This is a genomic window from Salinicoccus roseus (assembly GCF_003814515.1).
GTDB lineage: Bacteria > Bacillota > Bacilli > Staphylococcales > Salinicoccaceae > Salinicoccus > Salinicoccus roseus.
In genome coordinates this window covers 286,226-343,471 of record NZ_RKQJ01000003.1, presented here as the reverse complement: position 1 = coordinate 343,471, position 57,246 = coordinate 286,226, and the positions used below count along the sequence as shown (strand labels likewise).

Here is a 57,246-nt window from a genome sequence, read left to right as displayed (position 1 = left end):
TGCAGAGGTATTGGAACCACTTGCCGAAAAATGGGGATATCAACATCCATTTCAGAAGCTGGTATGCCCAATACATCGACTATAAGACACGGAATATACGGGAAAACGTCAGAACGGAGTATGTCGACATCAAGCAGGACATCGACAATTTTGAAGAAATGCTGATGAATAATGGCTATGAGATCATCAAGTTCTACGTGCATACGAGTGAGGAAGTGAGGACCCGGCATATCGAAAAGCTCAAGAGCAACCCGATACTGAAGTGGAAGGCGGAGGAATTCGAGGAGCAGCTTGATGAGGTGGATTATGAAAATGAAATGCAGCATTTCCTTGACGCACCGACCGGCTGCCCATGGACCGTAATCGATTTTGAAGACAAAGGGGAAGCGATCAACACTCTATTCTCGACCATCATCGACCGCCTTGAAGCGCGTGTAGAGGATGAGGAGAAGGCGGATGAACCTGAGGTGGATGGCGCGTTCTCCGAGGGTTATGAAGCTGAATTCTTCGATTTCGATTTTGAGAAGGAGAAAATAAAGAAGAAGGAATACAAAAAAATACTCCCCGGACTCCAGGAAAGAATGCGCGAGATACAGTTCGAGCTTTATGAGAAGAAGATTCCTCTGGTAATCGTCTATGAAGGCATGGATGCTGCCGGGAAGGGCGGCAACATCAAGCGGATCAGGGAAAAGCTTGACCCGACCGGCTATACGGTCAATGCGACGGGCGCACCGACGGACATTGAACTGGCGCATCACTATCTATGGCGCTTCGCAACCGACGTGCCAAGAAGCGGGCACATCGGCTTCTATGACCGGAGCTGGTATGGCAGGGTGCTCGTGGAGCGCATCGAAGGATTTGCATCCAATAAGGAATGGAACCAGGCATATGAAGAGATAAATGACTTTGAGAAATCACTGTACAACTCCGGAGCAATCGTCCTGAAGTTCTTCCTCTCCCTGGATAAGGATGAGCAGCTTGAACGCTTCGAAGACCGTCAGGATGATCCGGATAAGCAGTGGAAACTGACAGATGAAGACTGGCGGAACAGGGAAAAGTGGGACTTGTATGTTGAAGCGAGTGAAGATATGATACGCAGGACGCACACTGCCCATGCACCGTGGCACGTTGTGGCGGGTAACAACAAGAAATACGCCAGAATCACCGCGCTCAGGAAAGTCATTGAAGCATGCGAAGCGCGTCTGGAAAAGGAATAGAAACCGGCTTCGGCCGGTTTTTTTACGGAATTCGAAATAATTCTTGCAGGTTTCCCGGAAAATGTATATCCTATAAATGGCAACTATTTATTTTAGAATATTTTAAATAGTTGGAAATATAAAGGGGGAAGAATAGATGCAGTCAGCCAAACGGATATTTCTCCTGTTTGCCGTCATGCTCATGATATTCAGTACTTTTAGTTCCGAAGTGCTTGCAAATGAGCTCGGTAAACCGCAGCGGTCGCCATCACTGGATGAATCGCACCTGGAGAAATATGAAAATGTAGAGGCCCAGATGGAAGTATTGACCGGGCCGGCCCAGCTTGGGGAAAGCCTGAGGGACAAGTCGGGGAACGTGAATGTCATTGTACATTTCAGGGAACCTTCCGTCGGACTCCAAAAAGGCATTGTCCAGTCGCAGGGGAAGAAATGGTCCAATCTTGATGCTGGAAAGATCAAGGAGAAGATAGAGAAGCAGCAGCAGCAGGCAGAACACAGCATGAGGAATAAAAACATCAACTTTTCCAAAGGGAGTACATATAACACTGTGCTGAATGCCCAGTCCATGACTGTTGCAGCAGAAGATCTCGACAAGCTGCTCGAAGTTGAAGAAGTGGCCCTCGTCGAAGAGGACTTCTACGTCCAGCTGGATCCTGAGACGGGCAATGGACATGGTGAGGATATAGAAGGCCTTACGGATGTGTCGGATGAAGACATTTCGCCAAACTACATCAAAGGCATCACGCATCTTGGCATTCCAAAGGTGTGGGAACTCGGCAACAGGGGGCAGGGCGTCAAAGTCGGTGTCATCGATACGGGCATAGACTATAACCACCCTGACCTTGCCGGTGTATACAAGGGCGGCAGGAACTATGTAAACGGCCCTGACTACAATACGGAGCGTCCCGCAGATGACCCGTATGAAACAAAACCGGAGGAGCGCCCGGAAGGGATGCCTGAATACGACCAGAACGGCAGCTCCTACTGGACGACCCATGGTACGCACGTAGCGGGTACGATCGCAGCGCAGGGCAACAACGACTACGGCATGATCGGTGTGGCGCCGGCAGTCGACCTGTATGCCTATCGTGTGCTCGGCGCATACGGCAGCGGCTATACATCATGGATCGTCGGGGGCGTCGAGGGTGCAGTGGAGGATGGCATGGATGTCATCAACCTCTCACTCGGCAATACGCTGAGCGACGAAAGCCAGGCCAACTCATTTGCATTGAACAATGCGATGTTGCTTGGCACCGTATCCCTTGCAGCGACGGGGAACTCGGGTCCTGAGCGGTCGACGGTCGGCGGACCGGCGACAAGTACGATGGCGATCAGCGTCGGCAATACCACACTGCCTGAACAGCGTGTCGCTTCCAACGTCACGCTTGAAGCGGAAGGATTTTCAGAGACGCTTGATGCCAACTTCATGGCATTCATGATGGGTACCCACCCTGAAACGCAGCTCGACACGGCAATGGAAGTGGTCAATGTACCGGGAATCGGTGCATCTGAAGACTTTGAAGGTGTGGATGTCGAAGGCAGGATTGCGCTGATCCAGCGGGGTGAGATCGCATTTGTCGACAAGATATGGAATGCACGTGAAAATGGCGCCCGCGGCGTCATCATCTACAACTCGGCAGATGGGTCAAATGCGCCGGGGCCGGTGGATATATTCCTCGGTACGGCATTCGACTATATCCCGACATTGGATATATCACACACAGTCGGTGCTGAATTTGCCGCTGCATTGGAATCCGGAAGCGGACAGGTTACGTTCAACAGCTTCGAGGACACAATGACGGCAGGAGACCAGGTGAATGCATCCTCTTCAAGAGGACCATCGACACCAAACTTCGATATCAAACCGGATATCGCAGCACCTGGAACGAACATCCTTTCAACGATTCCGGCATTCGCATCTACCGGAGACGGCTATGAGAAAGCCTATGCCCAGTACACGGGTACTTCAATGGCGACACCACATGCTGCCGGAATTGCAGCACTGATACTGGAACTGAATCCTGAGTGGGGTCCATTCGATGTCAAATCCGCAATGAGCAACACGGCAAAAGTGCTGGATACTTCAGCATTCGATGTGTTTGCCCAGGGTGCAGGACTTGTCCAGCCATACGCGGCAGCAACGACGGATACACTGATCAAAGTGCCGCACGAATCCACAATGGATGGCACGACGCATACCCATACTCGGGGTACGATGTCATTCGGATATGAAAGTCCTGGAGATGCTGCCAGGACGGTGACGAAGGATCTGATCATCGAGAGCACTTCCGGAGGCACATACAGTTTTGAAGTCGTTACGACCAAGGCACCGACAGGCGCCATGGCAGGTGCTACCCTGACACCGAGCATGAACTCGGTGACGGTGAACGGCAGCCAGACTGTGGAATTCACACTGGATATCCCTGCAGGAACAGCAGAGCCGGGTAATGAATTCCTGGGCTACATCAACGTCTCCAGCGGCTCCGGTACGTATTCCGTACCATTTGCAGTCGGATTCGGGGAACCGCTGAAGCAAGGATTTGCAGAGTTCGCACTGAATGACTATCATATGTCACCAAATGGGGACGGCGTACAGGATGAGACATCCGTATATGCCGCATTCCACAACCCGCAGGAAATGACACAGTTCAGCTGGTTCGATCTGCTGAATCCGTCAGCCGGTCCTGCAGCTGACGGCTATATCGGGGACTTCGCCTTCGAAACGGGCATCCAGTCCGACATCACGGTCCCGATCGACGGTACGATGTACAATATTGAAAATGACGAATACGTCTATTCCGACGTGCCGGACGGCGTCTACACCATCGATGCCATTTCACTGCATGAGGGCGGCATAGAACTTGAGTATGACGGGCCACTGTTCGTCAAACGTGAAGCCACACAAGTTGCAGAGCCGGCAGTTGCATCCGGAATCATCACTGCGGCTGTCACAGACCTGTATATCGAAGCATTGCCTTCATTGCAGGAGATGTACGGCATGAGCTATCATCCGAACGACATGATCAATGCAACCTACGTGCTTTCAAATGGCACGGCGGATGAAGAAGGAACAGTAGAACTCAATGCCGATGGAAGTCTGGCGATGGACTTCACAGGCTATACCGGCGCATATCATCTGACGCTTGAATTCGCAGATGCTGCCGGAAACAGTGCTTCCTATCCTTACACGGTCGATTTTGACGCAGATGTGATTACTGAAGGCCAGGACGAGCTTCCAGGAGGGGAGACGCCTGTTGAAGCATACGCAGTCACTGAAGCGGATATCGGGGACGGCATCACAAGGAATAACATCAAGGATATCCATGTGAACATACCGGAAGCATACGTGGATGAAGGCTCAGCAACCATCAGCCTCTCCAATACACTGATTTCCCAGTTTGCTGAAATGCGTCCGAACAAGACGGTTGTGCTCAATGTCGACGGTTCCGCCGTCCAGCTGACAGTCGGAAACTTCCAGCAGTTTGCCCAATACGACAGTGTGGAAGTTACGCTAATGCGTTCCGAGTCATCCGAACCGAATCATGTCAGCGACATCCATGAAGTCATACTGACGGGCATCATTGGAGAAGCAGAAGAAACCATCACGCAGCTCGATTCTGCGATGAGCGTCATGATCGAAGCACCAGGCAGACATTTTGATGTGTATGATATTGCGGCAGAAACAGTCGTCAAATCAAAATACAACAAGAAGCAGCAGGTGATAGAAACGACGGTACCATCATCATATGTAGTGATTGAACAGAACTGAAGGTATTGAAAAACGGATTCCATGGGATATGCTTCATGGAATCCGTTTTATTTTGAAGAGGTGGCTGTTAATTCACCGTCGCAGACGAAACGACTGCAAGTTGGAGGCTTAATTCACCATCGCAGGCGAAACGACGGCGAGTTGGAGACTTAATTCACCATCGCAGGCGAAACGACGGCGAGTTGGAGACTTAATTCACCGTCGCAGACGAAACGACGGCGAGTTGGAGGCTTAATTCACCGTCGCGGACGAAACGACGGCGAGTTGGAGGCTTAATTCACCGTCGCAGACGAAACGATGGCAAGTTGGATCTCCATTCACCCCCATAAAGAAAATAAAAAAGAACGGGTGCAGGAGCACTCCGTTCGTTATGCGTGTATAACTACATCAGCAGTCGTATGATCACGCCAAGGCCATTCTGTATGTTTTCCATCTGCTTGATATAATCCTGGAACATCAGCTGGAGCAGCACAACCAGTCCATTCATGAGCATATGCACCATGATCGGTACGAGCAGCCTGCCGGTGATGATGTACAAGAAGCTGAATGTATAGGCCATGACGACATATATGAGGATGTGCGTGAAGTCCCAATGGGCGATGGCGAAGATGAGTCCGCTGACGAGTCCGGCGACAAGAAAGGCAACGACTTTCGGTCCGGGCACGACTTCATATATCTCCCCGAATATGGCACGGCGGAATACGTATTCCTCCAGGATGGGGCCGAGCAGTGCAACGACGAGTATCATGAATGGGGCGGATTGTATCATATCTATGATTCCAGCAGTGTTTTCACTTTCCATCGGATTGCCAAGCACATAGACATTCACGAGTCCGGCAATCACTTGCGAAGCATAGGCGAGGACGACACCACCGATAATCCATGCGATTGTTACGGGAATATCCGCCTGACGCCCGCGCTCGATCCGGTTCTTGTTCTTGTGCAGCTGTCCGATTATGATGACCGCTATCACTCCGATGGCGAAAGCGATCGCCTGATACGGCAACACCTGATCAAGAAGCTGGTCTTCGGTGATTGAAGGATTGACTGCAGCCATGATGATGGAAACCGGCACGACGGCAAACTGTACTGCTAAAAATATTACGATGATTAATGCACTATATAACTGTCTCAAGATAAACCCTCCATTTTCCAATACAGCTATTCTACCCTAAAAATTTATGGTGATAAAGCAAAGAGAAAATACTTGCAATATTGACCAACTTTGATTATTATTTAATTGTTAGCACTTCGAACGCCTGAGTGCTAAATCTAATGATGTTTGTACTATATAAAGGAGGGCTTTCACGTGTTGAAACCATTAGGCAACAGAGTCGTCATCGATCTGACTCAAAAGGAAGAAACTACAAAAAGCGGTATCATTCTGACTGAATCCGCCAAGGAGAAACCACAGGAGGGTACAGTGGTTGCAGTAGGTCCAGGAAGAGTATTGGATAACGGAACCCGCGTCGAGCTTGAAGTCAAAGAGGGAGATCGCGTCGTCTATTCCAAGTTTGCTGGTACTGAACTGAAACACGATGATAAAGACTATCTCGTCCTTGCCGATACTGACATTCTTGCAGTCATCGAATAGGCGTCCAAAAATTAAAGCGCAAAGCATTAGATTTAGATTCGTATAGGAGGAATGATTGATAATGGCTAAAGAACTGAAATTCTCTGAAGATGCACGCCAGTCCATGCTCGCTGGTGTAGATAAATTGGCAAATGCTGTGAAAGTCACACTTGGACCAAAGGGACGCAATGTTGTTCTTGATAAGTCCTTCACTTCACCGCTCATCACAAATGACGGCGTGACGATCGCAAAGGAAATCGAACTCGAAGATGCATATGAAAACATGGGTGCAAAGCTTGTCGCAGAAGTGGCGAACCAGACGAACGAAATCGCTGGTGACGGTACGACGACTGCAACGGTACTTGCACAGGCAATGATCCAGGAAGGCCTCAAGAACGTCACAAGCGGTGCCAATCCTGTAGGCATCAGATCTGGTATCTCCAAAGCTGTGGAAGTTGCGGTGGAAGAGCTGCAGAACATTTCCCGTCCCGTACAGGACAAGGAATCCATTGCACAGGTCGGTGCGATTTCAGCAGACGATCCGGAAGTTGGGGAATACATTTCCGAAGCAATGGAGAAGGTCGGAAACGACGGTGTCATCACTATTGAAGAATCCCGTGGGTTCAAGACTGAACTCGAAGTCGTGGAAGGCATGCAGTTCGACCGTGGCTACACTTCACCTTACATGGTGACGGATTCCGAGAAGATGGTAGCGGATCTCGATAACCCTTATATTCTTGTCACTGATAAGAAGATCTCCAATTTCCAGGATGTACTGCCACTGCTCGAGCAGATCGTACAGCAGTCCCGTCCGATCCTCATCATCGCTGATGATGTCGAAGGCGACGCAATGGCGAACATGGTGCTCAACAAGCTGCGCGGCACATTCACTGCAATCGCAGTCAAAGCACCTGGATTCGGCGACCGCCGCAAAGCGATGCTCGAAGATATCGCAGTACTGACAGGCGGCCAGGTCATCACTGAAGACCTCGGACTCGACCTGAAAGACGCGACTGTCGACATGCTCGGTACAGCGTCCAAAGTCAATGTGACAAAAGACGATACGACAATCGTTGAAGGTGCTGGAGAGAAGAACAACATCGAAGCGCGCATCGGCCAGATCAAATCCCAGATCGAAGAGACTTCTTCAAGCTTCGACAAGGAAAAACTTCAGGAGCGTCTTGCGAAACTTTCCGGTGGTGTTGCAGTCATCAAAGTCGGTGCAGCAACTGAAACTGAAATGAAAGAGCGTAAGCTCCGCATCGAAGATGCACTCAACTCCACACGCGCTGCCGTGGAAGAAGGCATCGTAGCCGGTGGGGGAACTGCACTGGTCAACATCTTCAACAAAGTTTCCGAAATCGAAGCCGAGGGCGATGTGAAGACAGGCATCAACATCGTACTGAAAGCACTCGAAGCACCACTCCGTCAGATCGTTGAAAACGCTGGCCTTGAAGGTTCCGTCATCGTGGAACGCCTCAAGACACAGGAGCCGGGCATCGGATTCAATGCAGCAACTGACGAATGGGTGAACATGATCGATGCAGGTATCGTGGACCCTACAAAAGTTACACGTTCTGCACTGCAGAATGCCGGTTCTGTCGCAGCAATGTTCCTCACTACAGAAGCGGTAGTCGCTGACATTCCAGAAGAGAATGGCGGCGGAGACCCAGGTGGCGGCATGGGCGGCATGCCAGGAATGATGTAATAGAGGCTTCCCTCACACGTGAGGCTGTCTGTATTGAAAATTTGAAGACTACTTCCTGAAATGAAGGGAAGTAGTCTTTTTTGTTCCAATTTAAAAATTCCCGTTTAGTTCTTTACACGTGGTTATAGCCTAAAGCTATAATTGGAGATAGTTATTAAGTGTTACTTTATATCCATTTTCCTATGCTATACTTATTCCCATCAAAAAAGTAAGATATCCCACACGATCTTTCGATAAAAGCTAAGATGTGGAATATTGGATCTGCAGACATAAGGATCATAAATAAATTGACGGGGAGGCGACGGCCATGAATGAATACGGCATATGGATATTGGCACTGGCAGTGGGCTATACACTGATACTGATAGGTGCCGGACAGCTGGCACAGCGTAAATTGAGCAGCAAGGACAGCTACTTTGTAGCAGGGAGGAACTTCAATAAATGGATTGTGGCTTTCTGCATCACGGGTCTCTTCTCTGGTTCGACATACATATCCATTCTGGAATTGTCTTATCTGACAGGCGTTTCCGCAATCTGGTACGGTGTGGCGGAAATGGTGCAGATCTTCATCATCGCCTTTCTGATCATCCGTTCATTCAGGAAAAAGATGATGGTGACGGTGACGGGGATGATTGGTGAGAAATTCGGTCGGAAAGCCCTCGGTATCTCCAGTCTGATTACAGCCTTTGCTTTCCCGATGTGGTCGGTGGCCACGGCGATTGCATTTGCTTCAGCGATCCACGTATTTACAGGCATCTCATTGACGCTTTCCGTTGCCATAACGGCACTGCTGCTTTTCGTCTATCTGCAGGGGGGCGGCATGTGGTCGGTTGCATTCACACAGACGATCAATATGGTGCTCTTTGCAGCGATGTTCATCATCGGTCTCATCGCCTTCTTCATCAATCCTGGCGTTGAAGGTCTTGTGGCCTATGCTACAGAAAGGCCGATGATGATGGACTTCGGCGGTGTCGGGATTCAGGTGATCGTGGCCTGGTTCGGTACATTCCTGGTAAACGTCATACTTGCACAGGCAGCATTCCAGATGGCGCTTTCCTCACAGACACCCGAAGAGGGACAGAAGGGAATGGTTCTGGCTGGATTCATGGCCATTCCTTTCATCGTTTGTGGTGTATTGTTCGGTATTGCGACTGCAGTGGTCATCCCGAATGCACAGGCAGGGTTGATTGCGATTCCGCAGTACTTGATGGAAGTACTGCCGGCGCCACTGGTCGGCATCTTCTTCCTCGGTGTATGGGCATGTGCGCTTGGCTGGGGGGCACCATGCCAGTTCTCAGGCGCAACAAGCCTGGGACGCGACTTTGGTCGTGCCGTCCGTCCTATGGCGACGGAAGCACAGCTCGTAAAGTATACGAAATACTCACTGCTGCTCCTGACATTCCTGATGATCGGGTTCGGCATGCTGCGTACAGAACAGTCTGCATGGTGGAACGTGCTGGCCTGGACGATCAGGAACAGCGCAACCTTCGCTCCGGTATTGGCTGCCCTGTTCTGGCCGGTGGTGACGAATAAGGCAGTCGTCGCTTCGCTGCTGTCAGGGTTCTCAAGCGGTCTGTTATGGTACTACCTCGGAGATTGGCAGCCGGGCGCATTCTACCTGGAGGTACATCCGGTCTGGGTGGGGAGCTCCATCAACCTGTTGACGATCGTTTTCGTCACGTTATTGGACAGGAAGGCTGAATGGTTCATCCAGACGGGGCAAGCTGCGCGATATGGCTACGCTGCTTTGGGAGCAGGAGTCATATTGACCGGCGTGAATATCATCTTCTTCGAAGGGCTTCATCAGAGTGGGCTGATCGGCCTGTTCGGCTTTGCAGCGATCATTTCCTATTTCATAGCGGTCATTCAACTGTTCAGACCGCTTGAGGAAAAGGCACAATGGACTACGAAGGAGACCGTTCAGCAGCAATCATGATTGGATTAAGGAAATTGAAAGGGTGGAATATATGGAAACAGAATTGAGTTGGACGGGGAGCGTCGGCTTTTCTGGTATCGCCTCGTCTGGTCATGATATCAGAATAGACGGTGCTGAAGAGATCGGCGGAAAGAATGGTGGGGTAAGGCCCATGGAACTGCTCCTCCATTCCGTCGCCGGGTGCAGTGGGATAAATGTTATCTGGATTCTGGAAAAGATGCGTTTGGAACCCGATGCATTCCGGATGGAGCTGAAGGCAGATCGTTCAGACACGCCGCCGAAGCAGTTCACGCACATCCACATCCACTATGCATTTGAAGGGGATCTGCCTGAACAGAAGGTGGGGCGGGCGATAGATCTCGCCAATGACAAATACTGTTCCGTTACGCATTCCCTGAATGCAGAGCTTACTGTAAGCTATTCGGTCAATGGCGTCGAAGGTGCGTCTCCCGCCTAGAATATAGTAGGAGGACAAAATAAAAAACCTTTCCTGAGTCCACGTGGGCTCAGGAAAGGTTTTAATTTTATTTATTTCCGAAAAACTTCTCTGCTTTTTCCAGGAATGGTTCATCTTCCGGGTTCATTTCGTACTCTTCGACAATTGCGTCTACAGGACAGACAGCAACGCATGCGCCGCAGTCGATGCAGATGTCTGGATCGATGTAGAACTGATCCGGACCTTCTTCGATGCAATCTACCGGGCAAACCTCAACACAATCTCCGGACTTCTCAGACATACACGGTTGAAGGATAACATATGCCATGGGACGACCTCCTCACTTATATAAAGATATCATTCTGTTGCAACTCCTGATGATACAGGAAACTTATGTGGAAACCTGAAAATGTAGATCATTCTTCAGATGAATGCTATTTTCAGACAGCTTATTATATTTCAATGATAAGGCAAATTTGGGCTGAGGTCAATTTTACATGACAATTCTTTGAAGCAAAATGTTTCAAAACCACTGGTTGAAACGAAGCATTTGTTATTCGATTCTGAAGCTGTAACGCTGCTCATCCGTCTGAACACCTTTGGAGAAGGTGCGTTCGATGAAGGTTGCATTGTCATCATGGTCGACGAGAACGACAGTTGAGGACCGGGTGCCATACTCTGGAGTGCTGATGAATGGGGAGGAGAGTTGCCTTTCGAGCGATTCGGGCAGGCCGGTATCGGGCAGATTGTCCTCCGCCTCTTCGGAATCGGCGAGGATGTCGAAGAGGACGTCAACGTCTATCGATTCTGCACTCTGGAGATAATCTTCAAGCCTGCTTATTCCTTTGACGACTTTCGGCCAAGGTGTATTGAGATGATGGTTGCTGAGGCCGTGCGTATCATCAGGCACGCCTTCAGTGCCGATGCCGTCATTATTCAGGTAGTACATGTCATTCTGATTGCCTACGAGAAGGTTGAAGCCAGAGTACTCATCCTTTTCTGCTTCCAGGGATTGAAGGTACTGTTCTGCGGGCATGTCCCCGGTAAGGTAATTGCTCACAAGGGCACCCCGGGATTTCTTGTCGGCGCCATCCATCCCAGGCTTCCTGATGTTCGTCACGGCAGCGAACCGCCCGCTCTTCGTGAGACCGAGCCAGGTGCCGCCTTTGCTCAAGTCCCGGCCGGCGAGGACTTCAGGGTGGTCCTGCCAGAAGTCGGCGGAAGCAGTCGGACGCTCGTAGAATTCATCACGGTTTGCCGCCACGATGAGCTTATAATTCGGATGGTTATTTTTTTGAAAGATTATCAGACACATACGCATCTCCTCGAAATTTAATGTTATCTTCATCCTACCATGCAGTGGATAACGAGGCACGTTTGCGGTTTCATGACATATGCATGATTGATATAATGGGGGAAACGAATGTTTGGAGAGGTGACGATGAAGAAATTTTTATGGGTGATACCGATAGTGCTGATTCTTGGTGTGGGCCTCTATTTCCTGATGACTTCTGGACTTTTCCAGAAATCGGAGGAGGAGACGCTCGACCGGTTCACTGAATCCTATCAGAATGAAGATTATGAAGATATATATCCCCTTCTGAGCGCCTCCGCGAAGGAGGAGTATCCTGAGGAGGAAGTTGTGGACCGCAACAGGAGCTTGTACGAGTCCCTCGGTGTGGAGACCGCAACGCTTGAGGACATCAAAGGTGTGGAATCGAATGAGGAGAACGACCAGGAGAAGCGGTATACCGGAGACCTGGTGCTGGATACCCGATATGGGGAGATGAGCAGGGAATACACGATCGACCTGTCGTACAATGAAGAGGAGAATGACTGGTTCATCGAGTGGACGCCGGATATGATCATTCCAGGTCTGGCCGATAACGAATTGAGGATTGATGTCTCCAAAGGACAGCGGGGAGAAATCCTGGACCGTAACGGAGACAAGCTCGCCTTCAACGGCACAAAGGAAACTGTAGGCTACATAGCCGGCCGCTTGGATGAATCTGGGCTGCTTGAAGCAGCGGAAGCACTCGATATGCGGGAGGAGAGTCTCCAGAATATATTCAATGAAGCCTGGATCGAGGACGGCATGTTCGTCCCCGTGAAGGATGCCCACCGCTTTGATGAAGAGACACGGGAAGAATTCCAGGATCTCGGCCTGACGATACAGGAATCACCGGCAAGGGAGTATGCGCTTGAGGACGCCGGATTCCACCTGCTTGGATACATCGGGCCGATAACAGCGGAAGAAATGGAGGAGCGTGACGGATACACCTCCGGTGATATGATCGGAAAAAGGGGTGCCGAAAGGCTGTATGAAGACCGTCTGCGTCCTGAAGAAGGACACACCGTCTCGATCGTCGATGAATCCGGTAATACAGTGGAGGAACTGATGAAGGCAGAACCACAGGATGGGGAAGACATTCAACTGACGATCGATGGCTCCCTCCAGTCGACGATCTACTCCCATCTTGAAGAAGATGCTGGGGCGAGTGTCGCGATGGACCCGGGTAACGGAGAGATGCTCGCGACCGTCAGCTATCCGAGCCCGAGTCCTTATGACTTCATGTTCGGCATCAATCAGGAGGACTATGAGGCGCTTGAAACGGATGAGGACAGCCCGCTGCTGAACAAGTTCAACCGGGCGACATCGCCTGGATCGACGCAGAAGATCCTCACCTCGATCATCGCGATGAACTCGGAAGACTTCAACAAGAACGAGACGATGGAGATTACAGGCAAGGGCTGGCAGCAGGATGACTCATGGGGCGGCTATGAGGTGAACCGCTATCATGTGATGGATGAGTCATTCGACCTGAAGAAGGCCCTCACCTATTCCGATAACATCTATTTTGCCCGGACGGCACTTGAACTGGGTGCCGAGGAGTTCACAAGCGGTATGGAAGCACTCGGCATCGGTCAGGAATACGACACGGACTATCCGATCTATACGAGCCAGGTGTCCAATGAGGGTACGATAGAAAGCGATATCCTCCTTGCAGATACTGCTTACGGTCAAGGGGAGCTGATGATCTCACCAATCCAGATCACTGCGATATATGGTGCAGTATTGAATGGCGGGGATATCTATGAGCCGCATATCCTGGCGGAGTCGGAAGAGAATGTGCAGATCGAAGACATTACAAGCCAGGAAAATCTGGATTATCTTGAAGAAGCCATGCGGGATGTCGTCAGGCTGAACCATCCCGATGATGTTGAACGCCCGTATGCACAGTTCGCCGGCAAGACAGGAACGAGCGAAAACAAGACTTCCCAGGATACCCGGGGAGAAGAAACCGGGTGGTTCATCGGATATGATCAGAACAATAAGGACATGATCATGAGCCTGTACGTGGAAGATGTGGAGAATCGCGGCATGAGCGAGTACTCTGCCAAAAAGTTCGCGGAAATCCACGACGAACTGAACGAATAGAAGAAGGATATATGACCTGGAACTTCGATGTTCCGGGTCATTTTTTTATGTAAAAGCACAAAGGAAACGTTTTCATTGAAATAATTTCAAGAATTTCGGAAAAAAGGTGGATTTATATGCAGTATTATGTATAATTAATAGATATTATCATTTACACACACTCATAGGAGGGGTTAGATGAATAGAGATTTTCTAAAAGACAGTACACGCGTCGTTATTAAAATTGGCACAAATTCCATTATGAAGACTACCGATGAAATTGATTACCATAAGTTGGACAGACTTTCCTTTGTTTGTTCAGCACTCCAGCAGCAGGGCAAAGAAGTGATACTCGTGACTTCAGGCGCTGTCGGTGTGGGTGCATGCACATTGAACATGAAAGAATACCCTGAAAAAACCTCAGATCTACAAGCACTGGCCTCAGTCGGGCAGGGTGCCCTCATGAACCTCTACAGCCGCTTCTTCCAGCATTACGATCAATATGTCGGACAAATCCTTATGACCCGAGATATCATCGACTTCCCGATTTCCTATACAAACTGCAAATCCGCAATCAACTCACTCCTTGAAAGAAAAATCATACCGGTCATCAACGAAAATGATGCGATATCGGTGGATGAGAAGACCTACAACAGAAGATTCGGCGAGAATGATACACTGGCTGCGATCGTCACTGAGCTCGTTGATGCAGACCTGCTGATCATTATGAGCGATGTCGATGGCCTCTATGATGAAAATCCCCACACGAACGAATTCGCCAAACTGATCCCAGCTGTCGGCCAGGTGGATACGGATATACTGAGCATGGCCAATGGTACAGGTTCACTGTTCTCCACAGGCGGCATGGAAACGAAGCTTAAGGCGGCCAAATACTTAATAGAAAACAATAAGAGCATGATCATCACAAGCGCGGAGAATCCTGCCTTGATATTCAACATACTCGAAGGGGAAGAAATAGGCACGCTATTTAAGAAGAACATACTTGAGACAGCATTGCAAGGGGAGGAGATATGATGGTTCAAATTACAACCGATATGAACGACATTCTCAAAGATATGGGAATGGCTGCGAAATCATCAGCGAAAGCACTGCGCAAGAGCAGCACAGGGGAGAAGAACGAAGCACTCCTGGCCATGGCGGAAGCACTGGAAGCGAACAAGGCATTCATCCTTGAAGAGAACAAGAAGGATATGATGCACAGCAAGGAGGCGGGATACCAGGATGCGATGGTGGAACGCCTGGCATTGAATGAGTCCCGCATAGAAGGCATGAAGGATGGCCTCAAGCAGATGGCTGCCCTGCCTGATCCGATTATGAAGACACAGGACCAGTGGGTGAACAAGGACGGCCTCAGAATCAGCAAGAGGAGTGTGCCGCTCGGCGTCATCGGCATCATCTACGAATCCCGTCCGAATGTGACCGTCGACGCTACAGGCCTATGCCTGAAAGCGGGCAACAGCGTCATTCTGAGGGGCGGCAAGGAAGCAGTCAACAGCAACAAGGCGCTCGTCAAAGTGCTTCAGGATGGCCTCTCCAAGTCATCCATCCCGGCCGACAGCATCCAGCTGATCACTGACCCGTCGAGGGAACTGGCTGCCGAATTCATGAAATTCAACGAAGGTCTGGACTGTCTCATTCCGCGCGGCGGGGCGAACCTGATCCAGTCGGTGCTCAAAAATGCGACTGTGCCGGTCATCGAGACGGGTACGGGGAACTGCCATCTCTATGTCCATGAACAGGCGGATCTCAAAATGGCCGAATCGATCCTGGTCAATGGCAAGACGCAGAGGCCTTCGGTCTGCAATGCGCTTGAGACGCTCCTGGTCGACAGGAGCATTGCTGAGGAAGCACTGCCGGCGCTTGCTGATGCCCTGGTTCAGAAGGGTGTCATCATCCATGGAGACGAGACGGTCTGCAGCATTATCGATGAAGCAGTAGCGGCAGAAGGAGGGGACTTTGAGAAGGAGTACCTCGGCAATGAAATCGCCGTGAAAGTGGTGGAAGACTATGAAGATGCAATCGTGCACATCGAAAAGTATTCTTCCGGGCACTCCGATGCAATCATCACGGGAAGCTACGGGCACGCCCAGGACTTCCTGAACGATGTGGATTCAGCCGCTGTGTACGTCAATGCATCCACCCGTTTTACAGATGGTGCAGAGTTCGGCTTCGGTGGAGAGATCGGCATCAGCACGCAGAAACTCCATGCCAGAGGGCCGATGGGTCTGGAAGCACTGACAAGCTACAAGTATGTAGTGGAAGGCATGGGTCAGACGAAGGGCTAGGAACATAATGTAAAAATAATAGAAAACAGCACCCCGGGGCAAAGTGAGCCCCGGGGTGCTGTTCTATACGTAAAGAATGGAAATTGGTCATATGTGACATGAATCTGGAATTGCCCACAAAAAATCCCCTCTCATTATGAGAGGGGATTTTCCATTAACATAAACTTACTAAAATATTATCTAAAATATTATTAGAGTTTAACGATGTTAACAGCTTGTGGTCCACGCTGACCTTCTTCAACGCTGAATTCTACAGCTTGACCTTCGTCAAGAGTCTTGTAGCCTTCGCCTTCGATGTTGGAGAAGTGAGCGAATACGTCGTCTCCGCCTTCAACTTCGATGAAACCGAAACCTTTGTCTGCATTGAACCATTTAACTGTACCTTGTGTCATATAAATGACCTCCAAAAATAAATTTAATAATATCTTAAGCGCACTAACACATAAAAAAATTCACACGTTACAAAAAGTACCGGCCAAATCACGATTACTCTTTGTAACATGTGAATTAGATACTGCTTTGCATTACTTAAAAATCTTATTACAGTTACTATACATCATCCTGAGCATCCTGTCTACCATTAATGCTAAATAAGTTGAAAAGAATTACGCCGCCTTCTTCAGAAAGGCGGCGCAACAGTATTATTTCTTATTGACGGAAGCATCGTAGATCGTATCTACAGCTTCTTTCAATTTCTGGTCGAACTCCTGATCCGACTGGTTGACGTTCAGATCTGAAGCGAGTGCACGGGAGAAGCTGGCGATGAGGCCATCGTTCTTCTTGAGTTTTTCATTCGCTTCGTCTCTTGAGTAGCCGCCGGACAGGGCAACGACCCGGAGGACCCTTGGATGCTCGATGAGTGATTTGTACTCATTGGCATTTGTCGGGATGGAGAGTTTCAGCATGACCTGCTGGTCATCCGTGAGCTGATCAAGATGCTTTTCAATCTCTTCTTTAAGGATCTGCTCGGATTTCTCCTTGTTGTCGCTGTAGACGTTGACTTCAGGTTCGATGATCGGCATGAGGCCTGCTGCCAGGATCTGTTTGCCGACTTCAAACTGCTGATCTACGACTTCCTTGATGCCATTTTCATTCGGTTCAAGGATGTTGGAACGCATCTTCGTACCGAATACGCCTCTTTCGTTCGCACGCTCAAGCAGCTTGTCGAGTTCCGGAATCGGCTTCATGAGCTGTACGCCGTCCTTTTCGTCGGCAAGTCCCTTGTCGACTTTAAGGAAAGGCACGATGCCTTTGTCTGCAAGGTACTCGGAAGTGTACTTGCCTTCGATCTCCCTGTCCATCGTCTGTTCGAACAGGATGGCCCCAAGAATCTGATCCGAATTGAATGAAGGGGAAGTGATGATGCGTGTGCGCATCTCATGTACAAGGTCGAACATTTCGTCCTCGCTTGAATAGGCATCCTCCTGGACACCATATGCGAGCAGTGCCTTTGGTGTACTGCCGCCACTCTGGTCGAGAGCTGCGATGAAGCCTTTTCCATTCTTGACTTTGTCGAATTGTTCCTGATTCATGAATTCCACTCCTTTGGTATATTGATCCATCAATCTCTCTATTCCCTGAATTGCACGTCGTATAACAGGATTGCACCCTTTTATTATGTCACTACTGCACCGGAAAACTCAACAGATATGCAGGCATACGACAGAAAATGAATTTTCAGATTTTATCCGATTTATGGTTGTAAAACGCTTTCATGTCATTTATACTTTAATAAATCGTTTTAGTGAAACGGTTTACTAAATCGAAGGAGTGTTACATGAAAAACGTGACGATCAATGATGTCGCCCACGAAGCGAATGTTTCCAAGAGCACCGTATCCCATTATCTGAACGGTCATTTTACTAAGATGGGCCCGGAGACCAGGGAGAGGATTGCGCGGGCGGTCCGCAAGCTGGACTACAGTCCGAATCATATAGCGAAATCCCTAAAGAACAAACGGACGATGACGATCGGGGTGATCGTCGCCAATATACTGCACAACTTCTCGACGCGGGTGATCAGGAGCATTGAGGATTTTGCGCATGGACATGGCTACCATGTCATCGTCTGCAACACGGACAACAGTTCCGATAAGGAGGCGGATTATATCCGCATGCTGATGGCCAAGCAGGTCGATGGGCTGGTGGTGATCCCCACCGCCAAAAATGAAGCGCTTTTTATGGAACTTGCCGAAAAGGGGTATCCCGTCGTATTCGTCGACCGGTATATAGAAAACGTGCCGATCCAGTCCCATATGCTGGATAACAGGGTGTCGGTCATGATGGCGTTCGACCACCTGTCAGAAAGGGGACACCGGGAGATCGGTTTTCTGACCGAGCCTGTCGAAGCCATCGTCGCAAGGCAGGAGCGGTATGATGCATATCTTGAGCTCTGCGGTTCATACGGCATCCGCCCGATATCCATCCAGGTGGAGAAGGAGGGGATGGTATCGTCACTGGATCAATCGGCTGCCCAGGGCAGTCTGCCTGAGTCCCTGATCGTCGCCAATGACCTGGCGCTGTTCGAACTGCTGAAGATGGCAAAGCAGAGGAATATTCTGATCCCCGAGGAGCTGTCCATCATCAGCATCGATGACATCGAGTTTGCGGATTTCTTCAATCCGGGCATCACCGTCATCGCCCAGCCCGCAGTGGAAATCGGTACCGCCGCCGTCAGTGCACTATTTGAAATGATGAATGGCAGCAAAAATGCATCAGGGATAGAAAGGTTCCACCCATATCTGATAGAAAGGGAGTCGGTGAAACAATATGGAGATCAATGAAATTCTCTCAACAGTATCCGAAGAAGCAATAGAGGTATGCAGCAGGGTGAACACCAGGGAGCTTGAGCAGCTCGCACAGGAAGTGGAAAAAGCGGGGAGCATATTCATCTACGGCAACGGCCGCAGCGGACTCGTCGGGAAGATGGTTGCCATGCGCCTGATGCACAGCGGCTATCGGGTCCATGTCGTCGGAGAGACGACAACCCCGGCACTTGAAGCAGGAGATCTGCTGATTGTGCTCAGTGGTTCGGGAAAAGGCCAGACAGTCGGAAGCATGACGGACAAGGTGGCTGATATCGGTGGCAGAAGCGCACTCGTTACAGCCTCCCCGGACGAGGCACTGAAGGCGCAGTTCGACAGTGTGCTGTTCATTGAAGCAAGTACCAAGAACAACGACATACCAACGATCCAGCCGCTCGGCAACCAGTTCGACCAGTCGATGCATCTGATTTTGGATGCGATGGTCATCCACCTCAATACAGCATCAGGCAAAAGCAGGGAAGCGCTGAAATCGAAACATTTCAATCTGGAATAGGGGAGTGTATTGAATGAAAAGAACAATCATCACATCAGTACTGCTTGCCATAGTGGTCATCCTTGCCGGGTGCAGCAGCGGAAGCGCACCGGATGCAGGGGCAGGGGAACCGATCAAGATCATTGCTGCACACAACCAGACGTCAACGGAGAATCCATATCACGACGGGCTGCTGAAATTCAAGGAAGTCGCAGAGGAGGAGTCGGACGGCAGAATCACTGTGGAAGTCCATGCAGGCACCATCGGAACGGCAGAATCGGAATTGGTGGAGAAGCTGGTGATCGGCGCAGCCGATGTGGTACTGGTTTCACCGGGGTTCATGACCCAGACGGGCATCCCTGAGTTCGACTTCTTCGCACTGCCCTACCTCTTCGACAGCTATGAGCATTGGGAGCGGGTGGTGGATGGACCGGTCGGTGCGGATATTGCAGAGATGGTCAACGAAAAATCCAACAATGATTTCAAGATGCTCGGCTACTGGTCCGCAGGTGCAAGGCACTATTACGGCAAGAAGCCGCTTGAGGAGATGTCCGATCTGAACGGCATGACCATACGGACGCAGGCTTCCGGCGTAGTGGCCGATTTCTGGCAGCAGGCCGGTGCAATCCCGACTTCCGTTGCGTGGGGTGAGCTGTATCAGGCGCTTCAGCAGAACGTTGTGGACGCCTCCGAGAACGCCTATCCATATTTCGTCCAGCAGAACCACCACACGACGCGGAACGGACAATACATCACCGAAACGGCCCATGACTACACGACACGCTTCCTGCTGGCCAATGGTGAACGGTTCGACAAGTATCCTGAGGATATCCAGCAGATTCTGCTTGAGGCTTCAGAGGCTTCCGTCGAAGCCGAAAGGGAGTCACTGATGGCCCAGGAAGAAGAGTACAAGGAAATCGCTTTAGAGGCAGGCGCCGAAGTCAACCAGATCGACACGGAGCCGTTCAAGGAGATTGCAGCGCCAATCCAGGACGGGCTTGCAGAGGAACTGGACATGGAAGAGACGCTTGAGGAAGTCAGAAGCCTCGAATAAATAATATGGGTAGTGGAAGGTGGAAAAATGAAAACAATCATACAATCGGTTGAAAAAGTGCAGATTGGACTCGGAATATTCTTTTTGCTCGTCTTCTTTCTTGCGACACTGCTCCAGATCCTGACCCGCTTCATGGGCTGGTCGGTCATCTGGACGGAGGAGCTCGCGAACTACAGCTTCATATGGGCCATATTCATGGGAGCTGCTGTAATGGTGAACCGGAAGGAGCATTTTACGTTCGATTTCCTGCAGATGAAGCTGCCGCGGAAAATGAAGCTCTACCTGGATATCTTCATAGACGTCCTGCTGCTGGCATTCAACATTGTGCTGCTGGTGTATGGCGTAGTCATCCTCAGCCACTTCTGGCACTACACGTGGGAGACGCTGCCGTTCCTCAAAAAAGGATATGTGTGGCTGTCGCTGCCGATAATGTCGGCGACGATGCTGCTGTATTCGGTTGGACACATCGGCAGGGCCTTCGGCTACTTGAGGAATTTGAATGGAAAGGGGTTGGATAGCTAGTGGGCTATATACTTGTTGCCGTCTTCATACTGCTATTGGTGATCGGTGTACCGATCGCCTTCGTCATCGGCATTACGGCTCTGCTCGGCATCATGACGATCCCCGACATTCCGGGGCTCATCGTGCCGATGAAGATGTTGAATGGACTGGATTCATTCGTCCTGTTGGCCGTGCCGCTGTTCATTCTGGCTGCTAACCTGATGAATTCGGGGAAGATATCAGAAAAGATGATCGATCTTGCACTGGCGGTCGTCGGTCCGCTCAAAGGCGGGCTTGCACAGGCCAACGTGCTCGTATCGATGATGTTTGCGGGTGTGTCGGGTGCTGCTCAGGCGGACACCGCCGGTACAGGGAAGGTCCTCATACCAAGCATGATCAGGAACGGGTATGACCGTGAGACTGCCGTCGGCGTGACGGCGGCCTCCTCCACGATCGGTGTAGTCATTCCGCCGAGCATCCCCATGATCATATTCGCCGGCATCGCGAATGCATCCGTCGGCGCACTGTTTCTCGGGGGCATCATCCCCGGCATCCTGATTGGTCTCGGCATGATGATATTCATATATTTCATCTCCGTCAAAAAGGGGTATCCGACATTCAAGCGGGTACCATTCAAGGAATTGATGAAAAAATTCTTCGTCGCATTTCCCGCCCTGCTGACGATCGTCATCATCATCGGCGGCATCACGACGGGGATCTTCACCGCTACGGAGTCAGCGGCCATTGCTTCGATCTATGCGCTCCTGATCAGCATGTTCTACTACAGGACGCTCCGGCTCAAAGATCTGCCGAAGATCATATTTGATACACTGTCGCTCAGTGCCCTCTCGCTGTTTGCACTGGCCACGGCGAGTGCGCTTGGTGAACTGCTCAGCTACTACCGTCTCGGCACGCTGGCACAGGAATTCTTCACGGAAAACATCGGGGCGAAATGGCTCTTCCTGCTGCTGATCATCGTGTTCTTCCTGCTTGTGGGCACTTTCATGGATGCGATACCGGCCATGATCCTGTTCGTTCCGATCGTACTGCCGGCAGCAGAGGCATTCGGTATAGACCCGGTGCACCTCGGCATCATAGTTGTTCTGACACTGGCAGTCGGACTGGCGACACCGCCATATGGCCTGTGCCTGCTGATTGCCAGCAAGATCGGAGGGCTGACGGTGGAGCGGTCATTTGCCGCCGTCATCCCATATCTACTCATCATACTGGTTGTACTGCTGATCGTCGCTTTCGTCCCTGCCATAATATTCATTATTCCAGACATGTTTGCTGAAGGAGGCTGAATGAAAGATGAATGAAGTTTATGATGCATTGAATACATTTCTCGTAGACGAAAGCGTAGTGGGGATGGGATCCGGATCGACGATCGAAGGATATATCCCTTATATGAAGGAACACGTCGACAGGTACAGCCTGGATGTCGCCTTCATCCCCACCTCGAAAAAGACTGAAGACCAACTGAAACGCCATGGGCTCGCCGTCGTCCACCATGCAGATCGCATGCCCGTCACGATAGACGGGGCGGATCAGTTCAACGAGACGCGCATGGTGATAAAAGGGGGTGGCGGCTCATTGCTCAGGGAGAAGCAGGTCGGATACTTTTCGGATCAGATCGTCATCATCGCCCATCAGGACAAGAAGGTGGAGGATTTCAGCGGCATTGCGATTCCGGTTGAGATCAACACCTATCTGTATGAAATGACGGTCGGGACGATCGAGGAAAACTTTGGTGCGGAGACTGAAATGCGCACCAGGGAGGATGGCCTGTTCATTACGGATAATGGGAACTACATTGTGGACTGCCATTTCAGTGACCCGCAGGATATGGACCAAATTCATAATGACCTTGTGGCCATCCCGGGTGTTGTAGAGACGGGGATCTTCAACAGGAAGATCAGGCACATATTCAGTTTTGATGACCAGGGCGCCTATCAGGAATATGCAAAAGACCGGTAAGGAGGATATCATGGAACTTCAGATTGCGCTCGATAGAATGAGTTATGACGAATGTTTTGAAACGCTGGAGGAAGTGTCGGATCATGTCGACATCATCGAGGTGGGCACAGGTGTCATCAAGGAGTACGGACTCGGCATCGTCCGCGACATCAAGGATGCGTATAAGGATAAAAAAGTGCTCGCCGACATCAAAATATGTGATGCCGGCAGAAGTGAAAGCGAAGTCGCCTTCTCATACGGAGCGGATATCATCACAGTCATGTCGTTTGCGGACAGGAAGACCATTATGGACTGTCTTGAAGTGGCGGCAGAAGAGGAAAGGGAAGTGGTTGTGGACCTTCTGAACCATTCCGGTCCGGAGGTGCTTGAAATGCTCAAATCGATCGGCGCCGCTTCGGTCAGCGCCCATATCGGCAAGGACCAGCAGGGCGAAGCGGTGATGTCGGAGCAGTGTTTTGCCGGCCTTGAATCCTCCGGCTTCAAGATCTATGTGGCAGGGGGCATCAATGAGGACAACCTGGCAGATTATATGCCGCTCGATCCTGCTGTCGTGATCGTGGGCAGCGGCATTACGAAGGCCGCGGACAAAAAAGAAAAGGCTGCACGCATCAGGTCGCTCATGAAGTGATGCATGCGGCGGGGACAGGCGGATATGCCCGTCCTTTTTTGTATGGAAAGAATGGTTAAAGACAGGTAAATATTCTTTAAGATTATGTAAATTTCCATTATGGGCGGCTGATCTGTGATTAAATGGGAGATGAGAAGAGGAAACCCACTGATTCAGGGAAGCGGAAGTGAGAAACGCTGCCTCGGCGGGTATGTGTATGGTAGAGGGTTTGTGAACGTATACGGAGCATCGGAAGGGCTGCGCAGGCCCCCTGCACGATAACATTGGTCGGGAGGAAGACGGATGCATGCAAAAATTTTTGGTCACAGAGGCGCTATGGGGGAATATCCGGAAAATACGATGCTGGCATTCCAAAAGGCGATCGATGCCGGCGTGGATGGTTTGGAGATAGATGTCCATCTGACGAAGGACGGGGAAGTGGTCGTCATCCACGATGAGCATGTCGACCGCACAACCGACGGGATCGGCGCAGTCAAGGACATGAGTTTCCATACATTGAGGAGGTTGAGTGCCGGGTGCAGTTTCGGCACTTTCGAGAAGTATGATCCTGTGATGTGGGGGCAGGAGCGCATTCCAACGCTTGAGGAAGTGATGGAGCTGGTCGCCCTTCATGATATCGACCTGAATATAGAGTTGAAGACCAATGTCTACGAATACGAAGGCATCGAAGAGAAGGTTCGTGATATAGTGCGTGAATACGGCTATTCGGACAAGGTCATCTACTCTTCCTTCCATCTTCCGAGCCTTCTGCGGATGCAGGCGATCGACCCGGAAGCACGGATTGCATGGCTGACGAGCAAGGTCCCATTATGGCCGATCGATCATATGGAGGAACTGTCGCTTGAAGCGCTCCATGTCGGCTACCGGTCCATACTGAAGCACCCCGGACGGATCACAGGCATTGAGGACCGGATCCGGGTATGGACGGTCAATGAAGTGTGGGAGGCGGAAAAACTGCTCGATCATGGTGTGCAGACGCTCATGACGAACTACCCGGAAAAGATGACGCCCCTTGTGGAGCGGGGAAAGAAAAAGATAGGCCACATGTAGCTGTGGCCTATCTTTTCATGTCTTCAAGCGTATCGGACATGACCTTCTGAAGGGGGAGCCTGCCGAGAAGCGCCCAGTCCGGCAGATGGGAAATGCCAAGTTTGTCCTGATGCGTATACATGTATATGTTGGCGGGGAAGACCGCCCAGAGGAACTTCTGCATGGCTCCGAGCTGCCAGTTCGTCACTTTGCGGGTCAGCAGAAGCATGCCGAACAACAGTTCAACCACACCGGTGAAGTATGCGATGAATGTCCTGAATGGAAGAAACCGTGGTGTGATATTGGCGAATTTTTCCGGCTTCAGGAAATGCGCAACGCCGGCGATGGTGAAGATGGTGCCCATAATTATCCTTTTCATTTTCATGTCCTTCTTCCTATAGTTTTATACCCTTCTATATCCCCGCGATCCGCGCAATGGAAACATGACAGGCAGCTGATGTATAATCGGGGAGGAATCCAACCAGAAGGAGCGGAAGTACATGTTCACATATTTCATAAGATTTTTCAAGAAAGCATTCCAGTTCAGGGGCAGGGCGACCCGCGGGGAGTACTGGATACCAAATCTCATCCTTGCAGGAGTCGGTGCGCTGGTGAGCCGAAAAGGCGGAGAAGGGAACCCGTTGGAGGGGGCATTTACGGCAGTCGTCATGATCCCATCATTAAGTGTGACTTCACGACGTTATCAGGATGCCGGCATCACAGGGTGGTATCAGGTGATTCAGATGGCGTCCTTCCTGCTCATCCCGCTTACATTCATGAAGCCCGCAAAAAAGTGGATGAAGACAGCTGCCATCGCCGTCATTGCAGGCGTAAACATCCTTGGCCTCGTATTCTCATTGATGCCGAGTGATGGGGACAACAAATACGGCAGGAAGCCGATCCGATAAAAATTTAAGGAATATAAAAATTTCCTAGTGAAAACACTTTCATCCTGTGCTATAATTCGCTTAACATTTTAGAAGGGGAGACGGAGATGGAAGCGAATCTGACAGAATTTCTGATGCAATTCATTGCTTTGGCAACAGCGGGCGGCTTTGGCTACTGCATTTATAAAATGAATAACGATACGTCAAAAGACAGGGAAGTGGAGTAGGCATACTCCACTTCTTTTTATATCTGCAGCAGCATGATGCCCGTAAGGATCAGCACGCCGCCGAAGATCCGTCTTGCATCCACGGGATGGCGGTGTATGCCGAAGAGACCGAAGTGATCGATGGCAAGGCCGATCAGCATCTGGCCGAATATCACGCTCATCAGTGTCAGCGTTGCACCCAGGTGGGGCATCAGTATGATATTGGTTGTGACATAGACGGCACCGAGCGGCCCGCCGGCAAGGTGCCACCATTTCAGCCGCCCTGCCCCTTCAACGAAGAATGAAAGGCTCAGCCGGCGTGCGCTGATGAGGGACAGGATGAGCAGTGCCAGTGTACCGACCGAGAAGGAGATCAGCGAAGCGAGGAAGAAGGATGAAACTTCGTACCTGAGCGCACTGTTGATTGCCGTCTGTATCGGGGGCAGGGCACCGGTGAACAGGCCGAGCAGGAGCCACCCGTTCGAACGGTTCCCGGCAACACGGGCACTCCGCTTCTTATAGTTCATGAAAATGATGCCGCCGATCATTATGATGATACCCGCAATGCGGTAGATGTTGAGCGGCTGGATGGGGGCTTCGAACCAGCCGAACGTATCTATGAACAGCCCGATGACCATCTGTCCTGCCACCGTCATGATGACGGTGAGCGCAGCGCCGATGCGGGGGAGCAGTATCATATTTCCCGTCAGGTAGACGACGCCGAGCAGGCCGCCGGTGAACCATATGTAAGAGAAGTCACCGGACAGCAGGAAGTCCGGCGCCAATTTCCCGGGATTCACGATAAGGTTGATGAGCACCAGCAGAAGCGTTCCTGTGAGGAAGGAGTAGAAAGAGGCGAGTATCAGCGATTTCGTGAATAGGGAAAGGCGGCTGTTCACTGAAGTCTGTAGAGGGACGAGCATGCCGGCAAAAATGCCGAGGATCAGCAGGAATATCAAAGTGGAACCTCCTTCCGTAAAATGTAGTTGATAATTATTGTCATTTGCTTTGTAAAGCATCATCAAAGTTTGGTAACCTATAATTAGTCATTATAATACATAGTATAGGAGCAATGGAAATGGAAGTCTTTGAAGCAATAAAGAACCGTCGCAGCATTCCAAAATTGAAGGACACCCCGGTGGAGCGGGACAAGATCGAGAGGATGCTCGAAGCGGCAACATGGGCACCCAACCATCACCATACGGAACCATGGAAATTCTTCGTACTCAGCGGGGAAGGACGGAATCCGCTCTCCCGTGTGCTGAAGGAAGTGGCACATGGCCGTGTCGAGGATCCGGAATCGGAGGCAGGAATGAAGCGGATCGAAAAGATCAGCAGGAAGCCCTTTGCCGCACCGACGGTGATCGTCGTGGCACTTTCTCCGGATGACAACCCGAAGGCGATCTATACCGAAGATGTCTGTGCGGTTGCCGCAGCGACGCAGAATATGCTCCTTGCCGCACATGAAATGGGTCTCGGCGCGATATGGAGGAGCGGACCGATATACAATACGCCGAAGGTCAAGGAGTATTTCGAACTGGATGAGCGGGAGGAGATCCTGGGTCTTGTGTTCCTCGGTGAACCTGACGTGGTGAAGGACAATGCAAAGCGCACGCCGTTTGAAGAGAAGACGGCATGGATCGAGAATGACGAATAATCACACATTTTCAATCTTTATCTTCCTCTTCGAAGTCTGGATTATTAAATATTAAATATCCAGACTTCGAAGAGGGGGTATAGCCATGAGGAGCATCATCTATATTGTAGGTCTTGTCGTCATCGTACTATTCATACTTTCCCTACTGCTGTAGCAGGGAAGAATGACAACCATCACCGTTGGAGGATTGGAAATGAAATATGCTGCGGCTATATGCTATCTGCTGGGGTTCCTGACCATGGTCGGCCTGCAGACGGTCATACCGGATCAATATGCAGTGCTTGGCTATGCGGCAGTTTTCCTGTTGTTTGTAACAGGAATCTACTTCAGCTACAGCAGTGAATTATAATGAAGTCTGTCTTGTGGCAGGCTTCATTTTTTCGGTGTATGATGGGAAATACATAAAGGAATTCTAATTGTTCAGGGAAGAGGAAAATGGATGAAAAAATTATTTGGAATGATCATGGAGCGGAGTCTTCTTTTCATCATCATGGTATTTGCGGTTTCAGTATTTGGAATTTATACATTTTTGACGATCGAGCAGCGTGAAATACCAGAGACGGAAGTCAATCTGATCAACGTAACAACCCCATGGCCCGGGGCGGACAAGAGCGATGTCGAATCGAACATCACTGAAATCATAGAAGCGGAAATATTCAGTGTGGATGGCGTCGACAGTGTGTCATCCGTCTCCCAGGATGATGTTTCGGTGCTGACACTCGAAATCGCCAATTCGGTCGAAACGAAGGACGTCCTAAATGAAGTGAATAATCTCCTCGGTGGACTCTCCGGAGACCTCCCCGAGAATGCGGCTGACCCGGAAGTCCAGTCCATCAGCAACACATTCCCGATTTTGAGCTATCAGTTCCATGCAGAAGAGCGTGGAGAACTGGATGAGATAAGGGGAGATCTGGAGAGGCTTGAACGGGAAGTTTCCCAGACCGAAGGCATCAGCGGCGTCACCGTCAAAGGCTATACCGACCAGGAATATCAGATCAACCTTGACCGGGATGCCATGGCTGAAGCCCAGGTCAACCCGAATCAGATACTCGGTGAGATAGAAACTTCGTTGAACCCGGTCATCCTTGGGCAGGAAGAGGATGATGGCAATATCATCCGCCTGTCTTTCCAGGATGAAACGCCGCTTTCCGTACTGGAACAGGTGCGGGTGGGGCAGGACAGTACGCCGCTCCCTGACATTGCAGAAATAGAGGAGGTTACGGCAACCCCTGAGGATATCGTCGAATATGAAGGGGAGCCGGCGATTTCATTCACCGTCTTCCTTTCCAGTGGTGAAGATGTCCCTTCAGTCTCGGAAGATGTGGAAGCGGTCATGGATGATGGCATATCGGGTCTGCCCGATTCGATTGATGTCACTACACTTTCTTCCGAACGGGAAAATGTAGAGGATATATTCGTCGGGCTGTACATGTCATTGGCGATTGCCCTGATTGCCGTCATCATCAGTGCCTCCCTCGGGCTGTCGCTCTTCGGATCGATCACTGTAATGACGACTGTGGTGCTGTCCGTCATCATCGGCCTCATACCGGTGCCGTGGTTCGGTGTCGATCTGAACCAGATATCAGTCATCGGCTTGATCATCGCACTTGGTATACTGGTGGATGATTCGATCGTGGTCAACGACAACATCGAAAGAAGATTTACTTTAGGGGACGACCGTCTTGACGGTGTCTACAATGGTGTGAAGGAAGTGGCACCTTCAGTCATCGCCTCAACATTGGCGATCGTATTCACCTTCTCTCCGCTGCTGCTGCTCTCCGGAGCGAACGGGGACTTCATCAAGGCCCTGCCGAGCATACTGATCACGACGATGGTCGTATCGACTGTACTGGCGCTGACATTCGTCCCGGCAGCGCGATATCTGCTGAAACGCAAGAAAGTGCCTGAGCATCCGGGATTGATCGGCAAGCTGTTCACAAAGGGCAGCGACTTCTATGCGGACAGGGTGCTTCCTGCAATCATCAGGCGCCCACTCATCACATTCCTTACGGTGCTGGTCATCGGTGTGCTGTCGCTTGGACTCATCCGGTTCACGCCATTCGAGTTCTTCCCGGAAGCGGACCGCTCGGAAGTTACGGTCGATCTGATCTTCGCTGAAGACCAGACGATAGACCAGACGCATGAAGATGCGAACGCAGTACTCGACTACATGCTCGATGAAATGCCGCATGTGGAAGGGGCCTCCCTGTTTACAGGCACGGGGCTCCCGAATCTCTTCGGCGCATCACTCGATCAGGCGGGCTCCAATACTGCACAGATTGCACTTCAGATCGATAAGGAAGAGATCAGTGCTTCAGAAACAATCAACCAGTTTGAAGAACCCGTGCGGGAGGCCTTCCCGGAAGCAACCATATTCATGGAGACGATCATCCAGGGGCCTCCAGCCGGGGCGCCGATAACAGTGGAGCTTTATGAATCCGACCTCGAGCAGTTAAATGAACAGGCAAACAGCCTGCAGAGAACACTTGAAGACGAGGGTGCACTGGTGACGACGAATATTGGAGACCTGGTGCCTACGATCAACTACAGCATCGACTATGATGCACTTGAAGAGAATGGCGTCTCCATCTCCCAAGTGAAGAATGAGCTGAACATGCTTTCTGAAGGCATACCGATCCAGGGCATCATCGTCGATGGTGAAAACCGGGAGACGACCTTGAAATATTCCAATGACTACAGCGTAGAAGATGTGGAGATCATCAAGATGACCGGTGAACAGCCGGAGACATTCCCGCTCACCGACTTTGTCGAAGAGACCGAGACGGAAAGTTCCAAGTACATCCATCATACAAACGGAGACCGTATGGTGGAGCTCAAGGTATATGCAGATGATGAAGCAGCTGCAGAAGAGAAGATCGAAGCATTCCGTGGCGAAATGCCTGAGACCAGCGAAATGATCATCGGTGGGGAGACTTCCGATCAGACGGACTTCTTTGTCGAGATCAGTATACTTTTCGGAATCATACTCGTCCTTGTATATCTGGTCATAGCGATAGAGTTCAACTCCATCGTCATGCCGCTGATCATCGTCTTCAGCATCTTCCTTGCCATCAGTGGCGGCATCATCGGCCTGTTCGTCACCCAGACGCCGATCAGTTTCCTCGGCGTCATGGGGATGGTTTCACTATCCGGTATCGTCGTCAGGAATGCCATCGTCCTCCTCGACTTCATCGAAGCCCGGAGGAAGAGCGATGCATTCGATATACACGAAGCGATATATGACAGCGGACGTGCACGCTTCAAACCGATCCTGCTGACCACCATCACGAGCATCATCGCTCTGACACCGGTGGCCTTCAGCGGCGACGTCCTGTTCGTGCCGCTTGCAGTGACCGTCATAGCAGGTATTGCGTTCTCCACGATACTCTCCATGATAGCCACACCAAGCCTGTACTATCTCTACTACAAGGTGAGGTACAGGAACAGCTAGAATAAAGCAGAAATCCCGATGACACTGTCATCGGGATTTCTGCTGTTGCTGCCTTTCATGCGTAAACACAACGGTCGTCCACGGATCGAGGGTGAGGCTCTGGAGACGCTGCTTCAGATCCTGGCGGATCCGGTCCTGTTCGTATATGGTGAGGTCATCCTCGATGGGGACGATGAAGTCGACTTCGATGTAGAGTTTGGTGCCCATCTTCTGCAGCCTGAGTGCGTGATCTTGGAAACCATGAAACTTACGGATATGGAGGACCTGCGTCTCGACCGCTTCGGCGATGGGACGTTCAGGTGCCATTTCCAGCAGTTCCCTGAGTGATGCATACAGCTCGGACAGGGGGACTTTGATGAAGTACCCGGCAACGAGGATCACCATGACCGGGTCGATGAAAGGGACTATCGGCTCCATGAAGGTCAGGCTCAGGAGCCATCCGATTAGGAAGCCGGCCAGTACACCGATGCTGAGCAGGGCATCCATGCGCCACTGGTTCATCTCGGCAGTGATGAGTGCGTCACCTTGTCCCCTGGATTTGAAATAGGCGTAGGCGGCATAGCACCCGACGGCGGATATGAGGGCATAGAGCACGCCCGATCCCATCGACATGGCATTGCCGCCCGAGAACAGGGCGATGAAGGCCTGGACGAGGGAAATCAGGATGAGGACCAGTATGCCGAAGTATTTGATGACGATGGTCAAAGGGATGAAACTTTCCTTGCCGAAGGGGAAGCGTTCAGGGTCCTCCTTCGAGATGAAGCGGAGTGCCATCATCGAGATCATGGACAGCAGGACGCTGATGAATGAGTAGTAGCCGTCGAACTGGATCATCTGGCTGTCGGCATAAAGGCCCCAGATGATGCCGAGTGCTGCAAATGCAAGGGCGCCTGCAATGGAGGCCATGATCATTTTTTGGGCAGTGTTTTCGTTCATATTTAAACCCTCTCCTGTGTAGTTGAGTCCATTATACACAAGAAAGGGCAGGGATTCCTATTCGTTTACGAGGGCGCCTTCGTAGGAGGGGATCTTGCCCTTCTGGTAGGTGCCGAGGATATTGATGTACTTGCTGACTTCCCCTATGTCTTCGAGTGCCCCGCTCAACGTCTCGTCGGCGCCCTTTTCGACATCGATGAAGAATCCGTAGGAGAATGGTTTGTGCTGTATCGGCCGTGAAGTCAGGTTCAGCAGGTTGATGCCGTGACTGCTGAAGATGTTGAGTATTTCATTCAGTGAGCCTGTGCTGTGGTCCGTCTCGATGTAGAGTGATGTCTTGTTCGTGTTCTTCAGCCGTGGCTTCTCCGCTTTTCTGAAGAAGAGGAACCGTGTGGTATTGTATGGATTGTCGCTGATGTTCTCCCGTGCCACATGCATGCCGTACATCTCTGCGGCATGGCTGCCGGCGATGGCTGCGACTGCAGGGTCGTCGGAAGCCTTGACCATCCTGACCGCATCGGCCGTATCCGAATATTCACGGACCGTGAGGTGCGGATGGCCGCTCAGGTAGCCGTAGCATTGTTCGAGCGCTTCCGGGTGGGAATAGACTTCAGTCAGTTCATCGAGCGCGACCGGCCCTTTAGTGATGAGTGCATGGTCGATCTTGACATAGATCTCCTCCACTGCATCCACTTCGAGGTATTTCATCAGGTCGATCGTCCGTGTGATCGGACCGCTCGTGGAGTTCTCGACCGGCAGGGCGATATAATCGACCCGGTCCCGCATCAAGTCGTCGACAAGCGCCTTGAATGTGGGGTACCCCTTCATTTCATATGCTCCGTCCTCTGCGAAAGTCCCGCACGCCATTTCACTGTATGATCCTTCTACACCTTGATATCCGATCAGCATCTTTACCACTCCCAATTATAAAATAAAAGACCACCTGGACTACTCTTTTCAAAAGAGAAACCCAAATGGTCCATAAAAATAAAAATCCCAGCCATTTAGATTCCTTAAATGGCCAAGAATGAAAATTCTCATTCAAATCAGCCATCATAGATACAGTCCGCCTATATCCACGATGGAATATAGACGCTATCTAAAATAGCTGAAGAAAAAGGTATTCAATTGAGTTCCATAATATGTGATGTCCATATGAATCACCCAATTCCTTTAAGTTGTGTCCAATCCTATCAATTAAATTTTGAATTGTCAATATATTTCGTCATATAGTCGAGTTTTTTATCCTCCTGCACATTTTATTGAGGGAAGTGGAGGGTGCTCTGTGATAATATAGGAGTACCATTCCATTGATGCATGAAGACTTGCAAACAATGAAAATCTCGATCTGGGAGTGTTAACATGGAAAAATTGAATTTGGGAATATTATACGGTGGACAATCGACTGAGCATGAGGTGTCCATGCGCTCTGCCGAAAGTGTGCTGGGTGCACTCGACAGGAAAAAATACACCATCCACCTGATCTATATATCAAAGCAGGGGGAGTGGCTGCTGGCCGACCAGTCGGAACGGATTGAAGCGGTGGTGGACAAGGAGAACGGCCATCGCCTTTCCATCCTGCCATCCCAGCAGTTCGTATCCGAAGGCGGGATGCATCATTTTGATGCCATGCTGCCGATTCTGCATGGGACGGCCGGGGAGGACGGCATCGTCCAGGGTGTGCTTGAAATGGTCGGCGTTCCCTACGCCGGCTGCAACGTGAGAAGTTCAGCAGTATGCATGGATAAGGATATGACGAAGCGGCTGCTGAAGCTTGAAGGGATAAACGTGGCGGACTGGATGGTCTTCCGGCATGAGGACAAGGATCAGGTCGATTACAGCACAGTGGAGGCGGAACTCGGCCTGCCGATGTTCGTCAAACCGGTGAACCAGGGATCTTCCGTCGGGGTATCGAAAGTGACGGATGAACAGTCGTTCCATGAGGCGCTTGCACTTGCATTCGAATTCGACACGAAGGTGATGGTCGAAAGTGCCGTCCAGGGCCGCGAAATAGAAGTTTCGGTCCTCGGCAATACGGACCTGACCGTCTCCGTCCCTGGTGAAATCGTTGCGAATACCGAGTTCTACTCCTACGAATCGAAATACATCGATGAGAGCGGGGCGGCACTGGAGATTCCGGCAAGGCTCGAACAGCCGGTTGCGGAAAAGATACGCCAGACTGCGTATGATGTCTATAAGGCCCTCGACTGTGAAGGCATGGCGCGGGTGGATGTCTTCCTGGCAGGGGGCGGCGCAGTCATCGTCAACGAGGTCAACACACTTCCGGGGTTCACCAGCATCAGCATGTATCCGAAACTGCTTGAAGCGTCAGGCATCAGCTATCCTGAACTGCTGGACCGTCTGGTTGAGCTGGCGGTCGAGCGTCATCAGCTGAACACCCAGTTGAAGACGGACCTGCTGTAAAATCCAAAGGGGGATGGACATATGAAATTCAATCTGAGAAAAGCAGATGCCGTTGATGCATCTGCCATCGCGAAAGTGCAGGTCGACAGCTGGCGGACGACCTATAGCGGCATCATAGATGAAGACTATCTGGAGAATTTGAGCTATGGGGACCGGGAGAAGATATGGACCCGTGCCATCGAGGAGAACCCGATATTCCTGCTTGAGGATGGAGGCGAAGTCGTCGGCTTCGCGATCGGCGGCCCCGAGCGTTCCGGGGAACACGTCGGATATGATGGCGAACTCTATGCCATCTATCTCTATGAATCGGCCCAGCAGAACGGTGGAGGCAGACAGCTTGTCGCGGCGGTAGCGGGCGACCTTCTGGACCGCGGTTTTGAAAAGATGGTCATAGCGGTCCTTGAAGAGAATCCTGCATGCGGGTTCTATGAAAAGCTTGGTGGACACAAGATCGGCAAGGAAGAAACGACGATCGGCAGCACCGTCCATGCAGAACTGGTATATGGCTTTGATGATCTCAGGAAACTCATGTGATATATGAAAAATGCGCCGCCTCGTGACGAGGCGGCGCATTTTTCAGTCTATCTGCCTTCCCACTGTGCAATTTCATCCCGCACGATGGGAGCGACCTCCTCTCCGAACAGGCGTATGGATTTCATGACCTGGTCGTGGGGCATCGTGCCGAGCGGCGTGTGCAGCAGGAACCGCTTGATGCCGACATTCTTCCTCAAGTCGATGATCTTCCTGGCGACCGTCTCCGGACTGCCGCAGTATAGCGCACCATTTTCCGAGCGCGCAATATCGAAGCTACGTCTCGTATAGTTCCCCCAGCCGCGTTCAGACCCGATCTTGTTCATTCCCTGCCGGGTCGATGGGAAGAACAGGTCTGCAGCCTCTTCATCCGTGTCCCACACGAAGCCATGGCTGTGGGAGGCGATGCCGAGGGATTCGATGCGGTGCCCTGCGTGTGCTGCCGTCTGCTTGTACAGTTCGACAAGCGGGGCGAAATTCCGGGGGCTGCCGCCGATGATGGCGAGGGCAATCGGGAGTCCGAGTTTTCCCGCTCTTACAGTGGAATCCGGGGTGCCTCCGCTTGCGATCCATATTGGCATCTCAGATTGTTCCGGCCTTGGGAATACTTCGAGGCCATTGATCGGTGCCCGGTGTTTCCCCTCCCAATGGATGGGCCCGCCCTTCTGGAGCTGGAGCAGCAGTTCGAGCTTCTCTTCGAACAGTTCATCATAATCATTCAGATCATATCCGAACAGAGGGAATGATTCGATGAAGGACCCTCTGCCTGCCATGATCTCCGCCCGGCCGCCGGAGATGCCATCCAGCATCGCAAACCTTTCGTGGACCCTCACCGGATCATCGGAGGAGAGGACCGTCACTGCACTGGATAACCTGATGCTGCTGGTGCGTGCGGCGCCTGCCGCCAGGATGACTTCGGGGGCGGAGACGGCATAATCTGAGCGGTGGTGCTCCCCGACGGCATAGACATCGAGGCCGACCTTATCCGCCATCTCCATCTCCCCGATGATATCCCGGAGCCTTTCAGCATGGGTGATCGTCCGGCCTGTATGGGGGTCCGGCAATGTTTCTGCAAAAGTACTGATTCCAAGTTCCATAAGATTCCTCCCTTATCATATTGCCTCCATTCTACCATTGAATCTTTTTTACTTCTGAAGAACCGCCCGGTGATATGGTAAAATAAAGAAAAAACATAGGAGATGAATGAATTGCGTACCCAACTGATCGAAAGACTTGCAAGATATGCCAAAATCGATACCCAATCCGACGCTTCAAGCGAATCCGTCCCTTCTACATACAAGCAGTGGGATCTGGTCCGTCTGCTCGAAGAAGAATTGAAGGCACTCGGGATGGAGGAAGTGGAGACGGATGAGAACGGCTATCTGATGGCGACCCTTCCTGCGAATGTCGAAGATGCACCGGTCATCGGCTTCCTCGCCCATGTTGATACCGCCACGGATTTTACGGGCAAAAATGTCAATCCACAGGTGATCGACTATGATGGAGGAGAAATCGTACTCAATGAAGCACTCGGTGTCATACTTACTCCGGAACAGTTCCCGGAACTTGAAGGCTACAGCGGGCATACACTGATGACGACGGATGGTACCACGCTTCTCGGGGCCGACAATAAGGCCGGCATCGCTGAAATCGTGACGGCGATGGAATATCTCATCGACCACCCCGAAGTGAAGCATGGGAAGATAAGGGTGGCCTTCACTCCGGATGAGGAAATCGGACGGGGGCCGCACCACTTCGATGTCGAGCGCTTCGGGGCCAATTTTGCCTATACGGTGGATGGGGGTCCGCTCGGCGAACTCCAGTATGAGAGTTTCAATGCAGCAGCTGCGAAAGTGACCTTCATCGGCAACAGTGTCCACCCCGGCACGGCCAAGAACAAGATGGTGAATGCAGGCCGGATGGCCGCTGAATTCATCACCCGCTTCGATGCCGAGGACACTCCCGAGCATACGGAAGGGTATGAAGGGTTCTTCCATCTGATCAACATCAATGGGGATGTGGAGAAGACGGAAGTGAATTTCATCATCAGGGATTTCGACAAGTCGGCATTCGAGGACCGGAAAGACCAGATCATCGCCCATGGCGATGCACTGAAGGCGCATTACGGAGAAGACCGAGTAATATTGGAAATGAATGACCAATACTACAACATGCGTGATCGGATCGAACCCCACATGGAAATCGTCGAGTACGCCAAGCAGGCGATGGAAGCCCTCGATATCACACCGGTGATCATACCGATCAGGGGCGGCACGGACGGTTCCCAACTCTCCTACAAAGGACTCCCGACTCCAAACATATTCACAGGCGGCGAAAATTTCCACGGGAAGTTCGAATACATTTCCATAGACAATATGGAGAAGGCGGTGCAGGTGATCACTGAAATCTCCCGTAATGCAGCCGAGCGGAAGTAGTTGATATTTATCTTCCGTTGAGGCAATATTGTATATGCTGTTTTTGGAAATATAATATTGTTTCGCTTTATATATAGAAAGAAGGATTTTTTATGTCAGCTAGTGAACAGCAGTCACCATCAACCGTCAAAAGATTGCCGCTGATGGCTGTGCTTATTTCCGGTGCATTCGCAGCCATCCTGAACCAGACGCTGCTGGCTACAGCCATACCACCGATCATGGAGGATCTGGAGATTGAGGCGGATGTCGCCCAGTGGCTCCAATCGGTATTCATGCTGGTCAACGGCATCATGATTCCGATTACCGCATTCCTGATAGGGAAGTTTACGACGCGGTCACTATTCTTTACGGCGATGGGGCTTTTCGGGTTCGGTACACTCGTCTGCGGGCTCGCCCCGGGCTTTGAAATCCTGCTTGTCGGAAGGATACTCCAAGCCTCGGGGGCAGGCATCATCATGCCGCTGATGCAGACGATCATCTTCCTGATCTATCCGCTTGAGAAGCGGGGGACGGCGATGGGCATGTTCGGTTTGGTCATCGGTTTCGCGCCGGCCATCGGCCCGACATTGTCCGGCTGGTTCGTCGAGAGCTACCCTTGGAGAGGCCTCTTCTTCATCATCATACCGATCGTCATCATCGACCTGATCGTCGCCTATTTCATACTTAGGAATGTGACGGAGCGTACGAATCCGAAGCTCGACATTCCATCGATCATCCTGTCCACCTTCGGGTTCGGTGGACTGCTCTATGGCTTCAGCGTCGCAGGCAGCAGCGGCTGGCTGAGTACACCGGTGCTCGGTTCACTCGCACTGGGCGCAGTGACCCTGTTCCTCTTCATCATGCGCCAGCAGAAGCTCGAGCAGCCAATCCTCGAATTCAAGGTCTTCCAGGACAAGATATTCGCACTGACGACGGGTCTCGGCATGGTCGTCTTCATGTCCATGATCGGCGGCGCGGTCATCCTTCCGATCCTGATGCAGGATATGATGGGCTTCTCGCCGCTTGAATCCGGACTGATGCTGCTGCCGGGGGCATTGGTCATGGGTTCGATGAGCCCGGTGACCGGAAAGCTCTTCGACATGTTCGGAGCAAGATGGCTGGCAATCATCGGCCTCAGCCTCGTGACGATTACGACATACTTGTTCACGATGATTACAGTGGATACTACCTTCACCTACCTGGCGACCATCAATGTCTTCAGGATGCTCGGTGTGGCGATGGTGATGATGCCGGTGACGACAGCCGGACTGAACCAGCTGTCCCCAAAGCTCGTACCGCACGGCACAGCCATGAACAATACGATGCGCCAGATTGCCGGGGCGGTCGGCACAGCCCTGCTCGTATCGATCATGACCCATACCGCCAATCCATCAGAAGGGATGCAGGGCATGATCAATGGGGTGAACACGGCCTTCCTTGCAGCGGCCGTCATTTCACTCATCGGCCTGCTGCTTTCATTAACACTGAGGAAGCCGGTATCACACGACTAAAAAAATCGCTGATCCATAAAATGGATCAGCGATTTTTCATTTCTCTTCTGCGGTTTCTATCGGACGCGCTTTTGTCATCGAGTCCCCAAGGACTTCATCGGTCGTGACGCGTTTCAGGAAGAATGACAGGCCAAGGGCGACGGCAAGCAGCAGGGTGGCGATCAGGAAGGCGAAGTTGATGCCGTCGAGCATCGCCTGGTCCATCATCATCGCATCCGGCTGGGAGACACCTGCGAGCTTTGCATTCATCGTGTTCTGCATGATGGTGATCAGGAGTGCCGTGCCGATGGCACCGGACACCTGGTTCAGCATGCTGTTGATGGAAGAACCGTGCGGTGTCAGCTTCGGCGTCAATTGGTTCATCCCGTTCGTCATCACAGGCGTCATGACGAGTGTCATGCCGAATGCCCGGATCGAGTAGAGCATGATAAGGAATGTATAGCTCGTATCAAAAGTGAGCCGGCTGAAGAAGAATGTCGTCGATACGGTCAGGATGAGGCCGAATATTGCGAGGTTCCTCGGCCCGAACATGTCGAAGAGCTTTCCCGAGACCGGACTCATGAATCCCATGATCAGCGCTCCTGGAAGGAGCAGGAGGCCCGTCTCAAGCGGCGAGATGCCCTGTATATCCTGCAGGTATATCGGCATGAGGATCATGCCGGAGAAGAGGGCCATGTTCATCGTCCCGATCAGCAGGGATGACAGCGTGAACATCGGAAACTTGTATACCGAAAAGTTGAGCATCGGCTCACGCATGCGCGTCTGCTTTCTGATATAGAAGAAGACAGCGATGAAGCCGATGAGCAGGGCGAGTATGACATCCGCCCTCAGCCAGCCACTGTTTCCTGCGGAACTGAATCCGTATAGTATGCCGCCGAAACCGAGGGTCGACAGTATGACGGATGGGATATCGATTCTGGTGGAATATCCAGTCTCCGTCTCGGGTAGCTTGAACCATCCGATGCTGAGGACGAGAAGAAGAACCGGTACCATAATGAAGAACAGGTAATGCCAGGAGTAGCTCTGTACGATGAAACCGGAGAGGGTCGGGCCGATTGCCGGCGCAAAGAACATGACCAGGCTGAACAGCCCCATCGCGGTGCCACGGCGTTCCGGAGGAAAGCTTGTGATCATGACGTTCATCAGAAGGGGCATGAGGATGGCCGAACCGGAGGCCTGGACCATGCGGCCCAGGATCAGTACTGGGAAAGCCGGTGAAAAGCCGGCGATCAGAGTTCCTGAGAGGAAGAGCAGCATCGCTGCCAGGAAAAGCTTCTTGGCGCTGAATCTCTGCATCAGGAAGGCGGTGGTCGGTATGACGATGCCGCTGATGAGCATATAGGCTGTAGAAACCCACTGTACCGTGGAAGTGGTGATGCCGAAGTCATCCTTGATGGATGGCAGGGCGACATTCAGGAACGTATTGGAGAGCAGTGCGACAAAGGCGCCGGAGAGCAATATGACGATGAGACGATAGTCCGGCGCAGATCTTTCAGTTGTTTCCATGCAGATACCTCTGTTTCTTTAAAATCAATATTACTATTATATTCCGATTTTCGAAACAATCAAGGATTTTGCACTTTATATCATCCGATCCTGTTGTCTATTGTGATATAGATGAAGAATCCGAGCGTGATGCCGAGAAGCAGTGAGATCGGGATGGCATAGGTGCCCATCGTCGGCACGAATGCAGTGATGAGCCAGTAGATTGCGAGGGTGATGATGCCCATGAGCACCAGGTTCAGCAGTAGGCGTGTCATAATTTTACCTCCATTGTTTATTATGTCGAATATAACTTTCCGAAGGGTCGGCTGTCCATCAAAGCGGTCTGCATTTCCCGCACGGTCCGATGAATGAAATGCTGAAATCAGGGTACAGGGATAATGGATTAAAATTACGGAGGGAGATTGTTTATGAGTAAGGAACTTCTGTTATTCGAACTTGAAAAGACAAGAGGATGGACATTGGATCTGTTCGAGGGAATGAAAGAGGAAGACATGCATATCATCCCTGAAGGATTTCCGAACAGCATCCATTGGCAGCTTGGACATATTGCAGGAATGATGGAGATGGTGACTGCTGCATTGACGGACAAGAACACTGATACGTCCAAGCGCTATCAGAAATATTTTGGATTCGGTACGAGTCCCGACGATTTTGATGGTGAGACACCAGCGACTGATGAAATTGAAGCCCTGCTCAAAGGCCAGCCGGAGCGTCTTGAAGATCTGGATGAAGCAGTTCTGGACGACGACCTGCCACGGGAATTCATGGGGATGACGACACGCAGGGAGCAATTCGCTTTCATGATCCTCCATGAAGCCATGCATGTCGGGAAAGTACAGGAAATGAAACGGGTACTGGAGAACCAATAAGGAGCATCGAAAGATGCTCTTTTTTTGATGGGTAAATTATGATGTTCATTTTGAATTGGATTTATAGTATCTTTAAGGTAAGACTTATGTATGAAAAAACCCCCGGTTGGACCGGGGGGAGTGATCTACTGCAGTTTGTTGACGACAGCTCTCGCTGCGGCCTCTGCGGAGGCTGGGTTCTGGCCGGTGATGAAGTTTCCATCTGTAATGATGTGCTCTTCCATCGCTTCTCCGACGACGAAGCCTGCGCCATTGGATTCGAGTTTCGACTGCAGGGCAAATGGCATATCATCAAGGAGTCCCATGGACTTTTCCTCTTCGTTCGTGAAGCCGGTCAATTTGACCCCGTCCACGACGTATTTGCCATCTTTGGTCTTGGCATCTGCGAAAGCAGCCGGGCCGTGGCATACCGCACTGATGATGCGGCCGTCATCCTTGAAGAATGCCAGGATGTTCTGGATGTCCGCCTGGCCTGGGAAATCGTACATCGTCCCGTGCCCTCCGGCGAAGAAGATGGCGTCATATCCTTCGTATACCATATCCTTTATACGTTTGGTGTTTTGGAGGAGCTTGATGATCTCATTGTCGCCTTCCGCTTCTTCACCATCCAAAGAGTTTGGATCCAGGGGAACTGAACCGCCTTTCGGTGATGCGATGTCGACCTTGAAGCCTGCGCTCTGGAAGACATGATACGGCTCTGCCGCCTCGCTGAGCCACAGGCCTGTAGGCTTGTCTTCATCGTTGTTGATCTTGTCGTGGTTGGTCACTATAAGTAGTACGGATTTAGTCATATTGATATCCACTCTCCTTTCTTTATGATTTACCCCGGGTGGATTGCAATTAATCTTTTTTAAGGAATCTTGATTGGCAAAATGACCGATGAACCAAAAAAATCATCCATACCATGGAGGGAAAGCAATGAATGTAAACTTTGGGAATGTCGCTGAAGATTATTTGAAGTACAGGGATGACATCCCTGACAGTCTGATCAAAGGATTGGAGATGCGTGGGGTGGCGATCGCAGGCAGCAAGGTGGCCGATCTCGGTGCAGGGCCTGGGCTCCTCAGTAAGATTCTGAGTGACAGGGGTGCCATCGTCGATGCCGTGGAACCTTCTTCCGAACTGGTTGAAGTCGGAAAGGCGCATATCGGCGACGACCAGAGGATCAATTTTACACAACGGTATGCAGAGGACACCGGCCTGCCGGCAAACAGCTACGACATCGTCATGGTGATGCGGGCATGGCACTGGTTCGACCGGGAGGAGACGATCGATGAAGTGAAGCGTATACTGAAACCCGGCGGTCATCTGATCATTATGGATTCGGGTTTTACATCCGCTTCCAGAATCGTCAAGGAGTCCATGAAAATCATCCAATCCTATTCGACGGATAAACAGATCAGACCAGCGGGGACGAAGGACATGGCCACACAGATGATCAACAGCTTCCCTGTAGAATGGTTCGACGAATGGAAATACGCGAAGTTGGATCTGATGGAACTGTACAAGGTGGACTACGAGGTCAAGTTCACCAATGAAGAATGGCTCGGGCGGCTGTCTTCGGTATCATGGCTTGCTGCCTTCAAGGAGAAGCAGAGGAAGAATACATTGAGCCGGATCAGCGCCTACCTTGAAGATAATTTCCCGGACGGCAGTCATAAGATCCCGCATATCCTGAGTGTGGCAATCCTCCAGAACAAGAATAACCTGCAGCCCTGAACCGATAAGTTCCCTTCAAATGAAGATAATTTGTGATTTTTGAGCATTTATATTCACAAGTCACTTACTTTTTGTTATTATATTGATTATGTGATAAACAGACATTATCTTATTGGAGGATTATAAATGAAAAATGTACTCGTAGTAAAAGCAAACAACCGTCCGGATGGCATCTCCACAAAAATGTATGATACATTCATGGAAACGGTGAAAGACAATAAAAACATGAACATCAATGTATATGATATATTCGAGGAAGACATGCCATATATCGGACATGAACTCTTCAGCGCCCTCGGCAAGATCCAGAATGAAGAAGCACTGGACGCTGACGAGCAGCGTCTGATGGATGCGAAGCAGAAGGCGATGGACGCATTTGAAGCGGCGGATGTCATCGTGTTTGCGTTCCCACTGTGGAACCTTGCGATTCCTGCACGTCTGCAGACTTTCATCGACTATGTATATTCAGCAGGGTTCACATTCAAATATAATGCAGACGGGTCAATGGCACAGCTCATGACCGACAAGAAGGTCATCCTTCTCAATGCACGCGGCGGCATGTACAGTGCACCTGAAATGGAAGGTATGGACATGTCCCACAACTACATGAAGAATGTCATCGGCGGCGTATTCGGAATGGAAATCATCGATGAAGTCATCATCGAAGGCCATAATGCGATGCCTCAGGAAGCAGCAAGAATCATTGAGGAAGGCCTCGAAAGTGTGCGCGAATGTGCACGCGAACTCAACGCCCAATTTGCATAAGATGCCAGAAAACCGATGTTCCGGCATCGGTTTTTTTGTGCTATCATTTGAATATATATGAATGGGAGGGTATTGGATGTGGCATATCAGAGCATTTGACGAACTGGATGTCCTCACATTGGAGGAAATCTATAGACTCAGGACCGCCGTGTTCGTGGTGGAGCAGGAATGCGCCTATCAGGAAGTCGATGGGGTGGATCCTGAATGTACACATATCTATAAGACGGATGATACGGGGATCACCGCCTATCTGAGGATCGTTCACGGAGATCCATTATCCATTGGACGGGTTATCGTCAGGGAAGACCGCCGGGGCACCGGGCTCGGACAGGAACTCATGAACCAGGCCATGGAATATGTACATACACACTTCAAGGGTGAACGGATCTACCTGCATGGTCAGGCGCACCTGGAGAAATTCTACCAGTCATTCGGGTTCAGGACGACTTCCGAAGTCCACCTTGAGGATGGCATACCGCATTTGGATATGGAATACAAAGAGGGATGAGCATGCTGGCATGCTCATCCCTCTTTGTTTTTCGTCTCATCAATAAGCCAGCGCCGATCCGCATCCTTTTCATAGCGCTGTTTGTTTTCCTGTCTGATCCGATCGAGTTCTTCTTGCATGGAGTGGTTCTCAAGGAGGAAATTCTCCTGCCTGATCCGTTCCAGCTCGATTTCCCGGTCGAGGACATCCAGGCGGATCTGCTCCATCTTTCGTTTATGCTTCAAGTAGTCGCTGCCGAAGCCCCCTGCAAAAACAATCAGAACAATTATAATGATCCACCACATGGGCAGTCTCTCCCTTCAATTTCAGCCCGGGTCTTGTCATGGCGAATATGAACTGCCGTGGTTGATGCCAAAAGTGTTAGTCGTCATCCTCATCTTCTTCTTCGTCCTGAAAATCTTCTTCCAGATCTTCAGCAGCCTCATCACGGTCTCCATCATCTTCTTCAGGATTGCCAGTATCTTCATCTTCACCAACTGGTGCATCTGTATCTCCAGTACCTTCGGGCGCACATGCACTTAAAATGAGCATCATGATCATTCCCATCGAAAGCATCCATTTTTTCATAATCATCCGCCTGCCTTTCTTACGGTTTATTAGGAAAATACCCCAAGTATGCACAAAACAAACAGGAAAGCGGAATCATGGGCATAATAATGCACTTAAAGGCATGTATTTGAAGAATGTAAAGGAAAACAGAAATATAATTTCACATATTAATTAATATAATGGAATTGTTTAAAAATTTATAATAGATTTACTTTGGTAAAATAATCACATGATTATTGATGAACCCTCTATATAATGGTATATTAAAACTGAGATAAATGATATCTGGAAATTAACTGTTAAATAAAATTACAGATTATTAGGGGGAAATTAAATGTTTTCAACAGACCGTATTTCAGCAGACCTGCGTATGGAAGAATACAAGAAAATTGCTGACAGCTACACTTACCTTTCAGAAAAGAAGAAGGAAGATAGAAGCGGAAAGTCCATCTTTGCAAGAATATTCGGCAGAAAGACTGCATAATGACATAAGCAACCCCTGATCATTTGATCAGGGGTTGCTTTTTTCTACGACAGGTTGAGCTGCCAAGTCACGCCGAACTGGTCCTGGAGCCAGGCGAACTGTTTGGAGAAGCCATATTCGTCGAGCGGCATATGGATGGCACCCTGTTTTTTAAGCTTCCTGTAGTAGAGTTCTATTTCCTGGGGGGTGCTGCATTCGATATAGAAGGACATGCTCGGGGTGAAGGTGAACTCATGCGGCACGCTGCTGTCCATCATCATGATCAGCTGATCCTGTATCATGATCGCCCCCTGCATCACCTTGCCTTCGAGCTCGGGATCTGCATCATCATACTTCCTGATCATCCGGATTTCTGCATCCTTGAATGTCTCTTCATAATATTTCATCGCCTCTTCGGCACGGCCTTCGAATGTTAAAGATGGAGTGATGGATTTCATTGGACTGCTCCTTTTTCCTCCAGTATAACAAAAATAGGATGCTCATTAATGAGCATCCTATTTTTCGTCCGTCTGTCCCAGTATGTTCGAGCCCTGTATGAAATATTTCTGGAAGAAGAAGAACAGGATGATGACGGGCATGAGTACAAGCAGTGAACCGGCCATCAGATAGTTCCACTGGGTGCTCGACTGTTCCTTGAAGACCTGCAGACCGAGCTGCAGCGTATAGAGGGATTCATCGTTCAGGTAAAGCAATGGTCCAAGAAAATCGTTCCATACGCCGTTGTTTGAAAATGAAATTATTTTTAAAAAATTTTATTGAAAACCGGCACGCAATGTGCCGGTGGAAACTATGCTTCTGCTGTGAGTTCATCGTAGCGTTTTTCATCATAGACATCTTTGTCCAATGAGCGGTTCGTCTTTGCGGTTATCGTTCCGGCCGTCATCGAACCGCTGACGTTGACGGCTGTCCTTCCCATATCAATCAGGGGTTCGATGGAGATGAGGACGGCGGCGAGGGCGATCGGCAGGTTCATCGTTGACAGGACGATGATTGCTGCGAATGTTGCACCGCCACCGACACCGGCGATCCCAAGGGAGGCGATGACCGTCACGGCAATCAGCGTAATGATGAACTGCGCGTTGATTTCAACACCGGCCGCCGGTGCAATCATGATGCCAAGCATCGCTGGGTAGATGCCGGCACACCCATTCTGACCGATGGATAGTCCGAAGCTCCCCGAGAAGTTGGCGATGCTTGCCGGTACGCCGAGTCTTGTCCGCTGCGTCTGTATGTTGAGCGGCAGTGTCCCGGCACTCGAACGTGAGGTGAAGGCAAACAGCAGTGCTTCCGCCGTCTTCTTGAAATACTGGAGCGGATTCAGGCCTGTCAGTCCGATCAGCAGAAGGTGGACCAGATACATAGTCAGCAGTGCAGCATATGAAGCGACGACGAACAGTCCAAGATCGTATATGGCCTGGAAGTTCGAAGTGGCCACAGTAGAGGCCATGATCGCCAGGATCCCGTATGGTGTCAGAGCCAGAATGATTTTGACCAGCTGCATAACCCAGTCGTTCAGGGCGATGATGCCTGTTCTGATCTTTTCGCCGCTCTCGGGATTGCGCTGCATGAGGCGGACGAAGCTGAAACCCATGAAGATGGCGAAGAGGACGACTGCGATGGTGGAAGTGGCCCGATCCCCTGTGAAGTCAAGGAAAGGATTGGCCGGCAGCAATGATACAAGCTGCTGGGGAAGCGTCTGATCTTCTACTTCAGAAGCGGTGCTCTCGAGTGAGAGTGCCCGTTCATTTTCAGCTTCGCCCAGGTTAAGGCTTGAAGCATCAAGATTGAAGATAAGGGCGGCAGATATGCCGATGACGGCAGCAATTGCGGTGGTACCGAGCAGCAGTGCGATGATTTTGATGCCTGATTTCAGAAACTTCTCCTTTACATCCATCTTTGCGAAAGCACCGAGGATGGAAATGAAGACGAGGGGCATGACGATCATCTGCAGCAATCGCACGAAGCCGCTGCCGACGATGGAAATCCAATCCATCGTATTTGCTATGACCGTACCGTCCACCCCATAGATCAGCTGAAGTCCGGCACCGAAGAACAGGCCGAGTACGAGGCCGATCATCACACGGTGGGAGAATTTTACGTTCCGCCGCTTTAGGAACACCAGGGCACCGATGAGCAGCAGGAAGGCGATGATATTTATGACGACAAGTAATGCATCCATTTGATGACAGCTCCTTTTTAAACAAGTAGCCTCATCATAAACAAATTAATCCTACTTTTCAAGTAGGATTAATATATTCGTACTATTCAGTCGGGTTGAGCAGATGGAGATGCCTTGTTGCCCGGGAGGCCAGAACATACAGTATATGCTTCGAATCGCTGTAGGATTGCACATCCGTCAGGATGACGGTGTTGTACTCGAATCCCTTCGACAGGTAGTAGGGCAGGATGATGAATGACTGGTTGTACAGCGTGTCCGTCTCCCCGAGGTTCTTCATCTGTGGGAACTCATCCTCCAGCTGTGCATAATAGTGGTCGGCCGCGTCTCTTGAAGGGGTGATGATGGCGACTTGCGGATATTGGCCGGAGCGCAGTATGTCCCTGACATAGCCGAGTTCATCTTCAGTGTGCACTTTCTGCACCTCATCGCCGTCGACGGATGCGGACTGTATGGAATCCGGGATGATGCTGTTCAGGAATGCATTGATCTGGTTGGTGGAGCGGTAGGAGCGCTCGAGCCTTTTCTGGACATGATTTTTGGCGACCAGCGCATCCTTCCTGCCGGGGTGGATCTGCTGGTTAGGATCGCCCAGACTCGTGAATGTCGCCTTCCTGTAGTAGTGGCGCATGACATAGTACTGGATGTTCGAATAGTCCTGCACTTCATCGATCAGTACGTGCTGAATTTGCCTGTCGTGCCTGCCGAGGAGGTGGATGTACAGGTAGAGGAAGGGTGCGATGTCTTCATACTTGAAGTCATTCTCCTTGACGGAACGCACGGTCATGTTGCGGAATTTCCTGTCGTAGATCGAGTTTACATACAGTTTCTCGAAATGGACGAAGCGGAAGAGTGCGACTTGGCGGTGCACGGTCTTCAGCTGCTTCTTGGCGAAGTCATGAGCCTCTTTCTTGAGTTCGTGCGCCTCGCCGATGTACTTGTTGCTGTCGCGCAGTTCCCTGTATCTTTCGTTCGTCAGCCTTTTGACTTCCTCGGTATACCGGCTGAGGAGCCTTTCCTGCATCTTCGAGAGCCGCCTGCTTATGGGGTGGCCGCCGAGTTCATTATAGAATGTGTGGACAAGTTCTTCCCTGGTTGCGAACAGCCCATTTTCACCCTGCAGTGTCCTGAACTCCATGCCGTCGGTCTCGAGATGCTTCATGAAGCCATGAAGCGACTTGAAGTATTCGAGGGAATTTTTGAATTCATAGATGTCGTGCCCTTCGTCGTTCTGCCTCAGGCGTTTGATGTTGTCGTAGACATGCTCGAAGTGCCTCCCCTTGAAGTAGGGGAAGTGCGAGATGAGGCGGAAGAAGGTCGTGTTGCGCACATGGTTTTCGCCGAGTTCGGGCAGCACGTCCGACAGGTAGTCGTTGAACACTTCATTCGGTGAAATGAGCAGTATGTTCTCAGGGTTCAGGGTCTCCTTATGCTGGTACAGCAGAAACGCAATCCGCTGCATGGCAAGGGAAGTCTTTCCGCTGCCCGGTGGTCCATAGACGAGCGTATCCTGCGACAGGGGAAGCCGGATGACGTCATTCTGCTCCTGCTGGATGGTGGAGACGATGTTCTTCAGCTTGGACTGGGAGGAGTCGGTGATCATGAGCTGGAGTATTTCATCTCCTATATAAACGTCGCTGTCGAACATGTTGAGGAGGCGGCTGTCTTCGATGATGAACTGGCGCCTCTGTTCGACCGTCGCATCTATCCTGCTGCCGTCCGGGATGCGGTATGACAGGTCGCCTGTCGTGTTCTCATAGAACAGGCTCGCAACCGGGGTGCGCCAGTCGTAGATAAGGATGTCGTTGTCCCGGTTCTTTATTGTGCCGGTGCCGATGTAGATCGGCTCCCCATCGACGGTGATCTTGCCGAAGTAGGGTTTTGGTATCATGCGTTCTGTGCGTTCACGCATCGTCTCTATATAATTGTAGTTCATTTCGGTTCTTCTGATCTCCGGCAGCATCTGGACGAATTCCATGACGTTGCCGTCGGCAAAATCGACGACATTGGAGATGTTTTCATTGATGTCCTGCCGCGTCTCCAGTATGCCCTGGGCCGTGGTGCTCTGCCTGTCCTTCAGGTCTGCATTGAATACTTTGAGAAAATCGACGATGAAGGCGAGATGCCGGGCTTCTTCTTCAAATGATAGAATTTTCATAGGGATCCTCCTTTGGTTCGACATTCAGCATATCGGTATTTTGAAATAATTAACAGTCTTAAATTAATATGGGTCATATGATATACTTGATGTGTAAAATCGAGCGAATATTATACTGGTTAAAGGACAGCGATCATGAGGAAAATATTAGTATCGGGACTGATCACCGGGGTTGTTTCCGGCGTGCTGCTTCTTCTTGCTTCTGCATATGTGGAATCCAGCGCAGGCATCGAAATCATGACATTGCTTTTGAACGTGGACTTCATCTTCGAGCGGAGTCCGGGGCTGTTCATGGAGATTATTTTTCATCTGATGGTCTCTGTCACTCTGGCCATCATACTGAAATGGCTTTATGTGTATAAGCCGCGTCTCTATATGCCGGGACTGGTGACGGTGGGGGCAGTTGTTACACTGCTCTATTTCATCCTCTCCAGCCTAGCCGTACAGACTTTGGATCTGAATGGCTATATCGGCTTTATGCTCTGGGTGATATTCCATATCGGTTATCTCCAGGCCCTGCATCTGATGTTCAGGCTCGGCCTCTGAAATTCCAGCTGCTTTCGACCGCCACGGCCGGAAGCGGCTTTTTTATTATACAATAATAGTTTGCACTCAAACGGGTATAGGGAAGAAATGCTTATGATAATCGGAAGAAGGTGACTGGAATGGACAGGAAGAAAGCACTCCCGCTGCTTGAAGAGGTCATGGAAATCAGGGCTTCTGTAGAACAGGAGGGGGATTGGCTGTTTAAGGAATGGGACAGCACACCGATACGCGAAGGATACAGGAACAGTGCCAGGAATCTGGCATACTATATGGCCTTCAGACGGAAGGATATGAGGGAACTGCAGGAAAAACTGATTCCCTGGGGTGTTTCGTCGCTTGGGCGTCTGGAGGCGGATGTGCTCGGTACACTGAATGCGGTCACCCGGACACTCGGCTACATCGCGGATGAAGATGTGGGGGAGGCCGACTACCGCTCCTCCGACTCCTTTCTGGACCGCAACCTGGCACTCAGACGGAACGCTGATGATATCTTCGGCCCGCCCCGCAACGGCAGGGACACACGCATCCTTGTAACGATGCCGTCGGCCGCCGGCAGCGACTATGAACTGGTGAAGACACTGGTTGAATCGGGAATGAACATGGCACGAATCAACTGTGCGCATGATGACGCAGATACATGGTCGGGGATGATCGGCAACATCCGTAAAGCAGAAGGTGAGACCGGCCTCGAATGCCGTGTACTGATGGATATCAGCGGTCCTAAAATAAGGACCCGGCATCTGCTCACTTCCATGCGCAATCCGAAGCTCAAGGTGGGGGAGCGTTTTCTCCTCTCGGGTGCGGAATCGATGACACTGCCGAAGAAGGTCGAAATAGCGCTCAATACTTCCGTGCCTGAGGTGATCGGGAAGATAACGCCGGGCCAGAAGATCAAGATGGATGATGGGCACATTGAAGCAGAAGCGGTGGAGCAGACGGATGACGGCATCATCTGTGAAGTGGAACGGACCGTGAAGGAAGGCGGGGTGAAGGTGAAGACCGAAAAGGGGATCAATCTGCCGGACCTCGACTTCAAACTGCCTGTCTTGACGGAAAAGGACTACAGGGACCTCGATTTTGCGGTTCAGCACGCTGATGCCATCGCCTTTTCCTTCATCAAGGATGTCGAGGACATCGACCTCATTGAAGATGCATTGTCAGAGCGTCTGCCTGAGGACCGGAAGGGGATACCAAGCATCGCAAAGATAGAAACGCCCGAGGGCATCAGGAATCTGCCCGACATCATCCAGCGCGCAGCAGGCTCACGGCCTTTCGGCGTGATGCTTGCCCGCGGGGATCTTGCGGTCGAGATCGGCTACGAACGGCTGAGTGAGATCCAGGAAGAGCTCCTTTGGATATGCGAGGCTGCCCACGTGCCTGTCATATGGGCGACCCAGGTGGTGGAGTCGCTCGTGAAGACAGGCATACCGACGCGTTCGGAGATCTCCGATGTGGTGGCCGGATCGCGTGCCGAATGCATCATGCTGAACAAGGGTGAATATATCGCAGACGGCGTCGGCGTGGTATCCGAAATCCTGGAGAAATTCGAGGACCACCACTACAAGAAGACATCGATGCTCCGGGCACTCGGCATCGCCAATCATACGTTCGACAATAGGGGATAGAAGACCAGATAGGAGATGGATGCCCATCTCCTTTTTCTATGGAAACGATTAATTTATCAGAATGCTCAATTATTTCTGAAAATTCCTTTATTTTATCCTTATGAGGGCGTATACTACCTACATCGTAGATGATTAGGAGTGATGTATATGTTGCAGGAACCAATAGTAGCCACAGTCATGCTGTTTGCGCTGATCGCCCTCGGGGAACTGATTTCGGTCTATACACGTGCCCGTATTCCAATGCTGATGACAGCGATGCTCGGCTTTTTGATACTTACATGGACCGGGGTGTTCCCGGAGAACATCCTTGAGCTTTCCACGCTTCCGGCACTCGGAGCGATTCTGATCGGTCCCCTCATTGTACATATGGGGACGCTCATGCGCTTCTCAATCCTCAAGAAGCAGTGGCGGGCGGTCATAATCGCCCTGTCCGGCCTTGCAGGCGCACTTACACTGGTGCTCGTCATCGTGACGCTCGTATTCGACTTCACGACGGCAGCAAGCGGTGTCGGTCCGATTTCAGGCGGGGTCGTGGCGCTCCTGATCACCAATGAAACGCTGACGAACCTCGGCCTTACAAGCCTGGTCGTCGTTCCTGTACTTGTCCAGGCATTCCAGGGGGTCATCGGCATGCCGCTCGCGACCGCATTCATGAAGCGGTACGGCAAATCATTCATGGCGGAGAACCGCAGAGTCGAAGAGGACAGCATCGGCTTTGAGGAGGAGCGGGGCCTCTCCCGTTTCAGCCTGATGAAGAACAATACGATCAAACTGTTCGTCATCTTCGTCCTCGGCATGCTCGGGGTCGTCCTTGGGGATCTGACAGGCATCCACTATACGCTGTTCTGCCTGCTATTTGGTATACTAGCCCTGAACTTCAATCTGCTGCCGAAGAGCGCGTTGGAGTCTGCAAACTCGTTCAGCTTCATGATGGTCGCGCTGATCTTCGTCATCATCGGCACGATGGGCGGCATCACACCACAGGATGTGGTGACCAACATCCCTGCTGTGGCGTTGATACTTGCCCTCGGCATATTCGGCATCCTCACAGGTGGATTCATCGCTTCGAAGCTCGTCGGATGGCATCCCTATAAAGGCATCCCAGTCGCCCTGACGGCGCTGATCGGCTTCCCGGGGGACTACCTGATCTGTGAAGAGGTGGCCCGGAGCGAAACCAACAATCTGGAAGATCAGAACAGGCTCTTCCAGGAACTGGTGACACCGATGCTGATCGGCGGCTTCGTCACTGTAACAGTTGCTTCTGTATTCATCGCAAGCTTCGTCATGAGCCTGATATAAAAAAGTAAAGAAATGGGAGTGTAGAAGATGGGAAAACTTTTCATCAAAAATGTCAATCTGATAGACGGTACCGGTTCTGAACTGGTCCAAAATACGAATGTACTCGTGGAGGATGGCCGCTTCAAGGCGATTGATGCTGAAGCATCAGCTGCAAAGGGTGCGGAAGTGCTGGATGGTGCGGGACAATATATGCTGCCTGGCATGATCGATGCGCACGTGCACATGATGACGGAATTCAAACCGCTCGAACAGCGGCTCGTCACTCCGTTCTCATATAATTTCTATGCCGCGATGGAATATCTGAACCGGACGCTCAATGCAGGCGTGACAACGGTACGCGATGCCCTCGGCAGCGACCTTGGACTCAAGAAGGCGATAGAGGATGGTCTGGTCAAGGGGCCGCGCATGCAGATCAGTGTCAACGCTCTGACGATCACAGGAGGACATGGGGACGGCTTCAACTATTCAGGCATCGTGACGGACCTCATGCAGCCGCACCCGGGTATGCCGCACGGTATATGCGATGGTGTGGAGGAAGTGCGCAAAAAGACGCGTGAAATGCTGAGGGCGGGTGCTGACATCATCAAGGTCCACGCTACAGGCGGGGTATCGAGCCCGACCGACCATCCGAAATTCACCCAGTTCTCCCTTGAAGAACTCAAGGTCATCGTGGAAGAGGCGAAATTCCGGAACGGCGTCAAAGTCATGGCGCACGCCCAGGGACTGGAGGGTGTCAGACAATGTGTGGAAGCGGGCATCCATTCCATCGAGCACGGCATATTCCTCGATGATGAAGTATGCGGCATGATGAAGGATCAGGGGACATACCTCGTACCGACTCTGCTGGCACCGGTATCCGTGCTCGAGTTCGCCGAAGAGCTCGGGATGTCGAAGACTGCTGTAGAGAAGTCCGAGGAAGTCATCGAAATACACAAGGAAAGCTTCACGCGGGCATATAAGGCCGGCGTCAAGATTGCCATGGGTACCGATGCAGGCGTCTTCAAGCACGGCACGAACCTCCGGGAGCTTGAACTGATGGTCGAATGCGGCATGACACCAGGGGATGCCATCACGGCTTCCACCAAGACCGCTGCAGAGTGCATGGGCTATACGGACATCGGTCTCGTCAAGGAAGGCTATGTCGCCGACTTCATCTTCTCGAAGGAGAACCCGTTGGAGAACATCGGTGCTTTGAAGGATAACGACAACATCAAGGTCGTCGCAAAAGAAGGCGTCGTATTCAAGAATATCATAGGAGAATAAGGGCACCCCCGGCCGGGGCTGTTTTCCATTCCCATAAACGTGTCATGACAATGTATGGAAGCGGGCATCCGGCTCACGCCGGGTGCCTTTTTATATGCACAATGAATCCATGCATCGACAATGGTCTTCCTATCTTATATGATTGGAGAAACCACACGAAGACGGGGGAAGAATATGAAGAAGGCAGCGCTGATCATCAACAGAAAATCAGGGAAGAAGAAAAAGCCGCCGGTCGAATATGGTGTGCTCCGTGCCCTCCACGGCCAGAACTATGAAGTGGAAGTATTGTATACGGATGGATCCGATGCAAAGGAGCTCGCTATGGAAGCGTCGCGGTATGCAGAGCTGATCGTGTCTTCCGGCGGTGACGGCACCATCGGTGAAATCATGGACGGTATGGTCGAATGTGGTTCTGAAGCGGCCCTGTCGATCCTGCCGGCCGGCACCGTCAACGATTATACACGCGCCCTCGGCCTCCCCCTCGATATGAATGAGGCGATCCGGAACCTGTCGAAGCCACAGAAGACGATTGAAGCGGATGTCATCAGATTCAACGGCCGCCATGCAGCCTACCTGATTGCACTGGGCGATTTCATGGAGTCATTCACGGGTGTCAGCTCCAAAGTGAAGAACAGGTTCGGCATACTTGCCTACCTCTATGCAGGGCTGCATGCACTGTTCACCATGAAGAACTATCGGGTGAAGATAGATGCGGACGAAGAGAAGGTGATGAGCGATTCGATCCTGACGATCGTCGCCAATACATCGTCCGTCGGCAGTTTCGACCGGCTGCTGCCTGAGGCCCGGATCGATGACAACCATCTGCACGTCATCAACATCGTGCCCTCCACCCCGAAGGAAATCGTTGAAATCATCATCGCGGCGTTCCGGGGCAGGCTGACCGGGCACAGCAATGTCCATTATATGCGCACGAAGAAGCTGTTCCTCGATACAGACAGGCTGGAAGTGATGGATATCGATGGGGATGCCGAAGACTTCAGCGCCATGGATATCGAAGTCGTACCCGCCTGTATCCGCATCAATGTGCCGGAAGGTCATGCCGAATGACGGCATCCGCCGACCTATGTTGAAATATTTCCCTTAATCGTATATCATATACCGGTGGATAAAAAACATTGAGGAGGAGGATGATTGTGAAGATCAGAGAAAGGCTCAAACGCATCGATTTTGAAAAAAGAAGAGTTTCATTCGATCCCAGGATCACGCAACAGACCCTGATCAATATTGCTACGGTAATCATCGGGTCTTTTATTTTTGCCATTGGGGTCAATTCGTTCATGATTGCCGGCAATCTCGGGGAGGGCGGCGTCACCGGGCTCGCAATCATTCTCTATTATGCATTTGATATCTCCCCGGCCCTGTCGAACCTTGTGCTGAACTCGATCCTGCTCGCCGTCGGTTTCAAGTATTTGAGCAAACGTTCGATGTATTATACGATCGTTGTCGTAATACTGACGTCGTTCTTCCTGTGGGTGACGGAGACCTGGCATGTACAGTCGGATGAAATACTGGTCAACACGGTGTTCGGCGGCATGTTCGTCGGACTTGGCATCGGTCTGATCATCCGGATCGGTGCAACGACGGCAGGCACGACGATCCTTGCCCGGCTGGTCAATAAATATATGGACATCAACGTATCCTACGCGCTCCTGTTCTTCGACCTGGTCGTCATCACCATCGGCCTGACCGTCATGACGCTCGAACAGGTGCTGCTCACGGTCATCGCCCTATACATCGCAACGAAGGTCATGGACTTCATCATCGAAGGTATGAACCCGAAGAAGGCCATCACCATCATCTCCGACCATCCAGAGCGGCTCGGCAAGATGATCAACAGTGAAATCAGACGCGGCGTCACGATCATGAACGGCCGCGGCTTCTACACGCAGGAGGACAAGGATATCCTCTATGTCGTCATCAACAAGAACCAGTTGACACGGCTCAAGCGCCTCATCAAACGGTATGATGAGGACGCATTCGTCGTGGTGCACGATGTGAACAGCGTGCTCGGCAACTATTTCATATAGACGAAGACCCCGCCTTGGCGGGGTCTTCTTCATTTCCTCTTCGTTTTCAGGTAGATGGCCGAAGGGTCGCCGCCCCTCGTTTCAAATCCTTTATGTATCAGCCAATTCCTCGTGAAGGCACTGGTCGGCCCCTGCATCATCAGATAGACCTTCTCCACATCATCAGCCGCCTCCAGATAGGCGTCCATCAATTTTGAGGCGACCCCTTTTGACTGGTGGTCCGGGTGGATGACGAAATCCGCGACATACTGGGTGAACATCAAGTCCCCGGAGGACCGGATCAGTCCGATGAGCTGGCCAGAATCCCAGGCCGTGACGATGTAGTCGGAAGCCATCACAGCCTCGAAGAGTGCATCCATCCGCTTGTCATAGGATGTATGCCCCTTGCTCCTGTAGAGCTGTTCAATATCATCGTAGCCGATGTCTCTGCCTGTAGAAAGTTCAATCATGGCTTTACCCCTTTTTCATTTAATCATAGCGGCTGATTCACCCTTGCGCAATGTCTATTAAAAATATATCATAAAGAAAGGATTATTTTTACAGAATATTAAAATATTTTAAATGGACTGGGATGGGTTGTCATGTTTGCATCAGTATTCAGGGAGACATTCAAACGCACATGGCGGAATCGAAAGAACCGGCTTGTGCTCATTCTCTCCTTCGTCGCCATATTCGTCCACCTCTTCTTCTATATGCCGGGCCAGGAGCACCCGATGACGATCGACAGGGAAACTTTACGCCTGGAGATGACGGCGGCCTACGGGATGAAGGAGGGCCGGCTCGAGTCGGGGGACATAGCAGTGAACAGCATGACCGGCATCGATACATACAGTACTGCGAAGCAGCAGTATGAAGATTATTTCGGC

General features: G+C 51.1%; 57 protein-coding genes (2 of these 57 only partly in view). 37 read left to right on the top strand and 20 right to left on the bottom strand.

What is annotated here, in order from left to right:
* Both EDC33_RS10895 and EDC33_RS10890 read left to right on the top strand, forming a co-directional pair.
* Window positions 1–1,217: the 3' portion of a phosphate--AMP phosphotransferase gene (locus tag EDC33_RS10895; protein WP_124011197.1), read on the top strand. It extends 214 nt beyond the left edge of the window; only the last 1,217 of its 1,431 coding nucleotides appear in the window; its start codon lies off the left edge, out of view; it ends in the stop codon at window positions 1,215–1,217.
* Between the two features lie 136 nt (window positions 1,218–1,353).
* Window positions 1,354–4,986, top strand: a complete 3,633-nt coding sequence (locus EDC33_RS10890) for a S8 family serine peptidase (RefSeq protein WP_124011196.1) — start codon at window positions 1,354–1,356, stop codon at window positions 4,984–4,986.
* Between the two features lie 382 nt (window positions 4,987–5,368).
* Here EDC33_RS10890 and EDC33_RS10885 read toward each other — a convergent pair whose 3' ends face one another.
* Window positions 5,369–6,121, bottom strand: a complete 753-nt coding sequence (locus tag EDC33_RS10885; protein WP_124011195.1) for a CPBP family intramembrane glutamic endopeptidase — start codon at window positions 6,119–6,121, stop codon at window positions 5,369–5,371.
* A 174-nt stretch (window positions 6,122–6,295) separates the two neighbouring features.
* Between EDC33_RS10885 and groES the strand changes: the two genes are divergently transcribed.
* From groES to EDC33_RS10865, 4 genes are all read left to right on the top strand, one after another.
* On the top strand, window positions 6,296–6,580 hold the full coding sequence (groES, locus tag EDC33_RS10880) for a co-chaperone GroES (protein WP_094907359.1): 285 nt from the start codon (window positions 6,296–6,298) through the stop codon (window positions 6,578–6,580).
* 61 nt (window positions 6,581–6,641) lie between these two features.
* Window positions 6,642–8,267 (top strand): chaperonin GroEL, encoded by a 1,626-nt coding sequence (gene groL / locus EDC33_RS10875; protein ID WP_040105768.1) that lies wholly within the window; start codon window positions 6,642–6,644, stop codon window positions 8,265–8,267.
* Between the two features lie 307 nt (window positions 8,268–8,574).
* The gene (locus EDC33_RS10870) at window positions 8,575–10,203 is read left to right on the top strand and encodes a sodium:solute symporter family protein (protein ID WP_124011194.1); all 1,629 of its coding nucleotides are present in this window, start codon (window positions 8,575–8,577) and stop codon (window positions 10,201–10,203) included.
* 31 nt (window positions 10,204–10,234) lie between these two features.
* Window positions 10,235–10,660 (top strand): OsmC family protein, encoded by a 426-nt coding sequence (locus tag EDC33_RS10865; protein WP_124011193.1) that lies wholly within the window; start codon window positions 10,235–10,237, stop codon window positions 10,658–10,660.
* A 67-nt stretch (window positions 10,661–10,727) separates the two neighbouring features.
* Here EDC33_RS10865 and EDC33_RS10860 read toward each other — a convergent pair whose 3' ends face one another.
* Window positions 10,728–10,967, bottom strand: coding sequence for a ferredoxin family protein (locus tag EDC33_RS10860; protein ID WP_031546087.1), 240 nt, complete (start codon window positions 10,965–10,967; stop codon window positions 10,728–10,730).
* A 225-nt stretch (window positions 10,968–11,192) separates the two neighbouring features.
* Entirely contained in the window at window positions 11,193–11,954 is a 762-nt protein-coding gene (locus tag EDC33_RS10855) for an NRDE family protein (protein WP_124011192.1), read from the bottom strand.
* A 126-nt stretch (window positions 11,955–12,080) separates the two neighbouring features.
* On the opposite strand from EDC33_RS10855, the gene EDC33_RS10850 reads away from it, so the two are divergent.
* The 3 genes from EDC33_RS10850 to EDC33_RS10840 all read left to right on the top strand — a co-directional run bounded on the left by EDC33_RS10850 (window position 12,081) and on the right by EDC33_RS10840 (window position 16,363).
* A complete protein-coding gene (locus EDC33_RS10850) occupies window positions 12,081–14,078 on the top strand; it encodes a penicillin-binding transpeptidase domain-containing protein (RefSeq protein ID WP_124011191.1) in 1,998 nt (665 codons plus the stop codon).
* A gap of 177 nt (window positions 14,079–14,255) precedes the next feature.
* Window positions 14,256–15,092 carry a glutamate 5-kinase gene (proB, locus tag EDC33_RS10845; RefSeq protein ID WP_031546093.1) on the top strand — a complete coding sequence of 279 codons (837 nt, stop codon included), beginning with the start codon at window positions 14,256–14,258 and terminating at the stop codon, window positions 15,090–15,092.
* A complete protein-coding gene (locus tag EDC33_RS10840; protein WP_371868335.1) occupies window positions 15,092–16,363 on the top strand; it encodes a glutamate-5-semialdehyde dehydrogenase in 1,272 nt (423 codons plus the stop codon). The genes proB and EDC33_RS10840 overlap by 1 nt, the downstream gene beginning before the upstream one ends.
* A gap of 191 nt (window positions 16,364–16,554) precedes the next feature.
* On the opposite strand, the gene EDC33_RS10835 is transcribed toward EDC33_RS10840, so the two are convergent.
* Together EDC33_RS10835 and EDC33_RS10830 are read right to left on the bottom strand one after the other, a co-directional pair.
* Window positions 16,555–16,755: a cold-shock protein gene (locus EDC33_RS10835; RefSeq protein ID WP_031546097.1), complete on the bottom strand. Its 201-nt coding sequence runs from the start codon at window positions 16,753–16,755 to the stop codon at window positions 16,555–16,557.
* A 249-nt stretch (window positions 16,756–17,004) separates the two neighbouring features.
* On the bottom strand, window positions 17,005–17,895 hold the full coding sequence (locus EDC33_RS10830) for a fructose bisphosphate aldolase (RefSeq protein ID WP_124011190.1): 891 nt from the start codon (window positions 17,893–17,895) through the stop codon (window positions 17,005–17,007).
* A gap of 245 nt (window positions 17,896–18,140) precedes the next feature.
* Here EDC33_RS10830 and EDC33_RS10825 point away from each other — a divergent pair, with 245 nt between their 5' ends.
* From EDC33_RS10825 to EDC33_RS10790, 8 genes are all read left to right on the top strand, one after another.
* Window positions 18,141–19,145 carry a LacI family DNA-binding transcriptional regulator gene (locus EDC33_RS10825; RefSeq protein ID WP_124011189.1) on the top strand — a complete coding sequence of 335 codons (1,005 nt, stop codon included), beginning with the start codon at window positions 18,141–18,143 and terminating at the stop codon, window positions 19,143–19,145.
* Window positions 19,132–19,680, top strand: coding sequence for a 6-phospho-3-hexuloisomerase (gene hxlB / locus EDC33_RS10820; protein WP_170156414.1), 549 nt, complete (start codon window positions 19,132–19,134; stop codon window positions 19,678–19,680). Before EDC33_RS10825 ends, hxlB begins: the two co-directional genes overlap by 14 nt.
* A gap of 13 nt (window positions 19,681–19,693) precedes the next feature.
* Window positions 19,694–20,713, top strand: a complete 1,020-nt coding sequence (locus tag EDC33_RS10815; protein WP_124011188.1) for a TRAP transporter substrate-binding protein — start codon at window positions 19,694–19,696, stop codon at window positions 20,711–20,713.
* A 27-nt stretch (window positions 20,714–20,740) separates the two neighbouring features.
* A complete protein-coding gene (locus tag EDC33_RS10810) occupies window positions 20,741–21,235 on the top strand; it encodes a TRAP transporter small permease (RefSeq protein WP_040105778.1) in 495 nt (164 codons plus the stop codon).
* Complete coding sequence (locus EDC33_RS10805) at window positions 21,235–22,518, top strand: TRAP transporter large permease (protein WP_124011187.1); 1,284 nt, start codon at window positions 21,235–21,237, stop codon at window positions 22,516–22,518. Before EDC33_RS10810 ends, EDC33_RS10805 begins: the two co-directional genes overlap by 1 nt.
* A gap of 7 nt (window positions 22,519–22,525) precedes the next feature.
* Window positions 22,526–23,191 (top strand): ribose 5-phosphate isomerase A, encoded by a 666-nt coding sequence (gene rpiA, locus EDC33_RS10800; RefSeq protein ID WP_124011186.1) that lies wholly within the window; start codon window positions 22,526–22,528, stop codon window positions 23,189–23,191.
* 10 nt (window positions 23,192–23,201) lie between these two features.
* The gene (gene hxlA, locus EDC33_RS10795) at window positions 23,202–23,819 is read left to right on the top strand and encodes a 3-hexulose-6-phosphate synthase (RefSeq protein WP_124011185.1); all 618 of its coding nucleotides are present in this window, start codon (window positions 23,202–23,204) and stop codon (window positions 23,817–23,819) included.
* 282 nt (window positions 23,820–24,101) lie between these two features.
* Entirely contained in the window at window positions 24,102–24,869 is a 768-nt protein-coding gene (locus EDC33_RS10790) for a glycerophosphodiester phosphodiesterase (protein ID WP_124011184.1), read from the top strand.
* Window positions 24,870–24,876: 7 nt separating this feature from the next.
* On the opposite strand, the gene EDC33_RS10785 is transcribed toward EDC33_RS10790, so the two are convergent.
* Window positions 24,877–25,227 (bottom strand): DoxX family protein, encoded by a 351-nt coding sequence (locus EDC33_RS10785; protein WP_170156413.1) that lies wholly within the window; start codon window positions 25,225–25,227, stop codon window positions 24,877–24,879.
* A 121-nt stretch (window positions 25,228–25,348) separates the two neighbouring features.
* Here EDC33_RS10785 and EDC33_RS10780 point away from each other — a divergent pair, with 121 nt between their 5' ends.
* Window positions 25,349–25,756 (top strand): DUF805 domain-containing protein, encoded by a 408-nt coding sequence (locus EDC33_RS10780; RefSeq protein WP_124011183.1) that lies wholly within the window; start codon window positions 25,349–25,351, stop codon window positions 25,754–25,756.
* 223 nt (window positions 25,757–25,979) lie between these two features.
* On the opposite strand, the gene EDC33_RS10775 is transcribed toward EDC33_RS10780, so the two are convergent.
* On the bottom strand, window positions 25,980–26,900 hold the full coding sequence (locus EDC33_RS10775; protein WP_094906947.1) for a DMT family transporter: 921 nt from the start codon (window positions 26,898–26,900) through the stop codon (window positions 25,980–25,982).
* A 119-nt stretch (window positions 26,901–27,019) separates the two neighbouring features.
* Between EDC33_RS10775 and EDC33_RS10770 the strand changes: the two genes are divergently transcribed.
* From EDC33_RS10770 to EDC33_RS10765, 3 genes are all read left to right on the top strand, one after another.
* Window positions 27,020–27,598, top strand: a complete 579-nt coding sequence (locus EDC33_RS10770; protein ID WP_124011182.1) for a nitroreductase family protein — start codon at window positions 27,020–27,022, stop codon at window positions 27,596–27,598.
* A gap of 193 nt (window positions 27,599–27,791) precedes the next feature.
* Window positions 27,792–27,947, top strand: coding sequence for a hypothetical protein (locus EDC33_RS12700; RefSeq protein WP_170156412.1), 156 nt, complete (start codon window positions 27,792–27,794; stop codon window positions 27,945–27,947).
* Between the two features lie 90 nt (window positions 27,948–28,037).
* Complete coding sequence (locus tag EDC33_RS10765; protein WP_124011181.1) at window positions 28,038–31,049, top strand: efflux RND transporter permease subunit; 3,012 nt, start codon at window positions 28,038–28,040, stop codon at window positions 31,047–31,049.
* Window positions 31,050–31,076: 27 nt separating this feature from the next.
* On the opposite strand, the gene EDC33_RS10760 is transcribed toward EDC33_RS10765, so the two are convergent.
* Together EDC33_RS10760 and EDC33_RS10755 are read right to left on the bottom strand one after the other, a co-directional pair.
* Window positions 31,077–31,985 (bottom strand): cation diffusion facilitator family transporter, encoded by a 909-nt coding sequence (locus tag EDC33_RS10760; RefSeq protein ID WP_124011180.1) that lies wholly within the window; start codon window positions 31,983–31,985, stop codon window positions 31,077–31,079.
* A 57-nt stretch (window positions 31,986–32,042) separates the two neighbouring features.
* A complete protein-coding gene (locus EDC33_RS10755) occupies window positions 32,043–32,894 on the bottom strand; it encodes a prephenate dehydratase (RefSeq protein WP_094906943.1) in 852 nt (283 codons plus the stop codon).
* A 453-nt stretch (window positions 32,895–33,347) separates the two neighbouring features.
* Between EDC33_RS10755 and EDC33_RS10750 the strand changes: the two genes are divergently transcribed.
* Together EDC33_RS10750 and EDC33_RS10745 are read left to right on the top strand one after the other, a co-directional pair.
* The gene (locus tag EDC33_RS10750; RefSeq protein ID WP_124011179.1) at window positions 33,348–34,409 is read left to right on the top strand and encodes a D-alanine--D-alanine ligase family protein; all 1,062 of its coding nucleotides are present in this window, start codon (window positions 33,348–33,350) and stop codon (window positions 34,407–34,409) included.
* Window positions 34,410–34,430: 21 nt separating this feature from the next.
* Window positions 34,431–34,943 (top strand): GNAT family N-acetyltransferase, encoded by a 513-nt coding sequence (locus EDC33_RS10745; protein ID WP_124011178.1) that lies wholly within the window; start codon window positions 34,431–34,433, stop codon window positions 34,941–34,943.
* A 47-nt stretch (window positions 34,944–34,990) separates the two neighbouring features.
* Here EDC33_RS10745 and EDC33_RS10740 read toward each other — a convergent pair whose 3' ends face one another.
* Window positions 34,991–36,037: an LLM class flavin-dependent oxidoreductase gene (locus EDC33_RS10740; protein WP_124011177.1), complete on the bottom strand. Its 1,047-nt coding sequence runs from the start codon at window positions 36,035–36,037 to the stop codon at window positions 34,991–34,993.
* A gap of 111 nt (window positions 36,038–36,148) precedes the next feature.
* On the opposite strand from EDC33_RS10740, the gene pepT reads away from it, so the two are divergent.
* Window positions 36,149–37,375: a peptidase T gene (gene pepT, locus EDC33_RS10735; RefSeq protein WP_124011176.1), complete on the top strand. Its 1,227-nt coding sequence runs from the start codon at window positions 36,149–36,151 to the stop codon at window positions 37,373–37,375.
* A 92-nt stretch (window positions 37,376–37,467) separates the two neighbouring features.
* Window positions 37,468–38,865, top strand: a complete 1,398-nt coding sequence (locus EDC33_RS10730) for a DHA2 family efflux MFS transporter permease subunit (protein WP_124011175.1) — start codon at window positions 37,468–37,470, stop codon at window positions 38,863–38,865.
* A gap of 36 nt (window positions 38,866–38,901) precedes the next feature.
* Here the strand turns inward: EDC33_RS10730 and EDC33_RS10725 are convergent, their stop codons facing one another.
* Both EDC33_RS10725 and EDC33_RS12695 read right to left on the bottom strand, forming a co-directional pair.
* Window positions 38,902–40,371 (bottom strand): DHA2 family efflux MFS transporter permease subunit, encoded by a 1,470-nt coding sequence (locus tag EDC33_RS10725; RefSeq protein WP_124011174.1) that lies wholly within the window; start codon window positions 40,369–40,371, stop codon window positions 38,902–38,904.
* An 80-nt stretch (window positions 40,372–40,451) separates the two neighbouring features.
* Window positions 40,452–40,625: a hypothetical protein gene (locus EDC33_RS12695; protein ID WP_170156411.1), complete on the bottom strand. Its 174-nt coding sequence runs from the start codon at window positions 40,623–40,625 to the stop codon at window positions 40,452–40,454.
* Between the two features lie 153 nt (window positions 40,626–40,778).
* Here EDC33_RS12695 and EDC33_RS10720 point away from each other — a divergent pair, with 153 nt between their 5' ends.
* Window positions 40,779–41,240, top strand: a complete 462-nt coding sequence (locus tag EDC33_RS10720) for a DinB family protein (RefSeq protein WP_124011173.1) — start codon at window positions 40,779–40,781, stop codon at window positions 41,238–41,240.
* A gap of 125 nt (window positions 41,241–41,365) precedes the next feature.
* On the opposite strand, the gene EDC33_RS10715 is transcribed toward EDC33_RS10720, so the two are convergent.
* Window positions 41,366–42,031 (bottom strand): type 1 glutamine amidotransferase domain-containing protein, encoded by a 666-nt coding sequence (locus EDC33_RS10715; protein WP_124011172.1) that lies wholly within the window; start codon window positions 42,029–42,031, stop codon window positions 41,366–41,368.
* A 127-nt stretch (window positions 42,032–42,158) separates the two neighbouring features.
* Between EDC33_RS10715 and EDC33_RS10710 the strand changes: the two genes are divergently transcribed.
* From EDC33_RS10710 to EDC33_RS10700, 3 genes are all read left to right on the top strand, one after another.
* A complete protein-coding gene (locus tag EDC33_RS10710; RefSeq protein WP_124011171.1) occupies window positions 42,159–42,959 on the top strand; it encodes a class I SAM-dependent methyltransferase in 801 nt (266 codons plus the stop codon).
* Between the two features lie 126 nt (window positions 42,960–43,085).
* Window positions 43,086–43,724 carry an FMN-dependent NADH-azoreductase gene (locus EDC33_RS10705; RefSeq protein WP_094906935.1) on the top strand — a complete coding sequence of 213 codons (639 nt, stop codon included), beginning with the start codon at window positions 43,086–43,088 and terminating at the stop codon, window positions 43,722–43,724.
* Window positions 43,725–43,800: 76 nt separating this feature from the next.
* The gene (locus tag EDC33_RS10700; RefSeq protein WP_040105801.1) at window positions 43,801–44,232 is read left to right on the top strand and encodes a GNAT family N-acetyltransferase; all 432 of its coding nucleotides are present in this window, start codon (window positions 43,801–43,803) and stop codon (window positions 44,230–44,232) included.
* A gap of 14 nt (window positions 44,233–44,246) precedes the next feature.
* On the opposite strand, the gene EDC33_RS10695 is transcribed toward EDC33_RS10700, so the two are convergent.
* Both EDC33_RS10695 and EDC33_RS10690 read right to left on the bottom strand, forming a co-directional pair.
* Window positions 44,247–44,516: a hypothetical protein gene (locus EDC33_RS10695; RefSeq protein WP_124011170.1), complete on the bottom strand. Its 270-nt coding sequence runs from the start codon at window positions 44,514–44,516 to the stop codon at window positions 44,247–44,249.
* Between the two features lie 76 nt (window positions 44,517–44,592).
* A complete protein-coding gene (locus tag EDC33_RS10690) occupies window positions 44,593–44,799 on the bottom strand; it encodes a hypothetical protein (protein ID WP_124011169.1) in 207 nt (68 codons plus the stop codon).
* 316 nt (window positions 44,800–45,115) lie between these two features.
* Here EDC33_RS10690 and EDC33_RS12690 point away from each other — a divergent pair, with 316 nt between their 5' ends.
* Window positions 45,116–45,265 carry a hypothetical protein gene (locus tag EDC33_RS12690; protein WP_170156410.1) on the top strand — a complete coding sequence of 50 codons (150 nt, stop codon included), beginning with the start codon at window positions 45,116–45,118 and terminating at the stop codon, window positions 45,263–45,265.
* A gap of 44 nt (window positions 45,266–45,309) precedes the next feature.
* On the opposite strand, the gene EDC33_RS10685 is transcribed toward EDC33_RS12690, so the two are convergent.
* The 4 genes from EDC33_RS10685 to EDC33_RS10670 form a co-directional block, all read right to left on the bottom strand.
* On the bottom strand, window positions 45,310–45,702 hold the full coding sequence (locus EDC33_RS10685; RefSeq protein ID WP_094906932.1) for a VOC family protein: 393 nt from the start codon (window positions 45,700–45,702) through the stop codon (window positions 45,310–45,312).
* 57 nt (window positions 45,703–45,759) lie between these two features.
* Window positions 45,760–45,957, bottom strand: a complete 198-nt coding sequence (locus tag EDC33_RS10680; RefSeq protein ID WP_308809865.1) for a hypothetical protein — start codon at window positions 45,955–45,957, stop codon at window positions 45,760–45,762.
* 95 nt (window positions 45,958–46,052) lie between these two features.
* Window positions 46,053–47,444 carry an L-cystine transporter gene (locus EDC33_RS10675; protein ID WP_124011168.1) on the bottom strand — a complete coding sequence of 464 codons (1,392 nt, stop codon included), beginning with the start codon at window positions 47,442–47,444 and terminating at the stop codon, window positions 46,053–46,055.
* Window positions 47,445–47,526: 82 nt separating this feature from the next.
* A complete protein-coding gene (locus tag EDC33_RS10670; RefSeq protein ID WP_170156409.1) occupies window positions 47,527–49,599 on the bottom strand; it encodes a HelD family protein in 2,073 nt (690 codons plus the stop codon).
* Between the two features lie 135 nt (window positions 49,600–49,734).
* Between EDC33_RS10670 and EDC33_RS10665 the strand changes: the two genes are divergently transcribed.
* The 6 genes from EDC33_RS10665 (at window position 49,735) to EDC33_RS10640 (ending at window position 56,380) form a co-directional block, all read left to right on the top strand.
* Window positions 49,735–50,145 (top strand): hypothetical protein, encoded by a 411-nt coding sequence (locus EDC33_RS10665; protein ID WP_124011166.1) that lies wholly within the window; start codon window positions 49,735–49,737, stop codon window positions 50,143–50,145.
* Window positions 50,146–50,264: 119 nt separating this feature from the next.
* Window positions 50,265–51,770 carry a pyruvate kinase gene (locus EDC33_RS10660; protein ID WP_124011165.1) on the top strand — a complete coding sequence of 502 codons (1,506 nt, stop codon included), beginning with the start codon at window positions 50,265–50,267 and terminating at the stop codon, window positions 51,768–51,770.
* 147 nt (window positions 51,771–51,917) lie between these two features.
* Window positions 51,918–53,069 (top strand): hypothetical protein, encoded by a 1,152-nt coding sequence (locus EDC33_RS10655; protein ID WP_094906926.1) that lies wholly within the window; start codon window positions 51,918–51,920, stop codon window positions 53,067–53,069.
* Window positions 53,070–53,096: 27 nt separating this feature from the next.
* Window positions 53,097–54,332, top strand: a complete 1,236-nt coding sequence (locus EDC33_RS10650; protein ID WP_124011164.1) for a metal-dependent hydrolase family protein — start codon at window positions 53,097–53,099, stop codon at window positions 54,330–54,332.
* Window positions 54,333–54,506: 174 nt separating this feature from the next.
* Window positions 54,507–55,400, top strand: a complete 894-nt coding sequence (locus EDC33_RS10645; protein ID WP_124011163.1) for a diacylglycerol/lipid kinase family protein — start codon at window positions 54,507–54,509, stop codon at window positions 55,398–55,400.
* An 86-nt stretch (window positions 55,401–55,486) separates the two neighbouring features.
* Entirely contained in the window at window positions 55,487–56,380 is an 894-nt protein-coding gene (locus EDC33_RS10640) for a YitT family protein (RefSeq protein ID WP_094906969.1), read from the top strand.
* Between the two features lie 29 nt (window positions 56,381–56,409).
* On the opposite strand, the gene EDC33_RS10635 is transcribed toward EDC33_RS10640, so the two are convergent.
* Complete coding sequence (locus tag EDC33_RS10635) at window positions 56,410–56,829, bottom strand: GNAT family N-acetyltransferase (protein WP_094906923.1); 420 nt, start codon at window positions 56,827–56,829, stop codon at window positions 56,410–56,412.
* 132 nt (window positions 56,830–56,961) lie between these two features.
* Between EDC33_RS10635 and EDC33_RS10630 the strand changes: the two genes are divergently transcribed.
* Window positions 56,962–57,246, top strand: partial view of a hypothetical protein gene (locus tag EDC33_RS10630; protein WP_124011162.1) — the 5' end (the start) only. It continues 930 nt past the right edge of the window; only the first 285 of its 1,215 coding nucleotides appear in the window; its start codon is at window positions 56,962–56,964; its stop codon lies beyond the right edge, outside the window.

What these genes read in the sequence shown, in the direction of transcription:
- EDC33_RS10890 (WP_124011196.1), top strand. Translation starts at nt 1,354, where the DNA reads ATGCAGTCAGCCAAACGGATATTTCTCCTGTTTGCCGTCATGCTCATG.
- groL (WP_040105768.1), top strand. Translation starts at nt 6,642, where the DNA reads ATGGCTAAAGAACTGAAATTCTCTGAAGATGCACGCCAGTCCATGCTC.
- EDC33_RS10870 (WP_124011194.1), top strand. Translation starts at nt 8,575, where the DNA reads ATGAATGAATACGGCATATGGATATTGGCACTGGCAGTGGGCTATACA.
- EDC33_RS10865 (WP_124011193.1), top strand. Translation starts at nt 10,235, where the DNA reads ATGGAAACAGAATTGAGTTGGACGGGGAGCGTCGGCTTTTCTGGTATC.
- EDC33_RS10860 (WP_031546087.1), bottom strand. Translation starts at nt 10,967, where the DNA reads ATGGCATATGTTATCCTTCAACCGTGTATGTCTGAGAAGTCCGGAGAT.
- EDC33_RS10855 (WP_124011192.1), bottom strand. Translation starts at nt 11,954, where the DNA reads ATGTGTCTGATAATCTTTCAAAAAAATAACCATCCGAATTATAAGCTC.
- EDC33_RS10850 (WP_124011191.1), top strand. Translation starts at nt 12,081, where the DNA reads ATGAAGAAATTTTTATGGGTGATACCGATAGTGCTGATTCTTGGTGTG.
- proB (WP_031546093.1), top strand. Translation starts at nt 14,256, where the DNA reads ATGAATAGAGATTTTCTAAAAGACAGTACACGCGTCGTTATTAAAATT.
- EDC33_RS10840 (WP_371868335.1), top strand. Translation starts at nt 15,092, where the DNA reads ATGGTTCAAATTACAACCGATATGAACGACATTCTCAAAGATATGGGA.
- EDC33_RS10835 (WP_031546097.1), bottom strand. Translation starts at nt 16,755, where the DNA reads ATGACACAAGGTACAGTTAAATGGTTCAATGCAGACAAAGGTTTCGGT.
- EDC33_RS10830 (WP_124011190.1), bottom strand. Translation starts at nt 17,895, where the DNA reads ATGAATCAGGAACAATTCGACAAAGTCAAGAATGGAAAAGGCTTCATC.
- EDC33_RS10825 (WP_124011189.1), top strand. Translation starts at nt 18,141, where the DNA reads ATGAAAAACGTGACGATCAATGATGTCGCCCACGAAGCGAATGTTTCC.
- hxlB (WP_170156414.1), top strand. Translation starts at nt 19,132, where the DNA reads ATGGAGATCAATGAAATTCTCTCAACAGTATCCGAAGAAGCAATAGAG.
- EDC33_RS10815 (WP_124011188.1), top strand. Translation starts at nt 19,694, where the DNA reads ATGAAAAGAACAATCATCACATCAGTACTGCTTGCCATAGTGGTCATC.
- EDC33_RS10810 (WP_040105778.1), top strand. Translation starts at nt 20,741, where the DNA reads ATGAAAACAATCATACAATCGGTTGAAAAAGTGCAGATTGGACTCGGA.
- rpiA (WP_124011186.1), top strand. Translation starts at nt 22,526, where the DNA reads ATGAATGAAGTTTATGATGCATTGAATACATTTCTCGTAGACGAAAGC.
- hxlA (WP_124011185.1), top strand. Translation starts at nt 23,202, where the DNA reads ATGGAACTTCAGATTGCGCTCGATAGAATGAGTTATGACGAATGTTTT.
- EDC33_RS10790 (WP_124011184.1), top strand. Translation starts at nt 24,102, where the DNA reads ATGCATGCAAAAATTTTTGGTCACAGAGGCGCTATGGGGGAATATCCG.
- EDC33_RS10785 (WP_170156413.1), bottom strand. Translation starts at nt 25,227, where the DNA reads ATGAAAAGGATAATTATGGGCACCATCTTCACCATCGCCGGCGTTGCG.
- EDC33_RS10780 (WP_124011183.1), top strand. Translation starts at nt 25,349, where the DNA reads ATGTTCACATATTTCATAAGATTTTTCAAGAAAGCATTCCAGTTCAGG.
- EDC33_RS10770 (WP_124011182.1), top strand. Translation starts at nt 27,020, where the DNA reads ATGGAAGTCTTTGAAGCAATAAAGAACCGTCGCAGCATTCCAAAATTG.
- EDC33_RS12700 (WP_170156412.1), top strand. Translation starts at nt 27,792, where the DNA reads ATGAAATATGCTGCGGCTATATGCTATCTGCTGGGGTTCCTGACCATG.
- EDC33_RS10765 (WP_124011181.1), top strand. Translation starts at nt 28,038, where the DNA reads ATGAAAAAATTATTTGGAATGATCATGGAGCGGAGTCTTCTTTTCATC.
- EDC33_RS10760 (WP_124011180.1), bottom strand. Translation starts at nt 31,985, where the DNA reads ATGAACGAAAACACTGCCCAAAAAATGATCATGGCCTCCATTGCAGGC.
- EDC33_RS10755 (WP_094906943.1), bottom strand. Translation starts at nt 32,894, where the DNA reads ATGCTGATCGGATATCAAGGTGTAGAAGGATCATACAGTGAAATGGCG.
- EDC33_RS10750 (WP_124011179.1), top strand. Translation starts at nt 33,348, where the DNA reads ATGGAAAAATTGAATTTGGGAATATTATACGGTGGACAATCGACTGAG.
- EDC33_RS10745 (WP_124011178.1), top strand. Translation starts at nt 34,431, where the DNA reads ATGAAATTCAATCTGAGAAAAGCAGATGCCGTTGATGCATCTGCCATC.
- EDC33_RS10740 (WP_124011177.1), bottom strand. Translation starts at nt 36,037, where the DNA reads ATGGAACTTGGAATCAGTACTTTTGCAGAAACATTGCCGGACCCCCAT.
- EDC33_RS10730 (WP_124011175.1), top strand. Translation starts at nt 37,468, where the DNA reads ATGTCAGCTAGTGAACAGCAGTCACCATCAACCGTCAAAAGATTGCCG.
- EDC33_RS10725 (WP_124011174.1), bottom strand. Translation starts at nt 40,371, where the DNA reads ATGGAAACAACTGAAAGATCTGCGCCGGACTATCGTCTCATCGTCATA.
- EDC33_RS12695 (WP_170156411.1), bottom strand. Translation starts at nt 40,625, where the DNA reads ATGACACGCCTACTGCTGAACCTGGTGCTCATGGGCATCATCACCCTC.
- EDC33_RS10720 (WP_124011173.1), top strand. Translation starts at nt 40,779, where the DNA reads ATGAGTAAGGAACTTCTGTTATTCGAACTTGAAAAGACAAGAGGATGG.
- EDC33_RS10715 (WP_124011172.1), bottom strand. Translation starts at nt 42,031, where the DNA reads ATGACTAAATCCGTACTACTTATAGTGACCAACCACGACAAGATCAAC.
- EDC33_RS10710 (WP_124011171.1), top strand. Translation starts at nt 42,159, where the DNA reads ATGAATGTAAACTTTGGGAATGTCGCTGAAGATTATTTGAAGTACAGG.
- EDC33_RS10705 (WP_094906935.1), top strand. Translation starts at nt 43,086, where the DNA reads ATGAAAAATGTACTCGTAGTAAAAGCAAACAACCGTCCGGATGGCATC.
- EDC33_RS10700 (WP_040105801.1), top strand. Translation starts at nt 43,801, where the DNA reads ATGTGGCATATCAGAGCATTTGACGAACTGGATGTCCTCACATTGGAG.
- EDC33_RS10695 (WP_124011170.1), bottom strand. Translation starts at nt 44,516, where the DNA reads ATGTGGTGGATCATTATAATTGTTCTGATTGTTTTTGCAGGGGGCTTC.
- EDC33_RS10690 (WP_124011169.1), bottom strand. Translation starts at nt 44,799, where the DNA reads ATGAAAAAATGGATGCTTTCGATGGGAATGATCATGATGCTCATTTTA.
- EDC33_RS12690 (WP_170156410.1), top strand. Translation starts at nt 45,116, where the DNA reads ATGTTTTCAACAGACCGTATTTCAGCAGACCTGCGTATGGAAGAATAC.
- EDC33_RS10685 (WP_094906932.1), bottom strand. Translation starts at nt 45,702, where the DNA reads ATGAAATCCATCACTCCATCTTTAACATTCGAAGGCCGTGCCGAAGAG.
- EDC33_RS10675 (WP_124011168.1), bottom strand. Translation starts at nt 47,444, where the DNA reads ATGGATGCATTACTTGTCGTCATAAATATCATCGCCTTCCTGCTGCTC.
- EDC33_RS10670 (WP_170156409.1), bottom strand. Translation starts at nt 49,599, where the DNA reads ATGAAAATTCTATCATTTGAAGAAGAAGCCCGGCATCTCGCCTTCATC.
- EDC33_RS10665 (WP_124011166.1), top strand. Translation starts at nt 49,735, where the DNA reads ATGAGGAAAATATTAGTATCGGGACTGATCACCGGGGTTGTTTCCGGC.
- EDC33_RS10660 (WP_124011165.1), top strand. Translation starts at nt 50,265, where the DNA reads ATGGACAGGAAGAAAGCACTCCCGCTGCTTGAAGAGGTCATGGAAATC.
- EDC33_RS10655 (WP_094906926.1), top strand. Translation starts at nt 51,918, where the DNA reads ATGTTGCAGGAACCAATAGTAGCCACAGTCATGCTGTTTGCGCTGATC.
- EDC33_RS10650 (WP_124011164.1), top strand. Translation starts at nt 53,097, where the DNA reads ATGGGAAAACTTTTCATCAAAAATGTCAATCTGATAGACGGTACCGGT.
- EDC33_RS10645 (WP_124011163.1), top strand. Translation starts at nt 54,507, where the DNA reads ATGAAGAAGGCAGCGCTGATCATCAACAGAAAATCAGGGAAGAAGAAA.
- EDC33_RS10635 (WP_094906923.1), bottom strand. Translation starts at nt 56,829, where the DNA reads ATGATTGAACTTTCTACAGGCAGAGACATCGGCTACGATGATATTGAA.